Here is a 57671-nt window from a genome sequence, read left to right on the forward strand (position 1 = left end):
CACTCAGCACGAAACTCGCCTCGCCCCGACATCGCCGCGACGCCCATCGACCAACGTGACTCAGTGCGAGGCTTGGGTCGCCCCGATATCGCCGCAGTGTCCATCGAGCAGCGTGATTCGGCGCGAAGGCCGAGCTCGGTAGTCGCACGGTCGGCGTCAACGATGCTCGCGCAGGAACAGGGCGACGGCGTCGGCGGCGAGCGGATCGGCCAGTTCGGCGGGCGCCCGGCCCGAAGTGATGAGGGTGGCGACGCCCTGGAGGGTGGCGATCAGCAGCAGGCGCAGCCGGTCGGGATCACCGGACGGGAGCGCGCCGGTTCGCTGCCCCTCGGCGATCAGTTCACCGGCGGTGGCGAACAGGCGCGCGGGCCCTTCCGCCGGAACGGCGTGTCCCACACGGGTTTTGGCGGCGAACATCAGATCGACCAGCGCGCCGTCGCGGGTGGCGAATCGGATGTACGCGATCGCCGCAGCCCGCAGACGTGCCGGGTAGTCCGCACCGGCCCGATCGGTCGCGGCGCCGATCTCCTCGGCGAGACGATCGAATCCCACCCCGGCCAGGGCGTCCAGCAGCGCCTGCCGATCGGGGAAGTGACGCCGCGGCGCCGCGCTGCTCACCCCTGCCCGCCGGGCGAGTTCACGCAGCGACAACCGATCGATGCCGTCGTCCCGAAGCGTTCGTTCGGCCTCGGCGAGCAGCACCGACCGCAGATTGCCGTGGTGATAGGCGTGATCGCTCATGATCGTCACCTTAACATTCACATGTAACCACCGATTACAATGTACTCATTGACTACAATGTAGTCGGTGGTTACATTGTAGTCATGACTACTTTTCACGGTGTGGATCTGCCCGACCTGTCCGGAACCACGGCGGTGGTGACCGGAGCGAACAGCGGAATCGGACGGTCGGTATCGCAGGCGCTCGCCGCCGCGGGCGCGCGGGTCGTACTGGCGGTGCGCAGTATCGAGCGAGGACATACAGCCGCGCCCGGAATCGGCGGCGACACCGAGGTCCGCGAACTCGACCTCGCCAACCTCGATTCCGTGCGAACCTTCGCCGCGGACTGGGACGGCCCGATCGATCTGCTGATCAACAATGCGGGCGTGTCCGGGCCGAGCCTGACCCGCACGACCGACGGGTTCGAGTCGAAATTCGGCATCAACCATCTCGGCCACTTCGCGCTGACGAACCTGCTCCTGCCGGACATCACCGGCCGAGTCGTCACCGTGTCCTCACAGGCCGAACGGCTCGCCCGGCTCGATTTCGCTGATCTCAACTGGGAACAACGCCCCTACCAAGCATCCCGGGCATACAACGACTCCAAGTTCGCGAACCTGCTGTTCACCGCCGAACTGCATCGGCGACTGACCGCGGCCGGATCGGGCGTCCGGGCGCACGCGGCACATCCCGGCCTGGTCGCGACCGACATCTACCAGCACGACGGCCCACGACGCCCGATCGACCTGATGTGGTCGGTCGTACTCGGACTGCTGGCCCAGGATGCGGACCACGGCGCACTGCCGGTGCTGTACGCCGCTGTCGCCGACATCCCCGGCAACAGCTTCACCGGTCCCCGGCACCTGGCGCACATGCGCGGCGCGCCGCAACTCATCGACCGCTCCGAACCGGCACAGGATCCCGAGCTCGCCCGCCGCCTCTGGAACGTCTCCGAACAACTCACCGGCGTCGGTTTCCCGCTACCCAGCGGTACCGGCACGCGATGAGACACATCTTCATGTCCGTACCTGCGACAGAAGTATCGAGTTCCACATCGACGTCTGCCGTGATCGCAGTTGCCCGATATCGGCGCCGGTTTCAGACCCTCGGACGCAACAGGGCGCGTATCGCCGACGGCGGATAGCCGACCTGTGCGCGCAGCGTTCGCGCGAGATGGGCCTGGTCGGCGAAACCCAGCTCCGCGGCCAGATCGGCCAGGCTCCGGTCGGACCGTTCGATCGCGTCCAAGGCGCGCGCGACGCGAAATCGATTGCGGTAGGCCGTGATCGACTCCCCCATCTCGCGCGAGAACGCCCGGCTCAGCCGGAACGGCGAGACCGCCAGCCGCTGTGCCAGCGGTACGAGTCCGGCCGCGGCCGGATCACGCTCCCGGATCGCCTCCCGCGCCGCGGCGACCAGTCCGCGATCCCGACGTCCGGACGCGTCCGGGAGAGGTCCGGGCACCGCGCGCCGCACCGCGACAGCCAGCAGCCCGATCAATTCCTCGGCCAGCGCGAAGTCCTGATCACCGGTCCGCGTCGCAACCAGGCATCGCCGATGAGCGAGGTCCAGCCGTCCGTCCACGGCAATCGCCGTCGCCGAAACGCTCCCGGAGCCAGCCATCGATCGCCACAGCGCGGAATCCACCGTGACGGCGGTGCACACGTCACCGCCCGCCGGATGGGCGAACTGCTCCGACTGCCCCGGCGTCGCAAGATACGCGCACAGGCGATCGACTTCGACGGTTCCGGCATGCCCGCGCCTGCGGAATCGGCCACTTCGCACCATCACCAGCCGATGCACCGACGACGATTCGGGCTCCGACCAGCCCCGGTGACATCCGTCGCAGACGACAGTGTGCACCGCGTAACGCGGCCGCACGGCGAGGGCTGTGGAGGTGAGCACGGACCGACCGTACGCCGGAGGTCCGACAGGTTTGCGGCGCAAGAATGTTCAAGACGCGAGCCGAATCCGCGCGGCACACTCGGACCGTCCCGGACAGCGCCGCTGTCCACCGCATCCCAACACCCGGAGTGATGACATGGCAACCGTCCGAACCGAATTCGAGATCGCGGCCGATGCCGCCGACATCTGGGCGGTGATCCGCCGATTCGACACCGGCCCGCTGCGGATGGCGCCAGGGTTCGTCACCGACTGCACCGCCGACGGCGATCATCGCCGCGTCACGTTCGCCGACGGCACCGTGGTGCACGAGCGACTCGTCTCGGTCGACGAGGACCGTATGCGCGTGGCCTACAGCGTCGTCGGCAGCGATGTGACGCCCGAACACGACAACGCCGTCATGCAGGTGGTCCCGCTCGGTCCCGGGCGCAGCCGATTCGTCTGGCTGCGCGACCTACTGCCCGCCGAGATGGGCGAAGGCTTCCTGGCCGCCATGCGCGCGGGCAGCGAATACATCGAGCGAACCCTCGCCGCGAACGGCGCGGATGCACACCTCACCTGAAACGGATCACGCTCCGATTATGTTAGTGTGGTTCGAATAAACGGATCATAGTCCGTTTCGACGCGCGATCGCGGAGCCGAGGAGCCGAGAAGCATGCAGCAACACAGCACTCGAACGCCGGCGAGCACGAGCAGGGCAGTTCGGCTCGAGTCATTCGGCGGCCCTGAAGTCCTGGACCTCCACGAGGTACCCGCGCAGCGAGCCGGTACGGGACAGATTCGCGTGCGAGTCACCGCAGCCGGACTGAACCCGATGGACTGGTTCATGACCTCCGACGCGGAAACCGCCGCCCGGTTCGGCCTGAGCCTGCCTGCCGGGTTCGGAACCGACTATGCCGGGGTGGTGGACCAAATCGGTGACGGCGCAACGGGATTCACGACCGGCGACAGAGTGTACGGCGGCGCGCTTTCCCGCGCGGTCGCCGACTTCGTGATCGTAGCAGCGGCAGGCACCATCGCGGAGGGCGGCGACGCCCACCACACCCCCGACGGCATCGACGACCGCACCGCCGCCACCCTTGCAATAGCGGGCTGCGCAGCCGCCGCCGCCCTCGCCGTCGTCGATCCCGGACCGGGCGACACGGTACTCATCGGTGGCGCGGCCGGTGGAGTCGGAGTGTTCGCCGTCCAGTTGGCGCGCCTCGCGGGGGCGCGGGTGATCGGGACGGGATCGGCGACATCGTCGGACTTTCTGCGCAGCCTCGGGGCCGAACCGGTTGCCTACGGCGACGGCCTGGCCGACCGTGTTCGTGGCCTCGCCCCGGGCGGCGTCACCGCAGCGATCGACCTGCACGGGACGGAGACAGCGCAGGCCGCACGAGAACTCGGCGTCGCGGACGCGCGCATCACCACCATTGCCGCCCAGATCGACGGGATCACACCGGCCAACGGCGCCAACGCCGCCCCCGGCGCCCTGGAAGAAATCGCCCGCCTGGTCGCGACGAATGAACTCCGGGTACCGATCGCCGCACATTTTCCGGTCGAGCAGATCCGCGCCGCCGTCGAGCTCCAGGCCGGTCGCCACGTGCACAGCAAGGTCGTCATCGACCTCCAGGGAATCTCAGGGGCGCGACGCTTCCCGGGACCGGGCGCTGGAGCTACGGATTCTGCGGGGTTCGTGTGGCGATGACGGCCGCGGGGATGCGGGCTCAGACGAGTCCGTGCTCGACCAGGCTGCGGCCGGTTTCCTCGATCGTCTCGGGTATCGAGCGGAGAGGCCGGCCAAGGAGCGCCTCGGCGGGCCCCCGGTCGAAGCGTTGCGCCAATCCGATGAGCCATCGGTTGTCGCGCAGCTGAGGTTCGAAGATGCTCGCGACCCAGGTCAGCCAGGTCGGCATCGCGCGGGTGGGCATCTTTGCGCTCACCTCGGGAAGCCTCTCCCGCAGCACCGCGGCGACGTCGATGAGCGATGACGGGTCCGTGGCGAGGATCGTGCGGGTGCCGCCCGCGGTCTCGGCGGTCATGGCCTCGATATGTGCGTCGGCGACATCCCGCACGTCGATCCAGGGAAGTCGCAGGTCGGGAATCATCGGCAGCGCCCCTGCCAGGATCTGCTGGATCGCCGTGACCGAGGTTCCCGGGTCGTCGGAGAGCAGAGGGCCGATGACCCCGCCCGGATTGATGACGGCGAGACTGTCGCGCGCGCCGCGTCGCTCGGTGATGTCCCACGCCGCGCGCTCGGCCCGGACCTTCGAGGTGACGTAGGCGCCGAGCCCGCGCTGCTCGAGCGGGGTCCAGTCGGATGCCGTGAAGAGGTGATCCTTGCGCGCCGGGGCGTACTGCACCGTCGCGAGGGCGGAAGTGACCACCACGCGGTCCACGCCCGCAGCGAGCGCGGCGTTGATCGCCCTGGTCGTGCCCTGGACGGCAGGACGGATCAGATCATCCGGGTCCTTCGGCTTCGCCGTGACGAAGGGGGAAGCAACGTGCTGCACGAAACGACACCCTTCGGCCGCGGCCGACCAGCCCTCGTCCGAGAGCAGGTCGAGTTGCACGATCTCGAGCAAGGCGTCGTCCGCGACCGCCGCCATCGCAGCGCGCACCTCGCCGGCTCGCGCCGGCGACCGCACCGACCCGCGGACCGCATACCCCCGGCGCAGCAGCTCAGCGGCGATGTGACCGCCGATGAATCCCGAAATGCCCGTGACCAGAACCGTGTCCGCCATGTCCACCCAATCGATCTGCCATCTTGACAGTGAGTAGTTTACGGACGATCTACTCAATGTCAAGATGTAGGCATCATGATGACCGAGGAGCCCAGGACCGGCGATCGCTACCATCACGGCAACCTGCGCGCGGCGCTGCTCGACAGCGCGCTGGACGTGTTGACCGAGGGCGGCGTCGCCGGCTTCAGCATGCGCGAGGCAGCGCGGCGGGCCGGTGTGTCGCAGTCCGCGCCGAAGCACCATTTCGGCGATGCACGCGGGCTGCTCGGCGCACTCGCCACGCGCGCCTACCGCCAGCTGTGCGAGCGCCTCGAGGCGGTCGAGCTCTCCGGACGCGATGTGCGCGAGCGGGTGACGGCGCTCGCACTCGAATATGTTGCGTTCGCGCGGGACAACCGCGCGCTGTTCGACCTCATGTGGCGCATGACGCAGTTCGACTACGACGATCCGGAACTGGCCGAGCAGAAGCACCGCGCCCTGTGCGCCCTGGATCGCGTCCTGCGCGGCACAGATGCCGCGCCGACGTCCGGCGAGGATCCCGCGCTGGTGCAGAGCTACGCAGTGTGGTCGCTGGTGCACGGCTACACCACCCTCGCACTGGAGGGAGCGATCGGCGAGGAAGCCGCCGACCCCTTGGCGAACGACCTGCTCCCCGCGATGCTTCAGCTCGTCGATGTCCGCCCCGGAGATCCGCGGTAACCGACGAACGCCCCACGTCGTCGTGTCACCGATGTCCTGATGGAGAACCGTCACCGACGTCCTGCGACACGGCACGGAGGTTCGACTCACCAGACATCGATGGTTGAACATATGTTCGATAGAACGTAGATTCGAGCGCATGTCGGTACCGCTGCAGGGATCGTTGCTCGACGGATTCGAGGAGATCACGCTCGGTCCGCTCGACGGGGTGCGCCGGGTGAACCTGTCCGACGGCGCGTGGGTCGATGTGCTGCCGGGCTGGCTCGGCGGCGCCGATCTGCTGTTCGATCGACTCGTCACGGCGGTCCCGTGGCGCGCCGATCGTCGGCAGATGTACGACCGGGTGGTCGACGTGCCGCGGTTGCTGCGGTTCTACGAGGAGGGCCGGGAATTTCCGGACCCGGCGCTGGAGACCGCGCGAATCGCCTTGAGCGAGCACTACTTCGACGAACTGGGCGAACCGTTCCGCACCGCCGGGTTGTGTTATTACCGGGACGGGGCGGACAGCGTCGCCTGGCACGGTGACACCTCCGGTCGCGGCGCGACGCACGACACGATGGTGGCCATCGTCTCGATCGGCGCGCCTCGTGCTCTGCTGCTGCGTCCCCGCGGCGGCGGCGAGAGCCTGCGGTATCCGCTGGGGCACGGCGATCTGATCGTGATGGGCGGATCCTGTCAGCGCACCTGGGAACACGCGGTGCCCAAGACCCGCCGCGCGGTCGGACCACGAATCAGCATCCAGTTCCGTCCACGCGGCGTGCGATGAGTCCCGCCCCGGCGAGCGGCCCACGCCCTGCCCCCGTTCGGTCACCGTAATTTCGCCTACCGATGGGTCACTTCGTCGGTCCCGCCCGATAGATTGGGGCCATGAACGCGACAGGGGCGGGAATTCTGGCCGTGATGCCGCTGCACACGATCAGCGAGGTGCACGGCGAGGAGGGGCTGCGCCGCAGGCTCGCCCTCGAGTCGGCGAAACTGGACGAGCCCGAACGCGTCGGCGCGGCACTCGAATTGGTCTCGGACCTGCATCGCGACGACCGGTACGGTCGCGAACCCTACCTGAGCCACCTACTGCGCGTGGCGATCCGGATCGTCAGCCACTACGAGGTGCACGACACCGATCTGGTCGTGGCGGCCCTGCTGCACGACGCGGTGGAGGACCACGCACCCGAGCTCGCGGGCGGCCGAGAAGGATCCGAGACCGAGGCCGCCCTGGCCGCGGTGCGCGAACGTTTCGGTGAACGGGTCGCCGAACTCGTCGCCGCGGTCACCAATCCCGCCCGCGAACCGGGTATCGATCGCAATCACCAATACCGCGCGCACATCGCCACGAGTCTGGAGAGCGATCCGTGGGCACGGGTGGTGAAGCTGTCCGACTTCACCGACAACGGTGTCGGGATCCTCTACGCCACGAGCCCGGCCATGGAGAAGCTCGCGATCAAATATCGCCCGCTCACCAGCGTCTACCGCGATCTGGTCACCCGGCCCGACACCCCGCTGGCCGCACACGTCAAGCAGCACATACTCGACCAGCTCGATCTGGCCGACGAACGTTTCGCCGCCATCCTCCAGGAGAACTGACCGCCGCTGTCCCGATGCGCCCGACAGTGATTCGGTCCGCCGCGCATCGGTGATCCGCCACCCTTTCGGATGATTCGGGGTGCGGCGCGGCCGAGAACGCGAGACCATCACCGGGCTCGGCGTTTGGCAAATGGAAGGACCTCCGGCGGATGAACGGCATCGATCGGATCGCGACGAACCTGGAGTCACATCTCACGATCACGGTGCTCGCCGCCCTCGGCGCGTTCGTGGTCGTCTGGGGTGCGATCTGGGCCGTGCGATCGGCCCGGCGTCGCGGACTCACCGGAGAACAGGCGGGCACGCTGCTCGCGGCCGCGATCGCGACGGGTGTCAGCGCGCAGGGCATGTGGGTGTTCTTCGACAAATCGCTGCACCTGACGTTGTCGCTGCGGATCATGTTCTTCGCGTTCCTCGAGATCATGGTGCTGACCTCGGCATTGCGGGCCCGCAGCGCCCAGCAGGTCAGCGGCAGCGCCGGAATCGACGGCGTCGCCATGTGGGTGCTCACCTGCTTGTCGGCGGTGCTGGCGGCCACCGATGCGGACAATGCCGGCACAGTACTGATCCGCTTGTCCGCGCCGTTGGTCGCGGCGTGGGGATGGGAACGCAGTATGGCCCTCGAACGTCGCCGCAGCGGCGCTCTGGGCGGAATCAATTGGCGCATCACACCCGAACGCATGCTGATCCGGCTCGGCATCGCGGATCCCACCGACCGCACCGCAGGCGAGGCCGCGCGACAGCGCCGCCTGATCGACGTCGCCCTGGCCGCCGATCACGCGCGCACCTTGCGCGAGACCGGCGCCGGATCGCGACGGATCAACCGAGCCCGCCGACACCTGCAGCGGGTCATGCGCCGCGCGGTCGAGGACGGCGGCCTGGTGGACAACGCCCGCGCACCGCGGACGGTGCTGATGGACAATCTGCGCATCCTGTCCGGCACCGGCGCACTGGTGGATCTGGATCTGCCCAGTCCGTGGATCCTGGACGAAGAATCCGACGCCTCGACCAGCGGGATATTCGCTGCCCCGGCACTCGTGGCCTCGGGCGCGGCAGCCGACTCGCATGCGGTCGTGTCGGACGAGATGTCCCCCGTCTCCTCCTCGGCAGCGCAGAACTCATCGGAATCAGCGAGCGCACAGGCGATTCCAGGGGAAGGGATCGCGTCGTCCGATCAGGCGGCATCGTTGTCGGCCGCGCAGGAAGAGAGCCGCACCCAGCCCGAACCTCGGATGCCCGCACCGGCAGCGCCGAATTCAGCGGCGGGACAGTCGACTTCGCCGACAGAGCAGATGTCGTCGGTCGAGCAAGCGCAACGGTCGGCACCGATGTCCACGACGGAGCAGATCCCTTCCGCGTCGACGGAAGGCCGACCACTTCCGGTGACCGCACAGACCCCGGCAAACGGCCGACCGCTCTCGCCGACCGCACAGACGCAGGAAGCAGTCCACTCGGCCCCGGCAACGTCACAAACCCAGGAGGTGGCGTTCCCGGAGACCCCGCGGACTCAGGAAGCGGGACAGCCACTCCCGGCGACCGCACAGATTCCGGAAGCGGGCCAACCGACCCCGGCAGCGGCACAGACCGCGGATCCAGGTCGGGCACTCCCGCCGACAACGCAGAACCCAGCAGACGAACAGGACCTCTCGGCAGTGACGCAAACGCTGCCGACGGTACAATCACGCTCGAATACGGCCTGGACATGGCAAGCGGGGCAAGCACTTCCGCCGATGGCGCCGAACCCGTCGGGGCAGACACCGGCGGACGCCGGATGGACGACACCCGCGGAATCCCCGGAACAGGAGTACGCCGAACCTGCCGGACCGTACACGGCAACGGCGACACCCACCGCCTCACCGCAGACAGCTCAATCCGAACCCGGTCAGGCCAATCGTCAGTACCGGCGCGATCCGGCGTTCCGCGAGCGCGTGCGCGAACTCCACGCCGACAACGCGCCGACCAGCGAGATCGCCGCGCAACTGGGCACGAGTTCCCGCACCATCCGACGCATCATCGCCGATCTGGGCGCCGAATCCGATACCTCGGGGCGGCAGAACCGCAATCCCGCACAGGCCGCGGTATCGAACTGGCACAACGGTTTCCGCGTGCTACCCGGTGGAAATACCACCACCGCACCGGGATCCGGCGGCGCCAAGGGCACGGCAGACGAGCGGCCCCCGCACCGCACCGATCGCTCGATGGAGCAGTGACCGACCACCCGGCGGTGATTCCGCCGGGCGCATTCGGCCACGCTCAGGAGTGATCGCGCGACAGGATGAAGAAATACGGGTCGCTCATCCCGCGCATATCCATCACGCCGAGCAGCGTATCGCCGTCGACCAGGCGGAAGCAGTCGATGATCGGCAGGTGGTCGTACACCATCGCCGCGCCGACCTTGCCGCGGAATTCCAGGTCACGCAGCCGCGCGCGCGGCGATCCCGCGCGCAGGGCCGGACGCAGCAGCGGCAGCAACCGTCGGCAGAATCGCACGCCGGCCAGCGGAATCCGGCCCGCGAGGGCGAGCGGGACGCGGCGCGGGTCGACCGGGAAGATGCGTTCGTCCGGTCCGGCGAACAGCAGCGGTTGCACGCTGTCGGCGCTGTCGAATTGTTTGCCGTACCAGCCGGATCCGACCAGCACACCCTTCCACGGATGTCCGGTGTCCAGTTCGCCACCGCGCCAGCGGCCGGTGGTGATCTCCTCGACGCGAACTCCGGGGAGGCTGTCGAAAAGTTCCCACGCCTGCTGCGGGGTGCAGCCCGTGCCGCGCAGTTCGTCCAGCCGCGCCGCGGGTGTGCCGATACCGGCCACGCCAGCCTCCTCGATTCATGCGAAAGAAAGAACAATCGACTCTCACAATATCTCGACACGCCGAGACCGCGAACACGTCCGTCCCCTGCGGAGGATCCCTTGACCTCGAGTGCGGTTGAGGTACCAGGATGATCACCGACCCCGGTCCGCGAATCCGCCCGATGCGGTCGCGGAACACCCCGTCGTCCTTTCGTACACCCGTCGGCGGGGTTCCGGGGCACACCTCCGGTGCGCTGCACACCGGATGCGGCATCGCCCGATGGCTACGCTGGATCACGTGCAGTCGAGCCTTCTGTCACATGTCGCCGCCGCCAACGACCTGACCGGCCGCTGGTGCGAACGGGCGGGAAGTGACGACTTCGTCCTGTCGGGCTGCGGAATCTGGCCGCTGCTGGGCATTCTCGCCGAGGCCGCCGACGAACCCGCGCGATCCGAACTCGCCGCCGCCACGTCGATCGCGGCCGACGAGTCGAGAGCCGCCGCGCTGGCCTTGCTCGCTGAAATCGCCGATGCCGACTCGACGTCCGCCGCGCTCGGTGTCTGGGTCGACGCGGACCTCACCCTGCACGAGGCATGGGTTCGCGCCCTCCCGGAGGGCACCGTCGAGAAACTGACCGGCCGAGCGGCCCTGGACTCCTGGGCCGACCGCCACACCGGCGGGCTCATCGATCGCTTCCCGCTCGACGTGCAGCCCGACACCCTGATGGTGCTGGCCACCGCGATCGTCGCGAAGACGGCGTGGCGCACACCGTTCCACGACGACGTGTTCGAACCCACGTCGGGTCCCTGGGCGGGCCATCGCGGACCGGGCCTGTCCCGCAATTCCGAAACCCTAACCGACACAGCCCTACTCGCCACACCGGACCCCGTGACCAGAGTCGTCGTACGCGGTAGCGGTGACCTGGACGTACACCTGCTCCTCGGCGACGCCTCCCCCGCCGAGACACTGCGAGCCGGACTCGGCGTCCTCGACGGCTCGGTCGAGGTGAATTCCGCTCTGCATGTCGGCGACACCGGCCCCGGCCTGACCGTCCGGCAGACCCGCGCGGTGGCCGACACCCTGCGAATCCAGTTGCCGCCGTTCGAAATCCATTCCGCACACGATCTGCTCGCTCACCGCGATCTGTTCGGCCTGCGCACCGCGACCGACCCACTGGTCGGACACTTCCCGGCCCTGTCCGACACACCCCTGTGCGTCGACGCCGCCGCACAGAACGCCCGCGCCCGATTCACCCGAGAAGGTTTCGAGGCCGCCGCGGTCACCGCCGTCGGCATGGTCCGCGCCGTCGCATTCCGCCGCCCCCACGCCACGACCGAAATCTCTGTGACCTTCGACCGGCCCTTCGGGTTCCTGGCCGTCCACCGCCCGACCGGATTGGCCGTCGTGGCCGGATGGGTGGCCCATCCCCCGCACGCCACCGGATCGCGCTGACCCCGCAGCGATTCCCCCGATGTTGCCCGGACGTCCTCCCAGGACCGGTCGGAACGCGTCGGCGGGCTCTGGGATGATGTCTGCGATGCCCGAGCAGACTGAAGTCGACCAGCGGACCACGACCGCGCGAACAGTGCCGATATCCGCGAGACTGCGCCGGGTAGCTCTGCTGGACTGGATTCGATTCGCGCTGCTCGTTGCCGGGTTGCTGTGCGTGGCAACGGGTTTGCTGCCGCGCGCCGAGGCCGCCAGCAATATGCGCCGGATCGCGCCGCTGCTGTTGTTCCTGGGCAGTGTGATCGTGCTGGCTCAGCTGGCGCGGCGGGCGAGGGTGTTCGACGTGATCGCGCATCGGGTGGCGATCCTGGGGCGCGGAAACTACGCGGCGTTGTTCGTGCTGTGCGTGCTGTTCGCCACGGCGACCACCACCCTGCTCAACCTCGACACGACCGCGGTGCTGCTCACGCCGGTGATGCTGGCCCTGGCCGGGCCCGCCCGGATCACGCCGCTACCGCTGGCGATGACCACGCTGTGGCTGGCCAACACCGCGAGTCTGCTGCTGCCGGTCTCCAACCTGACCAACCTGCTCGCGGCGAACCGGGTCGGGCTGGACGGCGTCGGATTCGCGGCGCGCATGTGGGCGCCGCAGCTGGCCTCGGTGCTGATGACGATGCTGGCGCTGTGGATCTGGTACTGGCGGCGGCGCCGCCGAGGCGCGGACCGCTACGTTCCCCCGCAGCCGGTGCGCGCGGCCGATGCCCGCGAACGCGTCCTGATGTGTGTCACCGCGGGCGCATGCCTGCTGTTCGTGGTCGCCATCCCGCTCGTCGGCGACAGCATCGGCCTGGCCGCGGCCGCGGCGGCACTGCTGGCGATCGCGGCCTTCGCCGTCCTGGATCGTCGCGTGCTGCGCTGGTCTCTCATCCCGTGGCAGCTGCTGATCTTCGTGGTCGGATTGTTCCTGGTGGTTCCGACGCTGAGCCGATTCGGCCTCTCGACGCTGATGCACACCCTGATCGGTGACGACCCCGGCGTGTCCGGGGCGCTGCGTGCCGCGGCCGCCGGAACCGGACTGTCCAATATCGCGAACAACCTGCCCGCGTACACCGCGGGCGAGGCGGTGATACCGACCGGGAATCGGAATCAGTTGCTGGCGTTGCTGATCGGCACGAACGTCGGATCGGTGGTCACGCCGTGGGCATCCCTGGCCACCCTGCTGTGCCTGGAATTCTGCCGCATCCACGGCGTGCGCGTGCCGATGCGCCGATTCCTGGCCACCGGACTCGCCCTGGCCGTCCTCGCGACCGCGGCCGCCGTCGGCGCGCTGCTGATCACTGGCTGATCGACGCAGATAATTCCCGTGGTCGGATGTTCCGCAGGCGTGGCATTGTGGGAGCCGGTTCCCTGTTCGCGATTTTCTGGGGGTTGGTGTGAGAAAATTCGTTCCCGTCATCGGCCTGGCATTCTGCTGCGCGGTGGGCATCGCGGCCCCGGCGGCGAACGCCGATGCGTGGACCGACGGCCAGGTCAAATGGGCGAACTGCAAGGACGCCGGGCATTCGGACGCGTATTGCAATGCCCTGCTGAACGGTAAGCCGTCGCCCGCACCCGCCCCGGCGTCCAGCGGATCCACCGGATAACACCGGTCCGCTACCACCTGCACCGGGCCGGGTGCAGATCTCGTCCGCTCACCGCGGCGCGAGCACCGAGGACACCAGATCCCGCATACTCTGCCGGATCCGTTCTCGCCCCACCGTCTGCCTCGCGCGAACGACCATCTCGCTGCCCAGTGGCGCCATCAGCAGGGCCGCGGTGGTCTCCGCATCCAGCTCCGGCCGCGCCTCACGCAACAGGCCGGTGATGTGCGCCGCCCAGAAGGCGTGCAGTTTCTCCCGTTCGGGATGTTCGGGCAACGTCTGATAGGCGACGACCAGGTCGAGGTTGTCCAGCGCCAATTCCGTCATCGCGTCGAAGTACGCCAATAGCCGTTCCGCCGCGGGCGCACCCGGCCCGAGCGGCGGCGGACCGTGCACGACCGCCTCGCGCAACGCGAACGCGCGTTCCCCGACCAATTCCTGCAGCAGCCCCGCCCGAGAGCCGAAGCGATGGAAGATTGTCCCCTTGCCCACCCCGGCGGCGGCCGCCACGCGCTCCATCGTGACTCCGGCCGCACCGTGCTCGGCGAACAACGCCGCAGTCGCATCCAGGATCGCGCGTCGATTGCGCGCGGCGTCGGCGCGTTCCTTACGGGGTTCGCCGGACATGCCGTCCCTTCGTTGACAACTTGACCGACGGTCCATATCGTCGGAACGAAACTTGACCGTCAGTCCACTTATGGAGTTTCAATGCAAGCAATCCTAATGACCGCCGTCGGCGAGCCCGAGGTACTCCTCGCCCGCGAGGTGCCGGACCCACACCCCGGCCCCGGCGAGATCCTGGTGCGGGCCACCGCGATTCCGGTGCTCTATCCGGAAATCGCCCTGCGCGCAGGCATTTTCCCGATGGTCGCCGAACTTCCCGCGGTATTCGGATTCCAGGCGGCCGGATCGGTCACCGAGATCGGGCCCGGGGTGGATGCCGCATTGTTGGGAGCACGAGTCGTCGCGGTCACCGCGGGCTCGGGAGCGTATGCGGAAATGGTTTGCGTGCCAGCGGAATCCGCGATCGTGATCCCGGCGCAACTGCCGACCGAGAAGGCAGCCGCAGTACTGATGGGCGGATCGGTCGCGACGGCTCTGCTGCGGCGGGCAGCACTCACCGGCACCGAAACGATCCTGGTCCAGGCCGCGGCCACCGGTGTAGGCGGCTATCTCACCCAGCTGGCAAGGGAATTCGGCGCGAAACACGTCATCGCCACGGCGGGCGGGGACAAAACCGACCGTGCCCTTGCGCTCGGCGCGGACGAGGTCCTCGACCACCGCGACCCGCACTGGACGCGGCGGCTGCGAGACATCCTCGCAGGCAACACGATCGATGTCGCGTTCGAAGCGATCGGCGGCTCGTCCGCGGCGGAACTCCTGGATCTCATGACACCGCTGCACGGCCGGATGCTCGGCTACGGCTCCCTGTCGGGAGAGCCCACCCCCATCACCGCCACGGACCTGCTCGCCCGCGGCCTCACCTACACCGGCTGCGCGGGTCCGGCCTGGCTGAATTTCGTCGCCACCACCCGCGCCGAGGTGCTCGAGCGCGCCGCACAGGGCGGACTGGAGCCACTGATCGACCGGACACTGCCGCTGGATCGGGCGGCGCACGCGCATCGACTGGTGCAGGACCGGCAGACCACCGGAACGATCATCCTGCAACCGAATCCGACTGCCCCATAACGCAATCGGGCCGAAGCCCCGGCTCGGCGGGATCCTCGGCCCGATCGCGGAACGACTCCGCGGGTCCGGAGAACTACTCCTCGGACCCCGAAACCGGCGTGCTGCGAGTGGCCGCCGCGGCCGCGCGGACCTGCGGAGCCACCCGAACCACCTGGCCCAGAACGCCGTTGATGAAGCTCGGCGAATCGTCGGTGGACAACTCCTTGGCCAGCTCCACCGCCTCGTCCACGGCCACGACCGGGGGAACGTCGTTGGCGTGGAACAACTCCCACACCGCGACCCGCAGGATGGCGCGATCCACGGCGGGCAGCCGCGAGAGCGTCCAGTCCTGCAGGTACGACTCGATGGTGCCGTCCACCCGGTCCAGATCGTCGGCCACGCCCTCGACCAGCGTGCTGGTGTACGGGTTCACCGGTGCGACCGAATCGTCGCCGGTGGACAACTGCACCCGCTCGGTGATCAACTCGGTCACGTCGATGTCGCGCGCCTCGGCCTCGAACAACAGGTCCACCGCGCGCCGACGCGCCTTGTGCCGGGCGCCGAGCTTCTTGTACTGGGACTTCTTGTCCCCGGGCTGATCGGCCACAGTCGCTGGCTTCCCTCGGGTCAGGAGTTGACGCGGCTGATGTAGGAACCGTCGCGAGTATCGATGCGCAGCTTGTCACCCTGGTTGATGAACAGCGGCACCTGCACCTCGGCGCCGGTCTCCACGGTGGCCGGCTTGGTGCCCGCGCTGGACCGGTCGCCCTGCAGGCCCGGCTCGGTGTGGGTCACCACGACGTCGATCGCGACGGGGAGTTCGACGTACAGCGCCTCGCCCTCGTGCATCGCGACCTGGACGCTCATGTTCTCCAGCAGGAAGCCCGAGGACTTGCCCAGGACCGATTCGCCCAGGTTGATCTGGTCGAAGGTGTCGCCGTCCATGAAGATGTAGTCCGACCCGTCGTGGTACAGGTAGGTCATATCGCGGCGGTCGACCGTCGCGGTCTCGACCTTCACCCCGGCGTTGAACGTCTTGTCGACCACCTTGCCGGACAGCACGTTCTTCAGCTTGGTGCGCACGAATGCGGGCCCCTTGCCCGGCTTGACGTGCTGGAACTCGACAATCTGCTGAAGCTGATTGTCGATCTTCAGCACGAGGCCGTTCTTGAAGTCGCTGGTGTCCGCCACTGTCCTCGGATCTCCTGTTCTCGGGCCGCGCGTCAATCGACGACGGTCAGGTCTTTGCTGGTGAGCGTGAGCAGCTCGGGACCCCCCTCGCGTACCACGAGGGTATCCTCGATCCGGACACCGCCGCGGCCCGGGAAGTACACACCTGGTTCGACGGTCACCGCCACGCCACCGAGCAGTGTACCCGTGCCCGTTTTGGCGAGACCGGGCGCTTCGTGGATCTGCAGACCGACGCCGTGTCCCAGTCCGTGCACGAACAGCTCGCCGTGCCCTGCCGCCTCGATCACACCCCGTGCGGCCGCATCGACCTCGGCGCATCCCACACCCGGTTTCAGCGCCTTGCGCCCGGCCCGCTGCGATTCGCGAACCAGGTCGTACACCTCGCGCTGCCAGTCGTCGGGCTCGCCGAGGACGAGAGTGCGGGTCATGTCCGAGTGGTAGCCGTCGACGACCGCACCGAAATCGAGTTTCACGAAATCGCCCGCGGCCAGCACCGCATCGGTGGGGCGATGATGCGGCACAGCGGAATTCGCGCCCGCGGCGACGATGGTCTCGAATGCCACCGCTCGAGCGCCGTGCTCGAACATCAGCCATTCCAGATCCCGCGCGACCTGTCGCTCGGTGCGGCCGGGCCGGATACCGCCGCGCTCGAGCAACGCGGCCAGCGCCGCGTCGGCCGCCGCGCAGGCCGCGCGCAACCGATCCACCTCGTAGTCGTCCTTGACCATGCGCAGCTGTTCCACCAGGCCGGGCGCCGCGACCAGTTCCAGTCCGGTGGCCTGGTCGACGAAGCCGCGGTGCTGGTCGACCGTGACGACGTGGCTCTCGAAACCGACGCGCCCGGTCTGCCACTCCCCGGCCAACTCCACGATCCGGCGCGCGCTGGCCCGCGCGATCTCCGCGCGCAGATCCGGCACCTGCTCGCCGACCTGCGTGATGTACCGGCCGTCCGTACAGATCACGGTGCGCGCTTCGGGCGTGTCCCAGGCGTAGACCAGCAGGGCGGCATTGGATCCGGTGAATCCGGTCAGATACCGGATGTTCACCAGGTCCGTCACCAGCAGGGCATCGACCCCGTTCTCCACCAGCAGGTCCCGCAACGCAGCCCGGCGGGCTGCGTGGTCGGGGCGCCGGGCACCGTGATCAGCAGACATGGTCTCAACGCTACCGCTGTCCGGCCCGAACATCCCCATGTCGTATCCCCATACTGCTGCACAGCCCGGCCGGAACGGCCACCCGCTCGGCGAGCTGGGCGAATGCCCTTCTCCGCAGAATTCTGAAGCGTTATTTATTCACAACTTCGAAGTTATCCACATTTGCTGGTCGCAGCCCCCGCGGACCATTCGGTACGGGCACGATGAGCTCATGTCCGTCCTCGCCGTCGCCGCATTCCTCGCACTCACCGGATGGTGCGTTGCGCTGAGCGTCATCGATCTGCGTGAGCGCCGCCTGCCCAACGCGCTCACCGGACCGGGTGCGGTAACCGTACTGGGTGCCGCGGCGGCCACCGGACGCGGCACCGCCGCGGTGCTCGGCGCACTTCTGCTCGCGGCGCCCTATCTGGTGATCCATCTGGTGTTTCCGGCCGCCTTCGGAGCGGGTGATGTGAAACTGGCGCTCGGTCTCGGCGCGGCGGCGGCCTGCGGCGGCGCGCAGGTGTGGGTGTGGGCCGCACTCACCGCACCCGTACTCACCGCGCTGGCAGGTCCGCTAGTGCGAGTGCGCGCGCACCCGGCCCGCGCCGCACCCGCGGACCGGGCCATTCCGCACGGACCGGCTATGTGCCTGGCGACCCTCGGCGCCCTGCTGCTGGCGCGCTGACCCGGCCTCGATCGTGCCCGGCCGGGCCATCGGCGGCCTGCGGCACCATGCCCGCGTAGCTGCGATTTCGCCGTTCGCACGCAGGCCCGTCCAGGGTCACACCGGACCGCGATCCCGCACGACGCCGGGCCAGATGTCCGGCCAGCGGTCTTGACGTGGAAAGATGGAGGGCGTGCTGCGCTGGATAACTGCCGGAGAATCCCATGGTCCCGCCCTCGTCGCGATCCTCGAGGGGATGGTGGCCGGTGTCGAGGTGAGCTCTGCCGATATCGCGGGACAGCTGGCGCGGCGGCGCCTCGGCTACGGCCGCGGCGCGCGCATGAAGTTCGAAGCCGACAAGGTCACCGTGCTCGGCGGGGTCCGGCACGGCCGCACCATGGGCGGACCGGTGGCGATCCAGATCGCGAACTCCGAGTGGCCCAAGTGGACCGAGGTGATGGCCGCGGATCCGGTCGACGAGGCCGAACTCGCCGAACTGGCCCGCAACGCCCCGCTGACCCGCCCTCGCCCCGGGCACGCCGACTACTCCGGCATGCTCAAATACGGATTCGACGACGCGCGCCCGGTGCTCGAGCGCGCGAGCGCCCGCGAGACCGCCGCACGCGTCGCCGCCGCCACGGTCGCGCGGCAGTTCCTGCGGCAGGCTTTCGGCGTGGAGGTCATCTCGCATGTGGTGTCCATCGGCACCGCGACCGCTCCGGCCGGGGTCGTCCCCACCGCCGCGGACCTGCCCGCGATCGATGAGAGCCCGGTACGCGCGTTCGACAAGGCCGCCGAGGCGGCGATGATCGAGGAGATCGAGGCCGCGAAGAAAGACGGCGACACGCTCGGCGGCGTGGTCGAGGTCGTCGTGGAGGGTCTGCCGGTCGGGCTGGGGTCGTTCACCAGCGGCGAGAATCGCCTCGACGCGCGCCTGGCGGCCGCGCTGATGGGCATTCAGGCGATCAAGGGCGTCGAGGTCGGCGACGGTTTCGAGACCGCGCGCCGGCGCGGCAGCGCCGCACACGACGAGATGCGTCCGGGCCCGGACGGGATACTGCGCTCGACGAACCGCGCCGGTGGCCTGGAAGGCGGCATGACCAACGGCGAACCGCTGCGGGTGCGTGCGGCGATGAAGCCGATCTCGACGGTGCCGCGGGCGCTGGCCACGGTCGACATGACCACCGGCGACGAGGCGGTGGCGATTCACCAGCGCTCGGACGTGTGCGCGGTGCCCGCCGCCGGTGTGGTCGCCGAGGCGATGGTCGCGCTGGTCGTGGCGCAGGCCGCGCTGGAGAAGTTCGGCGGCGACTCGCTACCGGAGACCATCGGCAATATCGACGGCTACCTGAAGCGGATCAGCACCCGCCCCCATGTGCCATCGGGCTCCGCGGTCTCATGACCTGCGAGACCGGCCCGCACCGGCCCTGCGTGGTGCTGGTCGGGCCGCCGGGCGCGGGTAAATCCACGATCGGCCGCAAACTGGCCCGTGAACTCGGTGCCGAACTGGTCGACACCGACGCGGTGATCGAGGCCGAGACCGGACGCTCCATACCGGAGATCTTCACCACCGACGGGGAACCCGAATTCCGGCGCATCGAGGAGGATGTGGTCCGCCGGGCCGTGGAGGCCGGTGACGGCATCGTCTCGCTGGGCGGCGGCGCGATCCTGTCCGCGGCGACGCGCGCACTGCTGCGCGGGCGGACCGTGGTCTATCTGGAAATCAGTGTCGCCGAAGGACTTCGGCGCACCGGGGCGGCCACCCACCGGCCGCTGCTGGCCGGCGCCGACCCGTCGGCCAAATATCGCGAACTCATGCAGACCCGGCGTCCGCTGTATCGCGAGGTCGCCTCGGTCCGGGTGCGCACCGACGGCCGCAGCCCCGGCCGGGTGGTGCGCAACATCCTGGCCAGGCTGGGACTCGAACCCGTCGAGCCGGTGGTGACACCACCTCCCGCCGATACCGCCGCGGCCCCGGCTGCCCGCAAATCCCGGCGACGCCGTCGCGGCGGCCGTTCCCGCGGAGCGAACAAAGCTGCCGCACAAGCGGTCTCGACCACTGAGTCGCAGGACTCGACCGACGCCTCGACCACTCGGACGTCCGATACCGCCGAGCAGAACACGCCCGCGACGGATGCCTCGGCCACCGGCGGTGCGACGAGCACCCGCCGATCCCGCCGATCCCGACGTGGCGGCCGTCGCCGTTCGAAGAGTCAGCGCCCCGCCGCGACCACACCGGACGCCTCGACCACCGCCGCCGATTCGCAATCCGAATCCACTGCCGCGCAACCGGTTCCGGATCAGGCGTCCGCACCCCCACGGCGAAACGCCTCCCGCGCCGATTCCGGCGCGGCGCACCAGGCCCGCTCGGGCACATCCCGGTCCAGGACACGCGCCACTCCCCCGCGACCGTCCACCGAGACCACCACAACGCCCGCGCGCGAGGACGCCGCACCTCCGCGCGCGACCGGAGCGCGACGTTCCCGCGCGGCCAAACGCCCCGCCGGACCCCCCACTCCGAGACCGGCCCCCGAGTCCGCGGCCCCCGACCCCGAAGGCCGGACCTCCGTCCCGAATACCACCAGCGCACACCGGGATTCGGACGACGCGACAGGCCGGTCCCGGTGGAGCCGGGCACGCCGCGCACGCACCCTACGAGCACAACAAGAATCGGAGCAGACCGCATGACCGACCCGATCCGCATCGACGTCCGCACCGCAGCGCCGTACCCGGTGATCATCGGGCGCGGCCTGCTGGGCGATCTCGTCGAACAGGTGACCGGACGTCCCGCCGTACGCACCGTCGCCATCTTCCATCAGCCGCCGCTGACCGAAACCGCCGAGGTGGTTCGAAAAGCCTTGGCCGACAAGGGAATCGACGCGCACCGCATCGAGATACCGGACGCCGAAGCCGGTAAGGATCTGCCGGTGGCCGGTTTCTGCTGGGAGGTACTGGGCCGGATCGGGCTGACCCGTCAGGACCTGGTCATCGGCCTCGGTGGCGGCGCGGCCACCGATCTGTCCGGATTCGTGGCCGCCACCTGGATGCGCGGTGTGCAGGTCATCCACATTCCCACCACCCTGCTGGCCATGGTGGACGCGGCCGTCGGCGGCAAGACGGGCATCAACACCGAGGCGGGCAAGAATCTGGTCGGCTCGTTCCACGAACCCGCCGCGGTCATGGTGGATCTGGCCACCCTGGAGACGGTGCCGCCCAACGAGATCGTCGCCGGGATGGCCGAGATCATCAAGACCGGATTCATCGCCGACCCGGTCATCCTCGAACTGATCGAACGTGACCCGAAGGCGGCACTGGATCCCGCCGGGGATGTGCTGCCGGAGCTGATCCGCCGTTCCATCCAGGTCAAGGCCGATGTGGTCGCGGCGGATCTGAAGGAATCCAGTCTGCGGGAGATCCTGAACTACGGGCACACCCTCGGCCACGCCATCGAGCGTCGGGAGCGGTACCGGTGGCGGCACGGCGCCGCGGTGTCGGTGGGTCTGGTCTTCGCCGCGGAACTGGGCCGTCTGGCCGGACGCCTGGACGACGCCACCGCCGACCGGCATCGCGCCATTCTGACCAGCGTGGGCCTGCCGACCAGCTACGACGCCGACGCACTGCCGCAGTTGCTGGAGGGTATGCAGACCGACAAGAAGAATCGCGCGGGCATGCTGCGTTTCGTCGTCCTGGACGGTCTGGCCAAACCCGGCCGTCTCGAGGGCCCCGATCCCTCGTTGCTGGCCGCCGCCTACGCCACCATCGCCCGCGAGGACGCACCCCAGGGCGGCGCGATCCTGCTGTAGTCACGGCCGCACCGACAAAAGCGAAATGCCGTTCCGGATCGAATCCGGAACGGCATCGTCGTTTCGAAGGGTCAGGCGGGACTGGCGGCGTGATCGGTCGACGGCTGCGCCGACCCCTTGTCCGCCTTGTTGTTCTCCCGGGTGACCAGGAAGCGCCCGAGTGCGACGCCCACCATGGCGGGGATGAAGATCATCAGCACGATGAACGCGGCGCCCGCGGTGATCTCGAAGCCCAGTCCGTTGTCACCGAGATCGAAGGACGGGATGTAATCCAGGGCCCAGGCCACCACGCCCGAACCCAGCCCGCCGACCACACCGGCCTTGAGCCAGCGCATGGTCAGATCCGCACGGCCACGCTCGGGATCCGGGTTGGCCCGCCGATCACCCCGACCATCGGCCAGGCCCCAGGCCACTCCGGCGGCGATCAACACGATCAGACAGACCAAGCGCATCCAGGCGCCCTGGGTCGGCCAGTAGATCATCCCGAAGCCCAGCAGGGTTCGCAGGACAACCGTCAGCACGCCCAGACCTACGGCGCGTAACACCCACGCATTCATGTCGTCCACCCTAACCTGCCGAAGGATTCGGAAAAATAGTAACCGGTTACAGTTCTACAACCCGGACCGGCCGAATCAGCCGTCCAGGGCCGCGATCATCGCGGCACGGGGCGCATCCGCGCCGGTGAACTGCTCGACCTGACCGTATGCCTGATGCAACAGCATCTGCAGCCCGCTGATCACCGTGTGACCGGCCCGCGCGACCGCCTCGGCGACCGGGGTCGGCCACGGATCATAGATGGCGTCCAGCACGACCGGCGCGGCGGCGATCGAATCCGCCACTGCCGCAGCGCCGTTCGAGGGCACCGTGCTGACCACCGCGTCGGCGCCGGCGCACGCGGCGCGCACTCGATCCGCGTCGAAATCGATCACCGCCGCCGACATGCCGAGGCGCCCGGCCAATTCCAGTGCGCTCGCGGCGCGGCGCGCATCGCGCGCCACCACCGTGACCCACTGTGCCCCGAGTTCGGACAGCGCCAGCAGTGCGGGCCGCGCGGTGCCGCCCGCGCCGACCACCACGGCCTCGGCGACCTTCTCGACTCCGCCGCCGCGCAGCGCGCCACGCACCCCGTCCACGTCGGTGCAATCCGCCCGCCACCCGGATGCGGTGTGCACCAGCGTATTCGCCGAACCGACCAGCACCGCCCGCTCGCTGCGCTCGGCGGCGAACTCGAGTGCGGCCACCTTGCCCGGCATCGTCACCGACAACCCCACCCATTCGGGCCCGAGTCCGGAGACCAGGCCGGGCAACTGTTCGGCGGTGCACTCGATGCGCTCGTAGGTCCAGTCCAGGCCGAGTGCGCGATACGCCGCCAGATGCAGTCGCGGTGAACGCGAATGCGCGATCGGACTGCCCAGTACGGCCGCCCGGCGGTGCGTGCGCACCGGTGCGGCGCCGTTAGTGTCCACTGTCGAGAATTCCGCTCTGCCTGGCCTTTTCGATATTGCGCTGATGTTCGCTGTAACTGTCGGTGAACAGGGTGGTGCCCTGTTTGTCCACGGTGACGAAATACAGCCACGGCCCCGGCGTCGGATTCTCCATCGCGCGCAACGCACCCAGCGACGGTGAGGCGATCGGCGTCGCGGGCAGCCCCGACATGGCGTAGGTGTTCCACGGAGTCCGCTTGGCCCGGTCCGCGTCGCTGGTGGCGACCGCGAGCTTGTCCAGGGTGTAGTTCACCGTCGAATCGAACTGCAGCGGTTGGTTGACCGCGAGCCGATTGACGATCACCCGCGCCACCCTGGGCATATCCGCGGGCAGGGCCTCGCGCTCCACGAGTGAGGCAGCGGTCAGGGTCTGATACGGGTTCAGTCCGTTGGCATTGGAGGTCAGCAGACCCGTCGACTCGTAACTCTGCGCGCTCTGCCGGACCAGCTGGGCCAGGATCTGCTGCGGAGTCCCGCTCGGATCGAAATCCCATGTCCCCGCTTCGATCAGCCCCTCGAGCTGACGAGTGCGGTCGGGCACCTGACGCACCGAATCCATCGCCCACTGCGGCACGCCGAGCGCGTTCAGGTCGGTACTCGCCCCGGCCGCGTCGAGCTGCTCGTAGCTGACGCACTTCTTCTCGCTGCCGCTGCCCAGGCAGCTGGCGTCGGCGATCTTGCGGTAGATCCCGTCACTGCGCGAGCCGGTGTTCGCGTCGGTCGAATCGTGCAGCCGCCGCCCCTCGGAGATGACCACGTTGCCGACCCGGGCGTCCTTGCTCATCATCGCGGTCACCGCATCGGCGCCCTTGCTGTGCGTGGGCACCGCGTAATAGCCGGGCTGCACCGAGTTCATCCCCGAATCACGCACGGCCGCTTGATAGAACGCGCCGGTGCTCTTGACCACGCCCTTGTCGACCATCGTCTTGGCGATCTGCTCGGCGGTGTCACCGGGCGCGACCCGCACCACCGTCAACGGTCCGGCCGCGCCGGTGTAGTCGTCGGGACCGCCGAACCCGCCGATGAACTTGTATCCGGCGTAGACCACCGCGACGGCGAACAACACCACGAACACGGTGCCGACGTAGACCAGATTCCGGCGACGGCGCTTGCGCTCGGCCGCCTTGCGGGAGGCGACCCGGGACCGCCGCCCGCGCCCGGACCGGCCACGCGAGGGCTCGTCCCGCGAGCCCTGCTTACGAGAACGCTGCGTACCCGCACCCGCGCCACGAGCGCCGGATTTGCGGGCCGCCTGTTTGCCACCGGTCTGCTTGCGGCCCGTGCGGGCGCCGGACCGCGAACGCGCGGTCTCCTCCCGATCGCCTCGCCCACGCTGCCCCGACCGCTGTGGCGCACGACGCGGCGCGGGCTCCGGTTCGGGCAGCGGCTCCTGGTCGTAGTAGTCCTCGTCGTACTCGGCGTCGGCGTACTCCGGTTCGGCATAACCGTCCGGATCGACGTAGCGATGTCCGCCGGTGTACGCCTGATCGGCGCCGTACGCGAATTCGCCGCTGGGATACCCGTCCTCGTACTCGTCGCGGTACGCCGGGATGACCGTGGTGTCGTCCTCGCGCTCGCCCCACTCGTCCGGGGCCGCATGGCGCGCACGACGACCGGGCCTCGGTTCCGCCCCGCGCGGCGCGCCCAGCTCCGAGCCACGCACGGCCCGGTTCTGCGCACTGTGCGCGGCACGGTCGTCCGGCTCGGCCCAATTGTCCGAGCGACGGTACCGCCGCTCCTCGGTGCTGCGCCGAAGACGTTCTTCGGCACGGAGCCAGCGGTCATTCATTCGCCCACCCCGCCGCCTGCGTCACCGGCCGACCTTAACACCGCACTCCGTTCGTCCAACCACCCTTGCAGGATCGATACGGCCGCCGCCTGGTCGATCATCTGCCGCTGCCCACGTGCGCGAACTCCACTGTCTCGCAGTGCACGTGCAGCTGCCACCGTAGTCAAACGTTCGTCGGAAAGTCTTATCGGCACATCGGGCATCATCGATCGCAAACTCTTCGCAAACCTTGTCGCGAGCGTCGCCGACGCGCCGTTCTCGCCACGAAGCGTGCGCGGGAGCCCGACGATCACCTCGACCGCTTCGTATTCCCGCACAATCTCGGCAATACGCGTCAGATCGGTCGCCGAAGCGCCTTTTCCTCCCGCGCGCCCCTTACCGGCGCCGCCCTTGCCCTTTCCGGCACGCGGCACCGTCTCCACCGGAGTGGCCAGAATTCCGTCCGGATCGCACGAGGCGACACCGATCCGGACCGTGCCCACATCGATGCCGATCCGCCTGCCGCGACCGGGATCGGTCGCGGCATCCGGGCGATCGGACACGGGACCGGACGCCGTTGAGGACCCCTCCGAAGTTTCGTCCCCCGGGGAGCTGTGCATCAGTCGGTGAGCTCGGCCACCCGCGCGCGCACGGCGGCCAGACCGGTCGCGATCCCCGACGGGTCCGAGCCGGCGCCCTGCGCCATCTCCGGCTTGCCGCCGCCACGCCCGGCGATGCTCGGGCCGAAGCTGCCGACCAGGTCCCCGGCCTTGAAACCGAGATCCTGCGCGGGCTTGTTCACCGCGACCACGAACGGCACCTTGCCGCCGTCGTTGCCCAGCAGCACCACCACGGCCGGTTCGCTGCCGAAACGACCGCGGATATCCCCGGCCAGGGTGCGCAGATCACCCGCGCCGACACCCTCGGGCGCGGCGGCGGCCACCAGCAGCACCCGGCCGACCCGCTCGGCGTCCTCGACGAACTTCCCCGCCTGCGACAGCACGGCCTGCACCTTGGTCCGCTCGAGTTCCCGCTCGGCGACCTTGAGCCGCTCCACCAGCTGCTCCACCCGCGCGGGCACCTCTTCGCTGGGCACCTTCAGCGAGGAAGCGACACCGGCCAGCAGCGCTCTCTCCTTCGCCAGATAGCGGTACGAGTCCAGGCCGACGAACGCCTCCACGCGCCGCACACCCGAACCGACCGAGGACTCACCGAGCACGGTGATCGGGCCGATCTGCGAGGAGTGCTCGACGTGCGTGCCACCGCACAGCTCCATCGAGAACGGACCGCCGATCTCCACGACGCGCACCTCGTCGCCGTAGTTCTCGCCGAACAGCGCCATCGCGCCCATCGACTTGGCCTTGGGCAGATCGGTGACGAAAGTGTTCACCGGGAAGTCCGCGCCCACAGCGTCATTGGAGACCGCCTCGATATCGGCCTTCTGCGATTCGGACAGCTGGCCCTGCCAGTTGAAGTCGAAACGCAGATAACCGGGCTTGTTCAGCGAACCGGCCTGCACCGCGTTCGGGCCGAGCACCTGCCGCAGCGCGGCGTGCACCATGTGCGTGCCCGAGTGGCCCTGGGTCGCGCCACGCCGCCACGCCGGATCCACCTGCGCCAGAACCGTATCGCCCTCGGTGATCCGGCCCTGTTCGACCGTGGTCTTGTGCACCCACAGCTGCTTGGCGATCTTCTGCACGTCGTTGACGCGCACCTTCAGCCCCGACGCGGTCAGCGAACCCCGGTCGGCGATCTGACCACCGGACTCCGCGTACAGCGGGCTGCGATCGAGGATCACCTCCACGTCCTGCCCCGCGGCGGCCACCGGCACCCGCACGCCGTCCGAGATCAGCGCGAGAACCTTTGCCTCCGAAGTGAGTTCGTCGAATCCGGTGAACTCCGTCGGACCACGGTCGACCAACTCCTTGTAGATGGTCAGATCCGCGTGCGCGTGCTTGCGGGACTGGGCGTCCTCCTTCGCGCGCTGACGCTGTTCGGCCATCAGCGAGCGGAAGCCGGTCTCGTCGACCTCGAGTCCGGCCTCGGCGGCCATCTCCAGGGTCAGATCGATCGGGAAACCGTAGGTGTCGTGCAGCGTGAACGCATCCGCACCGCCGATCCGCGAACCACCGGTCGAGCGCACCTCGGCGACCGTGTCGTCGAACAGTTTCGAACCAGTGGCCAGGGTCTTGAGGAACGCGGTCTCCTCACCGACCGCGACCGTCTCGATCCGCTTGAAATCGGTGGCCAGTTCCGGATACGAGGGCGTCATCAGCTCGCTCACGACCGACATGAACTCGCCCATCACCGGCTTGTCCGCACCCAGCAGCCGGGCCGAGCGCACGATGCGGCGCAGCAGGCGGCGCAGGACGTAGCCGCGACCGTCATTGCCGGGATTCACACCGTCGGCGATCAACATCGCCGCGGTGCGGGCGTGATCGGCGATGACGCGGAACCGCACGTCGTCGGTGTGTTCGACGCCGTAGGACCGGCCGGTCAGCTCCTCGGCCCGGGTGATGATCGGACGCAGCAGATCGGTCTCGTAAACATTGTCCACGCCCTGCAGCAGGAACGCGACACGCTCGACGCCCATACCGGTGTCGATGTTCTGCTTCGGCAGCGGGCCCAGGATCTCGAAATCGTCCTTGCCGCGCCCCTCACCGCGCTCGTTCTGCATGAACACGAGGTTCCAGATCTCGAGGTAGCGATCCTCGTCGGCCTCGGGCCCACCCTCGCGCCCGTACTCCGGGCCGCGGTCGTAGTAGATCTCCGAGCACGGGCCGCACGGTCCGGGAATACCCATGGACCAGTAGTTGTCGGCCATGTCGCGACGCTGGATCCGCTCCGGCGGCACACCCACCGACAGCCAGATCTTCTCGGCCTCGTCGTCGTCCAGATAGACCGTGGCCCACAGCTTTTCGGGATCGAAGCCGTATCCGCCGTCCTCGACCGACCCGGTCAGCAGCGACCAGGCCAACTCGATCGCCCCGCGCTTGAAGTAGTCGCCGAAGCTGAAGTTACCGGCCATCTGGAAGAAGGTGTTGTGCCGGGTGGTGATGCCGACGTTCTCGATGTCCAGCGTGCGCACGCACTTCTGCACGCTCGTCGCGGTCGCGAATGCCGGGGTTTGCTGACCGAGGAAATACGGCACGAACTGCACCATGCCTGCGTTCACGAACAGCAGGTTGGGATCGGCCAGGATCAGCGAGGCACTGGGGACCTCGGTGTGGCCGGCACGGACGAAATGGTCCAGGAAGCGCCGTCGAATCTCGTGGGTCTGCACGAATATCAAGCCTACCGGCACCAGTCCAGTGATATTGCAGCGGAGTGGGTGACCTCAGCGACCCCGGACGATGCGGCGGAGTTTGGTTACGCGGGGCCCGACTTCGCGTTCGTAGCCGTGGTCGGTGGGGGTGTAGTAGTCGGTGCCGACGAGTTCGTCGGGTGGGTATTGCTGGGACAGGACGCCGTCGGGGTGATCGTGGGGGTATTTGTAGCCCTGGGCGTTGCCGAGTTTCGCGGCGCCGGCGTAGTGGCCGTCACGTAGGTGCGGGGGGACCGCGCCCGCTTTGCCCTGGCCGATATCGGACATGGCCGCACCGATCGCGGCGGTCACCGCACCGGATTTCGGCGCGGTGGCGACGTGGATGGTGGCGTGCGCGAGGGCGAGTTGCGCCTCGGGCATGCCGACCAGCTGCACCACCTGGGCGGCGGCGACCGCGGTCTGCAATGCGCTCGGGTCGGCCATGCCGACGTCCTCGCTGGCCTGGATCATCAGGCGCCGAGCGATGAAGCGCGGATCCTCACCGGCGCTGATCATCCGGGCCAGATAATGCAACGCAGCATCGACATCCGAACCGCGCAGGGATTTGATGTAGGCACTGATCACGTCGTAGTGCTGATCTCCGGCACGGTCGTAACGCACGGCCGCGCGATCGACGCTGGCCTCCACCAGATCCACCCCGACGTTGCCGTCCAGCGAGGACTCCGCCGAAGCCTCCAGCGCGGTCAGCGCGCGACGCGCATCTCCCCCGGCGATGCGCACGATGTGATCGAGCGCCTCCTCGCTGATCGTGTACGCACCGCACAGTCCGCGCGGATCCTCCGCGGCCCGCCGCAGCACCTGCCGGATATCGTTCTCGGACAACGACTTCAGCTGCAGCACCAGCGACCGGGACAGCAGCGGCGACACCACCGAGAAGGACGGGTTCTCCGTCGTCGCGCCCACCAGCAGTACGACCCGGTTCTCCACCGCCGCCAGCAGCGCGTCCTGCTGGGTCTTGGAGAACCGGTGCACCTCATCGATGAACAGCACCGTCTGCTCGCCGGACAGCAACCGGCGACGGGCCACGTCGATGACCGCCCGAACCTCCTTGACCCCGGCCGACAACGCCGACAACGCCTCGAACCGGCGACCGGTGGCCTGGGAGATCAGCGAGGCCAGCGTCGTCTTACCGGTTCCCGGCGGCCCGTACAGCAGCACCGAGGCCGCACCCGATCCCTCGATCAGCCGCCGCAGCGGCGACCCGGCGCCCAGCAGATGCTGCTGCCCCACCACCTCGTCCAGACTCGCCGGACGCATCCGCACCGCCAACGGAGCCAACCGCCCCGCGGCCTGCCCCATCGAGAATTCGTCCGGGTCGGCCGACGCAGTCGGCGCACCGGGAGCTTCGAACAACCCCTCACTCATTGCCGCACTCGCTCATTCACGAATCAACCGTACCGACCTGGGCCGACATCCTCGGCCGCCGCCTCACTCGGCCGGCGGGAACGGATCGGCGGGATCGGACAGCAGGATGCGGGCCGCCTCGGCATCGATGTCGCGCTGCAATTCGGCCTCGGACATGTCCTCCAAACCCGCCGCACCCTGCAGGAACGATCCGAAGAGCTGCCAGCCCAGCGACAACGCCGCGACATGGGCCACGGCCAGCGACGCATCGTGCTCCGACTCGTGGAACGGCCGCGCCCGCTCGATCAGTCGCGAGATCACCGGGAAATCGCGCTGCAATTGCGCGACGGGATAGCCGTCCAGGATGCTACGGGCCAGCACGGTCAGATGCATGCGCAGCGCCGCATCGAGCGGCGATCGGTCCCCCGGACCCGAACGGTCCAGCGCCGCACCGGACTCGGCGGCCAGATGGTCCAGCACCCGGGCCACCAACTGATCCTTGGCCCCGAAGTGCCGGAACACCAACCCGTGATTCACCCCAGCCCGCTCTGCGATATCGCGGATGGAGGTCGCGGCCGGGCCACGCTCGGCGAACAGCTCGGCGGCGTGGGTCAGCACCGCCGACACGACCGCATCCCGCCCGACCGGTGCCTCACCGGTTCCGGACGATCCTGTTGCGCGATCTGTAGTCATGCGACTACATTAGCGCATACCGGTGTAGTCAACCGACTACATTCGGGCCGAACGAAGGAGAGTCGCCATGACCGAAGCACCCGCCGTCGCCGCGGCCGAACCCACGGTTCGCCCGTTCCAACTGCCCGGCTATCCCCTGCTCGCCGGACCGTTCACCCACCTGACCGCCGAACATCGCCGTCTCACCGCGCTGCGGTGGCAGCATTTCGACGCCCGGCTCGTGGGCACCACACTGGGCGGGGAGATCAGCGGCATCGATCTGCGCGAACCGCTGGCCGACGAGGTCGTCGCCGAACTACAGCAGGCCCTGCACGACTACAAGGTCCTGTTCTTCCGTGATCAGCCGATCACCCCGGCCCAGCACGTCGCGTTCGCCCGGCAATTCGGCGAACTGGAGGTCCATCCGGCCCTCGGATCCAATTCCGATCAGCCCGAACTGGTCCGTTTCGAGAAGGGCGCGGACGTCGCCGGACTCGAGAACACCTGGCATCACGACGTGACATGGCGGCCGCAGCCGTCGATGGGCGCGATCCTGCACGCGATCTCGGTGCCCGAGGTCGGCGGCGACACCCTGTTCTCCGATATGTACGCCGCGTACACCGCCCTGGACGAGGACACCCGCGCACTCGCCGACGAACTCACCGCGGTGCACGACTTCACCCGCGCCTTCGGCCACTTCGCCACACCCGAAGTTCGCGAACGCATGCGAGCCGAACACCCCAGCGTCGAACATCCCGTGGTGTGCACCCATGCGGCCACCGGCCGCCGCCATCTCTACGTCAACCGGATCTTCACCGACCACATCAGCGGGCGGACACCCGAGGCGAGCCGTGAACTACTGGACCGGCTGTGCCGTCAGGCCGACTATCCCGAACACCAGGTTCGCCTGCGCTGGCAGCCGCACACCGTCGCATTCTGGGACAACCGGGCCGTCCAGCACTACGCCACCAGCGACTACTGGCCGCAGATCCGGATCATGGAACGAGCGTCCATCGTCGGACCGCGCCCGTCGCGCTGATCCGGCTCACTCTTCCCAGAGTTCCTCGAGGGTCGCCGAGACGTGCTCGGCGAAGTCGCCCAGGATGTCGTCGCCGGTGCACCGAGCATCCTCGGCCAGGGCGGCCCAGCGGTTGATCAGCGCCGCCGAACGCGGAATCGACAGGCCGTGCTCGCGGGCGGCGGCGATGCGAGCGTGATCGGCGGGCAGGAACCAGTAGGTGGTCAGCCACACCCAGATCAGCCGCGCCTCGAGGATCCGCTCGGCGAGTACGTCGTCGTCGGCCAGGGCGGGCCACACGCCCACCACCTCCGAACGCCACGCCTCGACCAGCTGACGGGCGCGTTCGCGGGAGAGTTCGACATCGCACAGGCACCCGGGGAAGGAGACCAGCGCGTAGGCGATATCCAGCGTCGCGTCGCGGAATCCGCCCCACTCGTAGTCCAGGAACCGGGCGCCCTCGGCGTTGAGGATGACATTGTCCGGGCACAGGTCAGAGGGGCTGAAGGCGCGATAGCGGCCCGCGCAGAACAGCCGGTTACCAGCGACGATGCGTTCGGCGATCTCGCCGGGCACGTCGATGTTCAGCTCGCGGTGCAGCATCTTGGGCACCTCGGTGACCGCGGCCTCGGCCTGCTGGGCGATACCGTCCACCCGGTGCACCACGTCGACGCGGCGCAGCAGCGCGACGAAATCGGGCTCCCGACCGACCGTGGCCGCGTGCATCCGGCCCATCGCCTGGGCGAACGCCATCAGCGCATTGCGAGTGGCCGGTTCGGCGCCCGAACTCAGCACCGTGGTCAGCGAGGCGTTCTCGCCCAGATCACTCAGGATCAGCAGCCGTTCGGGCAGGTCGTGGGCCAGCAGATACGCACCGGGGCGATGGCGGCTGCTCAGCGCGGTGGTGAACTGGTACGACACCGTTTCACGCAGGAATGCCGCGTCGATACTCGCCACACCGGGCGCGAGACCACCGATGCGGCGATCCTGCGCAGCACCGCGGAGTTGTTTGACGATGAGCGTGCGCGGGAGCGAGAACGCGTTCTCCGCGACACGCACACGTAGAACCGTCGTCCTGCCACTTCCGCCGAGCTCTATCGGATCGCTGAGCTTCACCGGAGCACCCATCCGCTTTGTGAGCAAATGTTGTGCCGCGGACACGACTTCGGTGGCGCGTTCGGCCAATAGTGCGGTCATCGCGATCCAAGTTACTCGCTTCAGGTCACTTTCAGCGAGCGGTTCAACAACCTTTCGCGCGTCGCCCGGCGTGTCTCGATGAAGCGCGGGCTGTTGTCGCGAGAGGCTGGACGTCCGCACACGACGTGCTCATCGTCCGGGATCATCCTGCCCCATCAGGGATTACGACATTCCGGACAGGAATATCATCGAGGCTGCTTGACACGATGCGGCGAGTTCCGGTTGTGTCGAAAGCCAACTGCTGTGCGCCACACTGAAACCCAGGTGATTCGAAAGGTCCCCACGATGACCGAGACCCCGCACCCCGCGCCCGGCACATCCGGGGAAGGCACCACCGAACAGCCCCAACCGCACCCTGGATACCCCCAGGACGCCGGATCACGATCCGAAGGGCACGCACGACCCGGCTCCGCCACTGCCCCGCCTCCGGTGGCCGGAGGGGCCCCGCCGCCGCCCCCGGTCTTCGGCGCGACGCCCGCGTCCGCTCAGCGGCCCGTGTCCGATTACAGCCAGTCGCAGCCCGGCTACGGACAATCCCAGCCCGGCTACGGCCAGCCCGGCTACGGTCAGCCGACCACGACGCCGCAGCCCGGCTACGCACCCGGACCGGGCTACGACCCGAACACGGGCCAGGGTTACGTTCCCGGCACGCCGCAGGGCGCGATGCCCGGCCAGCCGCCGTACGGATTCCCCGCACCCCCGCCCCTCGGCCTGAGTATCGGCCGCGCCCTCGGATACGGCTGGGAACGCTTGCGCGCCAACCCGATCCCCTGGATCGCGATCACCCTGGTCGGTTTCGTCGCCTATCTCGCCGCGATGGTGGTGGTCCGGGTCGCCGATATCAACTCGCTGATTCCGATCCTGGTGGTCTTCCTGATCGTCGCGGTCGTGGTCTGGCTGTTGCAGGCGGCGATGATCCGGGGTGCGCTCTACGAAACCGACGGCACCCCACCGGATTTCCAGGCTTTCTTCGGATTCGTCAACGCGGGCAACGTCCTACTGTGCGCGCTGGCCGTATTCGCGAGCAGTGTGCTGGCGATGGTCGTGATGTCCGTGGTGTTCGGCCTGATATCCGAGGCGCTCGCAACGGTCCTGAGTGTGCTCGCGGCGATCGTGGTCGGATTCCTGTGCATGTTCGCGCTGCACTTCGTGATCGATAGGGATCAGAATCCGATCGCCGCGATCCGATCCAGTGTTCGCCTGGTGCTCTCGGACATCGGCAAGACCGCGACACTGGCCTTCGCGGTGCTGTTCATGACCATGGCCGCCCTGGTGGTCTGCGTGATCGGCATGGTCGTCGCCGGGACGATCGGATTGATCATCTGCTCACTGAGCCTGCTGCTGGTCGGCCCGATCTCGGTGATGGCGCTGACCTACTCCTATCGTGCGCTGACCGACGGCCTGACCCTGGGCTGATCAGTCCGCGGCGACCCACCAGCGTTTGAATCTATCCAGCGGTCCGCCCTCGCTGCCGTGGCGAGGGCGCAACTGCAGCACGATCCAGCCGGCGATGACGATCCCGACCATGTTCACCCCGAGCTGACCGATCGACCAGAACGCCTTCTCCCATGCCCCCACCGTCGCGGCCACCACCGCGAATCCGGCCGCCGGGATCGTGGTCACCGAGATGAAAACCCCCACCAGCGCAGCCGATTTCGAGGTCACCAGCGATAACATCCCGGCAGCGCCCGCCAGCAGCGCGACCACCAGTGAGAACGGCCCGACCTGATAGATGAACTCCACGTTGTGGATCCGGTCGACGCTGTCCAGGGTCAGCCAGCCGAACCGCTCCCACACCAGCGTGGCCACCCAGGTGATCACCATGGCCACGGAGAACCCGGCGACCAGGGCCAGCGCCGAACGCCGCGCCAACCCGAAATCCTTGCGCACCAACGACACCGCGAGCGCGGCCAGCGGCCCGAACTCCGGTCCCACCACCATCGCGCCGACGATCGTCACCGGCGAATCGGTGGCGACGCCGACCGCGGCGAGCAGACAGGCGATGGTGATGAACGCCAGGAACGCCGGACTCAGCGTGGACTCGTCCCTGGTCTCGGCCAGCAGCGCCTGCCACACGACCGCGTCGGACGGATCCCCCGGCGCCTCGGCCACCGCGCGATCCGCCGCCTCCGACAGCGCCGTGTCGACCGGGCCGAGGATGATCCCGCCCTCGCGGCTGATGCCCAGCGCTTCGAGGGCCGCGACCACGTCGTTGACCGATTCACGCGCGACGTCGGCCTCGAGCACATCCCCGGACGGCTCGATCGCCGCACCGCGCTGCACCGTGATCAGCGTCGCGCCCGGCTCGGCGCGCAGTGCGGCGAGCGCGTCCTCGGTCGTCCCGGACGGGCAGACAACCCGGACGTGCAGCACGATTCTCCTGCCTCCGCTTCGTCTCGCACCGCCCCGAGATCGATTACCGCACAGACGAACCCGGACCGGACACGCCGATCCGGGTCCGACCGTGGGTCACTTCTTCCCGGCGGCCTTCTTGTCCGGCGCCACGGGGTTGCCGTTCTCGTCGAGGACGACGTCCAACCCCGCCTCCTTGCGCTGCTGACGGGTGATCGGCGCGGGCGCCTCGGTCAGCGGGTCGACGCCGCCACCGGACTTCGGGAACGCGATGACATCGCGGATCGAATCCACTCCGGCCAGCAGCGCGGTGATGCGATCCCAGCCGAAGGCGATGCCGCCGTGCGGGGGTGCGCCGTAGGAGAACGCGTCCAGCAGGAAGCCGAACTTCTCCTGCGCCTCCTCGTGGCTGATGCCCATCACCTTGAACACCCGCTCCTGCACGTCGCGGCGGTGGATACGGATGGAACCGCCGCCGATCTCGTTGCCGTTGCAGACGATGTCGTAGGCGTAGGCCAGCGCCGCGCCCGGATCGGTGTCGAAGGTGTCCAGGGATTCGGGTTTGGGCGAGGTGAACGCGTGGTGCACCGCGGTCCACGCCGAATGTCCCAGGGCCACATCGCCACTCGCGGTCGCGTCGGCGGCCGGTTCGAACAGCGGAGCGTCCACGATCCAGACGAACGCCCAGGCATTCTCGTCGATCAGCTCGCATTTGCGCGCGATCTCACCGCGGGCCGCGCCCAGCAGCGCACGCTGCGCCTTGGTCTCCCCCGCAGCGAAGAACACGCAGTCCCCCGGTTCCGCGCCGACGTGCTTGGCCAGGCCCTCACGCTCGGAGTCGGTGAGGTTCTTGGCCACCGGACCGCCCAGCGTGCCGTCCTCGTTGACCAGGATGTACGCCAGGCCCTTCGCGCCGCGCTGCTTGGCCCACTCCTGCCAGGCGTCGAGCTGACGACGCGGCTGGCTCGCGCCGCCGGGCATCACGACCGCGCCGACGTACGGCGCTTGGAACACCCGGAACGGCGTCTGCGCGAAATACTCGGTGCACTCGGTGATTTCGACGCCGAATCGCAGATCCGGCTTGTCGCTGCCGAATCGGCGCATCGCCTCGGCATAGGTCATGTGCTGGATCGGCGTGGGGATCTCGTGGCCGACCAGCTTCCACAGCGCGCTGAGCACATCCTCGGCCAGCAGGATGACATCCTCCTGGGTCACGAAGCTCATCTCGACGTCGAGCTGGGTGAACTCGGGCTGCCGGTCCGCGCGGAAGTCCTCGTCGCGGTAGCAGCGCGCGATCTGGTAGTACCGCTCGACACCCGAGACCATCAGCAGCTGCTTGAACAGCTGCGGGCTCTGCGGCAGCGCGTAGAACTTACCGGGCTGCAACCGCGCCGGGACCAGGAAGTCGCGCGCGCCCTCGGGCGTGGAACGCGTCATCGTCGGGGTCTCGACCTCGACGAACGCATGTTCGGCCAGCACCGCGCGGGCCGCGGCGTTGACCTGGGACCGCAACCGGATGGCATGGGCGGGACCCTCGCGGCGCAGGTCCAGGTAGCGGTACTTCAACCGGGCCTCTTCACCGGGCTGCTCGTCGAGCTGGAACGGCAGCGGCGCGGCCTCGTTCAGGACGACGAGTTCGCTGACGTTCACCTCGATCGAACCGGTCGGCAGATTCGGGTTCTCACTGCCCTCGGGCCGCAGCTCGACCACGCCGGTCACCTGTACGCAGTACTCCGCCCGCAACCGGTGCGCCTGTTCGGCGGGAACACCCTCGCGGAACACCACCTGCGCCACACCCGACGCATCACGCAGATCGATGAAGATCACGCCACCGTGGTCGCGACGGCGAGCCACCCAACCGGTGAGGGTCACGGTCAGACCGGCGTGTTCGCTTCGCAGCGAACCTGCCAAGTGGGTGCGCAGCACGGGATTCCTTTCGACGGGTCGGTGCATCGGCTGGGTGGGCAGATGCGCTCCTATCCTAGAGAGAGAGGTTCACCGGTCGGAAACCGATATCCGCCACCACCGTGTCAAGCTGTAGTCCGCACGCGGGCCGGGGCGACCGGATGGCGCGGCGGCACAGCGAACGAACGGGCGAGAGGGCCACGGGATGACCTTCAACGAGGGCATGCAGATCGATCCGGATCGAGTCTCCTCGGGCGGCGGCCCGGGGATGGGCGGGAAGATCGCGCTCGGCGGTGCGGGCGGTCTGGTCGTGCTGGTCCTGGCACTGGTGTTCGGCGGAGATCCCGGATCGCTGCTGCGCGAGGTGACCGGCGGCACGACCACCCAGTCCGCGGTCGCCAAGACTCCCGCACACTGCAAGACCGGCGCGGATGCGAACAAATACGTCGACTGCCGGGTGGTGCTCACCGCGCAGAGCCTGGACTCGGTGTGGGGCGCCAAGCTTCCGCAGCAGACCCGCAAGGCGTACACCCCACCGAAGGTGCAGCTGTTCACCGGTGCGGTGAACACCGGCGGCTGCGGCCGCGCCACCAGCGCGGTCGGGCCGTTCTACTGCCCGGCCGATCGCACCGCGTACTTCGACACCAGTTTCTTCCAGGAACTGGTGGACAAATTCGGTTCCAGCGGCGGACCGCTGGCACAGGAGTACGTGGTCGCGCACGAGGTCGGCCATCACATTCAGAATCTGCTCGGCGATTCCGGTCGCGCCGCGAAGTCCGCACAGGGCGCCTCCTCCGGGTCGGTGCGACTCGAGCTGCAGGCGGACTGCTACGCCGGGGCGTGGGCCTCCTACGCCGACAAGCTCCCTGCGCCCGGCAGCAACCAGCCGTTCCTGAAACCGCTGTCGGACAAAGACATTCAGGATGCACTCTCGGCCGCCTCATCGGTCGGCGACGACCGGATCCAGAAGGCCGCCACCGGCCGGACCAACCCCGAGTCCTGGACGCACGGATCCTCCAGCGAACGTCAGAAGTGGTTCCTCACCGGATACCACAACGGCCAGGTGAAGGCGTGCGACACATTCTCGGCGACCGATCTGAACAATCCTCCGGCACTGCGCTGACGGCCTCGCCGGACAGTGATCCGGTACCGGACAACCATCGGTTCGTCCGGTACCGGTTGGGTGAGGCGACTCAGCCGACCGTCCAGGTCTCGTTGCCGGTGAGCAACTGCTGCAGTGAATCCGCTCGCACGGGCCGGCGTTCCCGCGCGATCTCGGTCTGCTCGCGGACGCCGTCGTCGTAGGTGGGCCGCGCGACGCTGCGGAAGATGCCGACCGGGACGTGCGAGAGGTCCTGCTCCGACAGCCGTGAGAGCGCGTACGCGTACTCCGGATCCTCGCAGTAGGCGTCGTGCACGACGATCTCGGATTCGGCCACGGTATCGGTGGCGACCACGTGGAGGCCGAAACCACGTTGCACCACGGCGAATTCGCCCTCCGCGCCGAAGCGCAGCGGCTCACCGTGCCGCAGCCGGATCAGATGGGATTCGGCGTTGTCCTTGCGCAGCGCGTCGAACGAACCGTCGTTGAAGATCGGGCAGTCCTGCAGGATCTCCACGAAGGAGGTGCCGCGATGCTCGGCCGCGGCGCGCAGCACCTCGGTCAGCCCGGTGCGATCGGAATCCAGCGCCCGCGCGGCGAAGGTGGCCTCCGCGCCCAGGGCCACCGACAACGTGTTGAACGGGTGGTCCACCGACCCCATCGGCGTCGACTTGGTGACCTTGCCCGGTTCCGAGGTCGGCGAGTACTGCCCCTTGGTGAGCCCGTAGATCCGGTTGTTGAACAGCAGGATCGTCATGTTCACGTTGCGGCGCAGCGCGTGGATGAGGTGGTTGCCGCCGATCGAGAGCGCGTCGCCGTCGCCGGTCACCACCCACACCGACAGATCCGGACGGGTCACCGCCAGTCCGGTCGCGATCGCGGGTGCGCGGCCGTGGATCGAGTGGATCCCGTATGCGTCCAGGTAGTACGGGAAACGGCTCGAGCAGCCGATACCCGAGACGAACATCATGTTCTCCCGGCGCAGCCCGAGATCGGCCAGGAAGCTGCGCACGGTCGCCAGGATGACGTAGTCACCGCAGCCCGGACACCACCGCACCTCCTGATCGGAGGTGTAGTCCTTCACCTTCTGCGGCCCGTTCGCGCCCGGCACACCGGACAGGCCGGTCAGACCCAGATCGGCGCCGACGAGCGAGGTTTCCACGAGCGTCATCACTTACCCCCTACGGTGCGGTAGGTCGCCCTCGCGCGTGCGGCGAAGGCCTTGTCGTTCTCGAGTTCGGTGAGTGAGCCGTCCAGGGCCGCATCGATCACGCCGACCAGTTCCTGTGCCGAGAACGCGGTACCGGCGACCTTCGTCCACGGCTGGACGTCGACCAGGTACCGGCCGCGCAGCAGCATGGCCAGCTGACCGCCGTTCATCTCCGGCGCCACCACGGTGCGGTAGCGGCCCAGCACCTCACCGGTGTTGGTGGGCAACGGATTCAGATTCCGCAGGTGCGCCTGCGCCACGGGCACCCCGCGCCGCCGCGCCCGGCGGCAGGCCTCGCCGATCGGCCCGTACGAGCTGCCCCAGCCGATCAGCAGAAGTTCGGCGTTGCCGCTGGGATCCTCGACCTCGAGGTCCGGCACCTCGATCCCGTCGATCTTCGCCTGGCGCAGCCGGACCATCAGGTCGTGGTTCGCCGGTTCGTAGGAGATGTTGCCGGTGCCGTCGGCCTTCTCCAGACCGCCGATGCGGTGCGCACGCCCGCGCGTACCCGGGACCGCCAACGATCGGGCCAGGGTCTCCGGATCGCGCGCATAGGGCTGGTACGGATCCGAATCACCCTCGGCCGCATCGGGTTCGAAGGCGGGGTCGATCGGCGCCAGATCGGCCACCTGCGGAATCGCCCAGGGCTCGGAACCATTGGCGATCGAACCGTCCGAGAGCAGCAGTACCGGTGTGCGATAGGTCAGCGCGATGCGCGCGGCCTCCACCGCCGCGGCGAAACAGTCGGCCGGTGAGCGCGGGGCGAGCACCGCCACCGGCGATTCACCGTTGCGGCCGTACAGCGCCTGCAGCAGATCGGCCTGTTCGGTCTTGGTGGGCAGACCCGTCGAGGGGCCGCCGCGCTGCACGTCCACGATCAGCAGCGGCAGTTCGGTCATCACGGCCAGGCCGATGGTCTCGCTCTTGAGCGCCAGACCCGGACCCGAGGTACTCGTCACCCCGAGCGCTCCGCCCAGCGAAGCACCCAGTGCCGCACCGATTCCGGCGATCTCGTCCTCCGCCTGGAAGGTGGTGACGCCGAAATTCTTGTGTTTGCTCAGCTCGTGCAGGATGTCCGAGGCCGGGGTGATCGGATAGGTGCCCAGGAACACCTCGAGACCGGCGAGCTGACCGGCGGCGACGATGCCGTACGCCAGGGCGGTATTGCCGGTGATCTGCCGATAGGTGCCCGCGGGCAGCGCCGCCGGGGCGACCTCGTAGGTGGTCGCGAACGCCTCGGTGGTCTCGCCGTAGTTCCAGCCCGCCCGGAACGCGAGGATGTTCGCCTCGGCGATATCGGGTTTGTCGGCGAACTTCTCGCGCATGAACTGCTCGGTGCCACCGATCGGCCGCCCGTACATCCAGGACAGCAGACCGAGGGCGAACATGTTCTTGGCCCGCTGGCCGTCCTTCTTGCCGACGCCGGTCGACTCGGTCGCCCCCAGCGTCAGCGAGGTCATCGGCACCCGATGCACGACGAAATCGGACAGCGAATCGTCGGTGAGCGGATCGGCCGCGTAGCCGACCTTGGTCAGTGTGCGCTTGGTGAACTCGTCGGTGTTGACGATGATCGTCGCCCCGCGCGGCAGATCCTCCAGATTCGCCTTCAGCGCCGCGGGATTCATCGCGACCAGCACGTCGGGCTGATCGCCGGCGGTGAGGATGTCGTAGTCGGCGATCTGGATCTGGAACGAGGAGACGCCGGGTAGCGTGCCCTGAGGTGCGCGGATCTCGGCGGGGAAGTTCGGTTGTGTGGCAAGGTCGTTGCCGAATGCGGCGGCCTCGTGCGTGAAACGGTCACCGGTCAGCTGCATACCGTCACCGGAGTCTCCGGCGAATCGGATGACGACCTTTTCCAATTTCTCCGCGACGCCGCCGGTTCCGGCCGCATCCGCGCGAGCGGGGTGTGAGGCGGCGTCGCCGGGAGAATCAGAGCCCTGGGCAACCATGCGCGTGTATCACTTCCTCGTCGATGAGTACCACATGCCAAGTTACTCCGCTGCCTCCGGAAAAGCCCGAGTAGCAAGCGGTTCAACAGATTTCGCGTCGTACCGATTCCCGGTGGCGTCGCGGTCGTCCGTACCCGCGCCCGTCCCGGGCCCGGGGTGGGCCGCACTAGGAGAACAAGGCCAACTGCGCGGCCGGTTGCGGTGCCCGCGGGGACCGGGCCTCGGGCTCCGGTGGCACATCGCGGTCCAAACCGTGCCGCGACAGCAGCGGATCGAGCCGACCGCGCAGCCACGCGGAGTACTCCGGTGTGACGTACGCCCCACGACCGTACAACTGCCTATATCTCCGCAACAGGGCCGGGTGGTACTCGGCGAGCCACTGCAGGAACCAGCCGCGGGTGCGGGCGCGTAGATGCATCGGAAAGGCGACCGCGCTCGCCGCACCCGCCTCGGCGACCGCGCCGAACAGCTCGTCCAGGTGGGCGGTGCCGTCGGTCAGACAGGGAATCACCGGCGCCACCATGACGTTCACCGCGAAACCCGCGTCGGCCAGTGCGCGGACCAGTTCCAATCGCGCCCGCGGCGACGGCGTGCCGGGCTCGAGACCGCGATGCAGTTCCGGGTCCAGGATCGCGATCGAGACCGCCAGCCGCACCGGCACCTCCCGGGCGGCCAGGGTCAGCAGCGGCAGATCGCGCCGCAGCAGCGTGCCCTTGGTGAGGATGGAGAACGGCGTGCCCGAATCGGCCAGTGCGCCGATGATGCCCGGCATCAGCCGATACCTGCCCTCGGCACGCTGGTACGGATCGGTATTGGTGCCCAGCGCGACCGGCTCACGCCGCCACGAGCGCCGATTCACCTCGCGGCGCAGCACCGCCGCCACATTCGTCTTGACCACGATCTGACTGTCGAAATCGCGGCCCGCGTCCAGGTCCAGATACTCGTGCGTGCTGCGCGCGAAGCAGTATCGGCACGCATGCGAGCACCCGCGCATGGGGTTGATCGTCCAGCCGAACGGCAGTGCGGAACTCTCCGGGGTGCGGTTGAGCGCACTTTTGCACAGCACCTCGTGAAAGGTCACGCCGTCGAATTCCGGAGTCTGCACGGTGCGCACGAGACCGGCCCGGTCGAGTCCCGGGAGGGCGCCGTCCTCGGCATCCAGGGTCTGGTTTCGCCACCGCACCCTCCCAGTCGAACATCTGTTCTAATATCTGTCAAGCAAGGCAGCGCGACCGCGACTCGAGGGGTTCACCCTTGTAGAAGGCGACCAGATCGCGCACGGTGTCCTCGGTCGGCCGCGGCCGGTAACCGAGTTCGGCCTCGGCCTTCGAACCGTCCACGACCGGCGCGGAGATGAGCGCGCCCATGGCCGCCTTGGACACCCGGTCGCTGCCGAACAGCTTCGCGATCGGCTCCAGCACCGGCAAGGCGCCCGCGATCACCTTGGTCGGGATCGCGAACCGCGGACCACGCTTGCCGTTCACCGCCGCGGCCAGCTGGGTGACCTCGAGCATCGAGCACATCGCGCCGGTCAGCAGGTAGTTCTCCCCGGTGCGCCCCTTCTCCCCCGCGAGAATCAGACCGGCTGCGACGTCGCGCACGTCGACCAGGTCGAAACCGCCGGCGATCATCACCGGGACGCGCCCGCGCGCGGCATCCCACAGCGTGGTGTTGATCCGGGAGTCCGAGTGATCGACCGGTCCGTACACGCCGGTCGGATTGCAGATCACCGCATCGAGCCCCTTGTCGATGACCTTGCGCAACTCGACCTCGCCCTGGAACTTGGAGCGGTCGTAGACGGGCAGATCGGGATCGATCGAGCGCGGCGCGCGCTCATCGATCCGGCCGCCGCAGTTGTACTGGTTGAACGCGTGGATGGAACTGGTGTGCACCATCCGCCGCACACCCGCCGCCAGCGCCGCCTCGGCGACCACGCGCACACCCTCGGTGTTGATCCGCCAGGCCAGATCGTGGCGGTGTTCGAGGGTGATCATGGCGACCAGGTGGTAGACGACCTCCGCGCCCTCGAGCGCGTCGCGCATCGATTCCGGATCCAGCACGTCACCGCTGACCCAGGTCACCCGCGGGTCGGAGGCGACGGCGGGCCGGACGCGATCGATGGCGGTCACATCGTGACCGCGCTCCACCAGTTGGTGGAGCAGGTTGGTGCCAAGAAACCCGGCTGCGCCGGTGACTGCGACCTTCATGAGAACGAGAATATAGAACCCGTTCTAATTTGCAACAAGTTCTAGTTATGCCTATTCCCGTTTCGTCCGATTCGCGCCCGGATCGGCCGAAACCCGCCAGTCGGATGGCGGTCGGAGTCGAAACCTGTCGGGCAGGTCCGCTATATTGAGGCCCTGTACCGTTACCGGTCGCGCCGGTGACGGCGCACGGCCTGGGGCGCCGCGGCGTCCCGGCCGAGTCGACGAGACCGATGGTATGAGGATTGGGGGGGCAGACTCGATGAGTTTCTCGGTTGAGACCGACGCCGTTCGCGCATTCGCCGCGACACACAAGGGCGTCGCGGCGCAGATCTCCGGGGCGGGCAATATGGACACGGTCAGTCATGTGGCCGCGATGACGCCGGTCTTCGGCATCATCGGCGCCGACTATCTCGCGATGTTCGCCGCCGCGCAGGTGTTGCACTGCCAGGACATCAACGATCTGTCCGGCAAGGTCGACAAGATCGGGCAGTCCGCCTTCGGCACCGCCGCCACGTTCGACGATTCCGACTCGACCTTCTCGAACGCGCTGAAGTCCGCCGCAAACGAGATCGGGGGCTGAGCGTGCAGGCACTCGATTCCGGCACCGGCGGCGTCATCGGCGCGCAGACCGCGGACCCGCTCGCCGCGGTGTCCGAGGCGGCGTCCCAGACCGCGCAGAACATCGCCTCCGCCGTGCAGAACGGCCCGTTCGTGCACGTCGCGCTGCCACAGCTGCCCACCGAGACCACCGAGGCGATCTCGCCCGAACTACACTTGGCGCAGAAGGAATTCGAGGACCAGCACGGCTCCTCGCTCGGTGGCGGACACATTCCGGGACTGGGCGATGGTTCCACGCACGCGTCGGCGCTCAGCGATGCGGCCAGTCCGCTGCTCGGCTCGGCGAACAGCGCGCTCGATCAGGCCCAGAGCACCCTCGGAGCGATTCCGGGCGCACAGAACGTCTTCGCCAACGCCCATACGGCCCTGAACAGCGCGCCGTCCGCGCTGAGCAGTACCGCGTCCTCGATCCAGCAGGCGGCCGCCCCGATCGCCGCCGCCGATCCGACCGATACGATCAACACCCTGCTGAGCAAGGGCATCACCCTGCCCGCCATCCCGGGTATCGAACAGCTCTTCCAGCCGTTCGCGAGCCTGTTGCAGAGCTTCGGCACCGGCGTGATGGGCGCGCTCAATCCCAGCACGCTGCTGAGCCAATCCTCGCAGGTCATCCAGGCGGCCATGTCGGTCGGCGAGAGTGCGCTCAAATCGGTCGACCAGGTGTGGCAGGGCAAATCCGCCGACAGCGCCCAGTCCGCCGGTCAGCAGACCCAGTCCCAGGGGCGGGACACCAGCCAGCGCGGTTTCGACATCTCCAAACTCACCGACGAGGCCGCGGCCGTGGTGCAGAAGGGCAACGTGCAGCTCACCGCGGTGGCCCAGTCCTTCGCCACCCAGGCCACCGCACTGGCCCCGGTGATCGTCACCCCGCCCGCGCAGGCCACGCTGATCGCCACGGCCACAGAGCATCTCGGCACCGCGGTCGGCATCGTCAACGCCACCCGCGGCGAACTGGCCGGGTACACCGGTCAGCTCAGCGGCGTGGTCAATCAGCTGCTCGGTCAGAGCGGCGCCGGACAGCAGGCGGCCCAGGCCGCGGAGTCCGTCGCGCAGAACATCGCTCAGCCGGTGATGGAGCAGGCCCAGTCGCTGCTGTCCAACAACAGCGACAGCGGTACCAGCACCGACGATCTCACCTCGAAACTCGGCAACACCTCGACGGCCGGATACAACGGCCTGTCCAGCGGCGGCGGGGGCGGTTCCTTCAGCAGCGGTGGCGGCGGCCTGAGCACCGACGGCGTCGGCACCAATTCCGGCGGCGGCGCGGGCACGTCCGTGCCGGGCGCCATCGCCAACGCCCAGAACGCCATCGCCGCCGAGGTCAGCGCGGCGAGCCGGGCAGCCGGTCTGACCAGCCCCAGCAGTTTCATGGGCGGCGGCGGTGCGGCCAACGCGCGCAATACCGAGGACGAAGAGCATCAGAGCACGGTGCAGCCGTACCAGAGCATCACCGGCGATACCGAACTCGCGGGTGTGCTCGGCGAGATCGCGCCGGATGTCATCGGCCAGATCCATTCCGACGAGGAGATCAACGGCTACTCCTCCGATACCAGCCTCTGATCGACCGATCTGTCGATCGCTTACGTCGAGGGCCCGGACCAGTACGGTCCGGGCCTTCAGCGTGCGCGGGCAAAGACGTTCTGCCGCTACGCAACCCGCTGATCCGGAATCCGCACCACCCGGCAGCCCGCTCAGCGGGCCGGATCGGCCGATCGGCTGACAGTTCAGGATCGCTGCGATTACGATCGCCGACAAAACTAGAATCTGTTCTAATTCAGCCGTCCGGAGGCCGCGGGGCCCGAGCCCGAGCCGCCCGGACCGGGCGAGTGCACACACCCGCCGACCGAGAGGATGCTCCGATGCGTTTCACCTATGCGGAGGCGATGACCGAGCCGGCCCACTACGTGCCGCTGGCGCAGGCCGCCGAAGCCGCCGGATTCCACAGCATGTCGATCGCCGACAGCATCGCCTACCCGGAGGAATCGGATTCGACGTACCCGTACACGCCCGACGGCTCGCGCGAGTTCCTGGACGGCAAACCGTTCATCGAGACGTTCGTGCTGTCCGCGGCACTGGCCGCGGTGACGACCACCCTGCGCTTCACGCCGTTCGTGATCAAACTGCCGATCCGCCCGCCGGTCCTGGTCGCCAAACAGGCGAGCTCGCTGGCCGCCCTGAGCGGCAACCGATTCGCCCTCGGCGTCGGAGTCAGCCCGTGGCCGGAGGATTTCGAGATCATGGGCGTGCCGTTCGAGCGTCGCGGACGGCGAATGGACGAATGCATCGAGATCGTCCGCGGCCTGTGCACCGGCGAATATTTCGAGTACCACGGCGAGTTCTACGACATTCCGCGGATCAAGATGACCCCCGCGCCCACCGAACCGATGCCGATTCTGGTCGGCGGGCACAGCGATGCGGCGCTGTGCCGGGCGGTGCGGCTGTGCGACGGCTGGATGCACGCCGGAGGCCAGCCGGAGGAGTTGGACCGCATGCTCGCCCGCCTGGACGAGCTGCTCCCCGAACGCGACAGCTCCATCCCGTTCGAGATCCACGTCGCCTCGCTGGACGCCTACACCCCCGACGGCATCAAACGGCTGGAGGACCGCGGCATCACCGATGTCATCGTGGGCTTCCGCTACCACTACACGGCCGGACCGGACACCGAACCGCTGGAGCGCAAGCTCACGGCGATCGAGCGCTACGCGGAATCCGTCATCGCCAAATGCTGAGCCGCCCGACGCGGTCCGATCGATGCCGTCGCGACGATCGGACCGCACGAGCCGGATCAGACCCGCTTCGCGTAACCCAGTTCGATCACGGCCTGCCGCTCGGATTCCAGCTCCGCGACACTGGCATCGATACGCGCACGGGAGAATTCGTCGATCTCGAGCCCGGACACGATCCGGTACTCCCCGTCCGCACAGGTGACCGGGAACGAGCTGATCAGCCCCTCGGGCACACCGTACGAACCATCCGACGGGACCGCCATCGACACCCAGTCGCCGTCCGGGGTCCCCTGCACCCAGTCCCGGATGTGATCCAGAGCCGCACCCGCCGCACTCGCCGCCGACGACGCACCGCGCGCGGAGATGATCGCGGTGCCGCGCTGCTGCACGGTGGGGATGAAATCATCGGCGACCCAATCGGGATCCCCGATCGTCTCCAGCGCCGGACGACCGCCGACGGTGGCGTGGTTCAGATCCGGATACTGGGTGGCCGAATGATTACCCCAGACGGTCATCCTCGCGATCGACGCGGCGGGCGCACCCGCCCGGCGGGCGAGCTGGGCGATGGCGCGATTGTGGTCGAGCCGGGTCAGCGCGGTGAATCGCGAATCGGGCACGTCGGGGGCATTGCTCATCGCGATGAGCGCGTTGGTGTTCGCAGGATTGCCGACCACCAGAACCTTCACGTCCGACGCGGCACTGGCGTTGATGGCCGCGCCCTGATCGGCGAAGATGGCGCCGTTGGCGGCGAGTAAATCCGAACGCTCCATCCCGGCGGTGCGCGGGCGCGCGCCCACCAGCACCGCGATGTCGGCGCCCTCGAATCCGATCCACGGATCATCGGCGATGTCGACCGACTCGAGCAGCCCGAACGCCCCGTCCTCGAGCTCCATCGCCACCCCCTCCAGCGCGCCCACCGCGGCCGGAGTCTCCAATAGCCGCAATCGAACCGGCGTCCGCGGCCCGAGCATCGCCCCCGCGGCGATCCGGAACAGCAATCCATAGGCGATCTGTCCGGCCGCACCGGTGACGGTCACGGTCACGGGCGTGCGAGCGGTCCTGGTCACATCTACTCCTCGATGATCGACTGTATGTGCCGAGCCTATCGAGCCGCACATCGCCGGACGGCTCACCGTGAGCAATCAGACATCTGCGGGAGAACTCCCCCGCGAACGCCACAGCGCAGGCCCGAGACGCTGCGCCACAAAGCTTTTCGTACTGCCGAACAGCTCAGCCCAGTGTGGCGATCTCCGCGTCGCTCAGTGCGACGGGCTGCACCACGTCCTTGACCCGCACCAGATGCACGGCCCGGTACAGCGGCCGTTCCTCGAGTCCCGCATCACGGGCCTCCGCACGCAGTTGACCGACCAGCATGCTGGACACGCCCAGCGCGGCCGCGAGATGACTCGCGGCCAGCGCGTCGGCGAGTTTGCGCAGCCCCAGGATGTGCAACTCCCGGCCACCACCGGCGTCGGTGTACATGGCCAGCGGAATCACCTGCCGCCCGCGCCCCGCGGTGATCCGCAGGACTATCCGGCTCAGCCGCCCGGGAAACACCAGGACCTCCACACCGGTGGCCTCCGCGATGTCCACCCGCCGCAGCCCGGTGAGGGTGCGCGCCTCGACGACCGTGCCCGACAACCAGATTCGCCGCCGCCGCACCGATATCGAGTACACCGCGGCGGGCGCCACCAGCAGAACCCCGGCCAGCACCGCAACCGGCCAGTTCACCAGCAACGCCAGCAACAGGGCCACCACCACGGCCACCCCGCAGGCGAACACGGTGAATCGGCGCAGCATCGGCGCGTACACCTCGGGTGCGATGAGATCCAGGCCGACCCGTTGCGGCTCTGACGAATTCGGTTGCTGCTGCATCTGTATCCATGGCCTCCGCTGCACTCCGGCGGGTTCGGGCCAGAGCCCGGGTGATCCCGGCCCCGCGACCGTACTACCGATCGTGCGCGAGAGCCTCCGAGACCACGCTGACCGCGTCGTCGAGCGCGATCTGCCGCTGATCGCCGGTGGCCAGATCCTTCAACCCGATCTCGTTCTCGGCGATATCCCGATCCCCCAGTACCAGAGCGTATTTCGCGCCGGACCGGTCGGCGGCCTTCATCGCGCCCTTGACCCCGCGCCCGCCGTAGGCCAGATCGACCCGAACACCCGCGCCCCGCAACCGCGCCGCCAGGACCATCAGCCGCTGGGTGGCCGCATCGCCGAGCGGTACGCCGAACACGTCCACCCGCGCCGAGTCCCCCGCGGTCTTGCCCTCGGCCTGCAGGGCCAGCACGGTCCGGTCCACGCCGAGGCCGAATCCAATGCCCGAGAGCGGCTGCCCGCCCAGTTGCGCCATCAGCCCGTCGTACCGGCCGCCACCGCCGATGCCCGACTGCGCGCCGAGTCCGTCGTGCACGAATTCGAAGGTGGTCTTGGTGTAGTAGTCCAGCCCGCGCACCATGCGAGGGTTGATCGTGTAGGCGACCCCGATCGCGTCCAGATATCCCAGAACCTGGTCGAAGTGGACCTTCGCCGACTCCGACAGGTGATCGAGCATCAGCGGCGCCGCGGCGGTCATCTCCCGCACCTCGGGACGCTTGTCGTCCAGCACCCGCAGCGGATTCAGCTCCGCGCGCCGCCGGGTCTCCTCGTCCAGCGGAAGCTCGAACAGAAACTCCTGCAACAGTTCCCGATACTGCGGGCGGCAGGAGTCGTCACCCAGCGAAGTGATCTCGAGCCGGAAGCCGTCCAGCCCCAGTGCGCGAAATCCGGCGTCGGCGATCGCGATCACCTCGGCGTCCAGCGCCGGATCATCCACGCCGATGGCCTCGACGCCGACCTGCTGCAACTGCCGGTAGCGTCCGGCCTGCGGCCGTTCGTAGCGGAAGAACGGACCCGCGTAACAGAGTTTGACCGGAAGCTGCCCACGGTCCAGGCCGTGTTCGATCACCGCGCGCATCACTCCGGCGGTGCCTTCCGGGCGCAGCGTGACGCTCCGGTCGCCGCGATCGGCGAAGGTGTACATCTCCTTGCTGACCACGTCGGTCGACTCGCCGACACCGCGGGCGAACAGGCCGGTGTCCTCGAAGATCGGCAGCTCGACATGCCCGTATCCGGCCAGTCGCGCGGCGTGCACGAGAGTGTCGCGCACCGCGACGAACTCGGCCGAGCCGGGCGGGACGTAATCCGGGATCCCCTTCGGGGCGTTGAAGCTGCTGGTCTTGGTCACGATCCCCCAGTCTCCCCTACCACATATCCGCAAGTCCAACCGGTTCCCGACCGCCACCGGCCGCCGGGGTTGGTCCCGTCCTGATACTGGCCTCAGGAACTGATGGCAGACTCTTGGCCGAGACGCAGACCTACACGGGAGGAACTGGGAGTGCCGAGCAACGAACAGCGACGAGCCGCGGCGAAACGCAAGCTGGAGCGACAACTCGCCCGGCGGGCCGAACGGGCCCGGCGGCGCAAGCAGCTCACCATCGCCGGATCCGCGCTCGGCGTGGTCGTCGTGGTGGCGGCCGGTGTCGGCATCTACTTCCTCACGCGCGGTGACGACAACAGCACGAAATCGGCTGACTCGTCGACCACCACCAGCGCCGACGCCTCGCTGTCCAATACCCCCAAGGCCGCCCCGCCCCCGGCGGCCAAGCCGAAGGCCGCGACCGTGAGCTGCACGTATCGCGACGGCGGGCAGGCGGCCAAGCCGGTGCACAAGCCGGACAAGACCCAGGTGTCCACCTCCGGCAGCCCGAAGGTCAGCATCGATTCCACCCGGGGCCCGATCGGAATCACCCTGAACCCGGCCGAATCCCCTTGCACGGTCAATAGTTTCGAGAGCCTGATCGCTCAGCACTTCTACGACAAGACCTCGTGCCACCGCCTCAGCACCGAGGGTCTGCAGATGCTGCAGTGCGGCGATCCGATGGGCAACGGCCAGGGCGGCCCGGGATACATGTTCGACAACGAGTACCCGACCGATCAGATCGCCAAGGGCGACACCGAGGCCGCACAGAATCCGGTGTTGTACAAGCGCGGCGTGATCGCGATGGCCAACGCGGGCCCGGACCGCACAACCGGTCAGGGTACCAACGGAAGTCAGTTCTTCCTGATGTTCGGCGACTCGCCGCTGCCCCCGCAGTACACCATCTTCGGCACGATCGACCAGGCCGGACTCGCGACGCTGGACAAGGTCGCCAAGGCCGGTGACGACCACTCGATGGACTCCTCGGCCGGCGGCGGCAAGCCGAACCTGCCGATCACCTTCAACTCGGTCACCGTGAGCTGAAATCGGTGGCCGCCGAGTCGAATCCGGCGGCCACCCCGTCCCGGAGGTGCACGCGCGCACGCGGAGAAGCTACGGCGCGCACCCCCGATCGACCGGAAGAGGTACGAAGGTTCTGCGCGCGCGTCGGAAATGTGCGATATATGCTGGGACAGTGCGCGCCTGGTAAGGCAACCCTGCATATTTATTGGTAATCTTGTATAACGGAGTACGACGTAGTGTTGTCGACGCCCCACCGGGCAGTACCGCTCACCCAGTGCTCCCGGTGTCCACAATGCAGGCGGGACGTATCACTCGAACCACCGTTCCGGTGATCGCGTCCATGACGATGCACCACAATCATCCAAAGTGATCCTCACTGCAGCATCGGGGAGCAGGCCATGCCGGAAATGGACGACATCGGCGCCGAAACAGCGTCGATAATGAAGCAAATGTTGCAGCTCGCGACGTTGGTCGCGCTGCGCACCCGGGAGCGCGGGCAGAAGGAAGCCGAAGCCCGCGTCAAGGTCACCGAATCGCGCATCAAAGAGGCTCGCGAACTTCAACTCCGAGACGCGCGCGAGGCGAAAGCCAAGGATCCGCGTAACCTCGAACTCGCCCGGATGTTCGAGAAGGCCCCGCTCGAGAAGGGTGTCTCCCTGGAGCGGGACCGTATCTCCGACCGCACGAGCAGCACGCCGCCCGCCGGCGGGCAGACCACGCCCGCGAAACCCTCGATCCGATACGACTCGGCCGAGCGTCGCACGGCACTGGCTCAGCATCTCAACCGCATCGGCGTGGCGCCCGAACTCGCCGCGGTACGCATGCTGATGGAGGTCGGTCAGGCACAGCCCGCGTCCGAAGCGGTCCGCGCCAGGCCCGATACCAGCAGGCGCATCGGTCAGGCTCGGGAACTGGAAGGTCGCGGACTGGAGCGCACCCGCGGCTGATTTCGCTCGTTCATCGCACCGCCCGGGGGATCGATGTCCGATCCCCCGGGCGGTGCGATGTTTTCAACGGCAGCGGCAGATTCACCGGAACCCGTTGCCGCGCAACCGGTTCCGGTTCAGACCTGATATTCCTCGACGTCCTCGGGATTGCTGAACATCCCCACCTGCGGCTCCGAAGCCGGTAGCGGGCTCAGCAGATCCTTGTGGCCGTGTCGGGCACTGCAGTAACGGAAAGTGCCACGTGGATCGAACAACTGTTTCATATGCGGGTCGGCATGTTCCACGAACCACTCGCTCAGGCCGGTCGCACCCTGTTGCCGGAAGTGCTCCCACACGCGCCACAGCGAATCCAGCCGCGCCACGGCCTCGTGGTGCTTCCACCACTCCGGGCACCACACCGTATCGGTCGTGTCGGTGACCTGCCGCTGAAAAGTCATGCTCAGGTAGTTCTCGACGAATTGCACGACCGACTTGTAGGTGACGTCGTCGCTCACCTCGTTGAACATCCCGGGCGGCGGCGTACGCAACGGCAGTGGAGCCAGCAGCTGGCGATGTCCGTGCCTGGCACTGCAATACTTGAACGGGCCGTTGGGGTCCAGCAGTTTCGCCATGTGCTTATCGGCGTGGTCGAGGAACCATATGCTCAAGCCCCTGCTGGGATCCTGCCGCAGGTTCTCCCACGCACGCCACAGCGCATCCAGCCGCGCCACGGCCTCGGAATGCCGCCACCACTCCGGGCACCACACGGCATCGGTCGTATCGGTGACCTGCCGCTGGTACACGTAGCGCAGATACTGATCCACGAACGCCGCGACATGCGAATAGTGCGTGGGGTACTCCTGCGGTTCGGTCACGACCCCACCTCGGCCTTCGATTCCGTTGCGGCCGAACCGATCACACCGAAAGCTCGCTCAGTGCGCATGCTCACAGCGGCTGCACCTCCTCGGGCTGTCCGTACTGCTCGGTCGGGGCCTCGCGGACCAGACCGCGCTCCTCGACCAGATCGCTGATCTGCGTCGTGCGTGCACCGGGCTCGTATCGCGCGATGGATTCCCTGACCGCGTCGGCGTATTCGCCCTCCCACCACGGAACGGTCCGCACCAGCACCGCGGGCGCACCGGAGGTGAACACGACGGCTCGACCGCGCGGCATCGTCACCAGGGCGTTCACATTCAACGTCCGCGAGGAACCCAGCGAACGCGAATAGCTCTTGCCGCCTTTGGATTCGGACATCGATTGGGTGATGGAGTCGTAATCGCCGATCGCCTCGGAACGTTCGGCCAGGAACTTCGTATCGTCGATGCCGCTGCCCAGGACCTTGATGTTGGCGGCGGACCACAGCGCCTCCATACCGTCCTCACCCCAGCACCGCGCACCCTGCGCCCACGACTGCAACACCGTCATCACCACGATGCCGCGGGAGCCGAAGTGGCTGTACTGCTTGGGCAGATCCTTCCAGCGCACGACGTTGGCCGCCTCGTCCAGCACCGCCAGCAGCGGCACCCGCAGCCGGCCGTGCGGTGAGCGGGCCGCCTCGCGCATCGCCACATCGATCACCGCCGCGGTCAAGGCGCTGACCAGCGGGGCGGCCGAACCGCGACCCTCCAGCGAGAGGCAGTACAGGGTTCCGTTGCGCTCCAGGAATTCCAGCTCGTCGAACTCCCGGCGGTCGCCGCCCGGGGTGATCCACTGGTGCACGTTGGACATCTTCAGGCAGCCGATCATCTTCTTGGCTGTGCCGAAGATGCCGCTCTTGGTCCGCGGGTCGGTGTTGTACTGCGCGGACAGGCTCGATGCGGACAGGCTCAGATCCGCGACGCTCTCCCAGTACGGCGTGGCCTGACGCAACATCTCGATGGGCTCGGGGTTGTTCGGGTTGGTCACCCACTCCCACACCTGCACGATCGGACGTTGCGCCACCGCGGCGGCCAGGAACAGATTCGCCAGCAGATCCTCGGCCTCGGAGTCGAAGTACTTGTCCCCCTTGGCATCCAGACCGGAGTCGGCGTCCGCGAAGTGCCCGGCCAGCTGCGCGGCGCGCATCTCACAGCCGCGCCGGCGCGCATCGACCCACCGCAGCGGATCCCAGTACCAGTTGATCGGCTGCTCCACGTCCAAGGCCACGCCCTGCGGATCGAAGACGTAGACGTGCCGCGGATCGCCCTGGCGTTCGCGCACACCGCGGGTCGCGTCGACCACGTCACGCTTGTTCGAGGTGACCAGCACCGGGCCGATCGCGGACAGGATCGCCGGGATCACCCGGGAGGTCGACTTGCCCTGCCGCGGGCCCCAGATGTCCAGGTGCAGATCCTCGTACGAGCCGTACAGCGGCACGCCCTCGGCGACCGAGATCCCGATCGGAACGCCCGGTGAATCCTTGTAGCCCAGGCCCTGATTGCGCGACAGGTCCGAATCGAATCCGCCCGATCCGCGCCCGGAGCCGACGCCGAGCTGCGCGGCCTTGGCCCGCACGCCCTCTTCGGTCAGCGCGGAGATGGCGCCGCCCATACCCATGTGCTGGGCCTTGTCGTCGACCGGGAGTTTGCCCTTGCCGGCGCGCTTGCGCATCTCCTTGCGGATCACGACATACGCGATCACGAGCACGATGATCAGGATCACGATCACCGTCGCCGGGAACGGCCAGCTCAGTTTCCCGCGCGCGAGCCCGGCCACGATCGCGATCGGGTTGACCGGGATGTTCTGCTTGGTCGAGGACAGCCAATTGCCCAGTTGCAGTGCCACCCACAGGGTTCCGACGACCGCGAATCCGACGTAGATCAGAATCAGGGTGTGGTCGGGACCCGGGTCGGCCGGATCCTTCACCTTCTTCGCCATCTCAGCCTCCTGGGGTGACCGTATATGTTGTTGCCGCTCAACGGAATCCGTCGAGTCGCCAGACTCCGCCGGTCTGCACGACGGTGGCGATGACCGTCGTCGACGGCAGCGATTCGCGCCGCCCGTCCGGGTAGACGACGGTCTGCTCGATTCCGATCTTGTACTGCTGATGATCCGGATCGCCGGTGGACGGCGCCTTCTCCCCCGACGCGAACGCGAACGCCTCGATCTTCGCTCCGGCCTCGGCCCAATCCGCCCACTGCAGCGAGGGTTTCGGCGTCTCGGCGACACTCGGCGGCGAATCCAGCGTCCGCAACAGAGTGGGCCCGAGGTACTGGCGCGCCCGGGACAGCGAACTCGCCTCGGACTCGGTCGCCGGGTACCAGGTGTAGATCTCCTTCAGGGCCGCCACCGCCACACCGTCGGGTGTGCTCGGATCCGGCGGCGGCACCGCCTCCAACTGCCGGACCGTGGTCGTGGGCGGCTGGGTGGAATCGGTTCCGGTGCTACCGCCGCATGCGGCGGCCAGCATTGCGACGCCCACCACCAGCATCACCACCACTATCGCGTATCGCCCGGTCACCGAGGCCCGCCCGCCCGGCGGGCGGGGGCCGACCATGCCTGCACTCCAGGCTATCGGGCGCACGGGACTGTTGACAGCTCCCGGCAATTCGATGATCTCGGCGTGTCCCGCGTGTGCGCGGTCGTGCTCTGCTGTCCGGCTCACATCACCCTCCGTAACCGCCCGTCACCGGGGACCGGGGCCTTGCCGACGCCGGACGGATCGGCCGAGCGCAGCATGCTGCCGCCGCCGAGATAGATGCCGACGTCCGCGGGTCCGCGCCGCCCGAAATCGAAGAACACCAGATCACCCGGACGCGCCGCACTCAACGACACCTCCGAGCCGCTTTCCCACTGCTGTTCGGCGGTGCGCGGCAGGATAACCCGGCCCGAGGAGGCCGCGAACACCGACGCCGAGGTCAGACCCGGCCCATCCAGACCGCCACCGGTCGGCCCCGACGGACCACCGCCGCCCCATACGTACGGCGTGCCCATCCACTGCTCACCGGCCTGCACGATCTGATCGCCGCCGGATCCGCCGTCCGGTTGGAAGCGGCCCATCGAGCCCGGGGCGCGGAACTGCGCCTCCATCGTCAGGATGTTCTTCACGTACGGCTGGGTCTCGGAGAAGTGCGCGGGCACCTGATCGGGCATCCCGCCCGAGGCCAGCACCGCACCCTCACCGGCGTTGTACGCTGCGAGCGCGAGCGGCACGACATCGCCGTGCACCTTGCCCTGCCCGATCCAGCCCTCGATCCGATGCGCCAGCGAACACATGTAGCGGCCCTGCGCGATGATCGCGTCGCCGTCGTCCCACAGGCTCGGTGTGCCGTTGCCGTCGGCGTCGAGCAGGTACGGTTTGCCGTCGTCCGGATCGATGGATCGCGCTGTGCCGGGCAGGAACTGCGCCAATCCCTCGGCGCCGGCCGGGGAGGTCAGCCCGCGCCGGAATCCGGACTCCTGCTTGCCCTGGGCGGCCAGGATCGACGAGCTGATCTCCGGGCAGAGGGAACCCGCACGGCGATACCAGATTTCGAGGTCGGCGGGTACCTTGCCGTCGGCGAGTGCGCCACCGGCGGTCCCGAATCCGCGGCTGCACAACGGATTCACCGAATTCGGCACCGCACCACTGGCCTGCGGGGTCGGTGCGCCGTCCAACCAGGGCAGCGGATCGATCTGATGTCCGCCGTTGAGTCGGCCGCCGGGAACGATCTCGAAATGCAGGTGCGGCCCGGTGGCCTGCCCGGCCGAGCCAACCTGGCCGATCGGCTGACCGGCGCGCACGGTCTGTCCCACCCGCACCCCGACGCCACTGGCCCATTCGTGCCCGTACACCGCCGAGAACGGACGACCGTTGACATCCGTGGAGTCGATCACGATCCAGTTGCCGAATCCGGAGGCCGGACCGGCCGCGACGACCGTGCCGTCGGCCACCGAATAGATGGCCGTGCCGTCCGGCGCGGCCAGGTCGACGCCGAGATGCGTACCACCGCGCGAACCGAACGTATCGGAGATCTGGAACGATCCCGCGGCCAGCGGCCACGTCCGCCGGATCGGGGCCAGGCTCCCGCCCGCCCGGTCGGCGCCCGAACTCGGCTCCACCGCTGCCGCGGGCACATCCGGCACCGTCGAATTCGATGCGGCCGCAGGCGCATTCGGCCTCGACGTCGTAGGTTTCGCCGCACCCGAGGCGGGCGAGGTCTGCGCCTGCACCGCAGGGCTGGGAACCGGCGCGGTGACCGACACGGTCGGCTGATCGGCGCAGTCGTCCTCGGAGGAGGGCAGCACGATCACCACGATCAGTGCGATCAGCCCGATCACACTGCCGAATCCCACCCACAGCAGAGATTTCGCGTTCACCGCGGCACGCCCATTCGTCGCTGGGCAGCGATCATGTGCTGCGCTGAGTGTCGTTGAGGGTTTCCACCAGGGTGCGGTTCATCTCCGCAGCGGCGGCCAACTGCTGTTGCAGCAGTGCGACCTTGCGCCGCAGCGCGCCCGCGTCCATCCGATCCAGTCCCGGTCCCTCCGCGGCGCGCACCCAGTTGCGGACCGAATTGGCGTGCACACCGATCTGCTCGGCCACCACCCGGCACGCCTCGGACTCGCTGCGCAACTTGCCCGTCAGGGCGATCACCTGTTCCACCGCGGCCTGTCGCACCTGCGGTGACACCCTGCGATAGGACCTGTGCGGCATCATCGCGCCACCCTCCCTGACCGCCG

The 57671-nt window shown here is 68.3% G+C and carries 51 protein-coding genes and 2 pseudogenes; 23 read left to right on the top strand and 30 right to left on the bottom strand.

What is annotated here, in order from left to right; all coding sequences use genetic code 11:
* Positions 1 to 156: 156 nt before the first annotated feature.
* Positions 157 to 741: a TetR/AcrR family transcriptional regulator gene (locus ON40_RS19540; protein ID WP_040825159.1), complete on the bottom strand. Its 585-nt coding sequence runs from the start codon at positions 739 to 741 to the stop codon at positions 157 to 159.
* Between the two features lie 83 nt (positions 742 to 824).
* Between ON40_RS19540 and ON40_RS19545 the strand changes: the two genes are divergently transcribed.
* Positions 825 to 1727, top strand: a complete 903-nt coding sequence (locus ON40_RS19545) for an oxidoreductase (protein ID WP_040825009.1) — start codon at positions 825 to 827, stop codon at positions 1725 to 1727.
* A gap of 91 nt (positions 1728 to 1818) precedes the next feature.
* Here ON40_RS19545 and ON40_RS19550 read toward each other — a convergent pair whose 3' ends face one another.
* Positions 1819 to 2625, bottom strand: coding sequence for a helix-turn-helix domain-containing protein (locus tag ON40_RS19550; protein ID WP_040825010.1), 807 nt, complete (start codon positions 2623 to 2625; stop codon positions 1819 to 1821).
* 136 nt (positions 2626 to 2761) lie between these two features.
* Here ON40_RS19550 and ON40_RS19555 point away from each other — a divergent pair, with 136 nt between their 5' ends.
* Together ON40_RS19555 and ON40_RS19560 are read left to right on the top strand one after the other, a co-directional pair.
* On the top strand, positions 2762 to 3184 hold the full coding sequence (locus ON40_RS19555; RefSeq protein ID WP_040825011.1) for an SRPBCC family protein: 423 nt from the start codon (positions 2762 to 2764) through the stop codon (positions 3182 to 3184).
* Positions 3185 to 3277: 93 nt separating this feature from the next.
* Positions 3278 to 4234 (top strand): annotated as a pseudogene (locus tag ON40_RS19560) (NADP-dependent oxidoreductase); the annotation flags it as partial.
* A gap of 97 nt (positions 4235 to 4331) precedes the next feature.
* On the opposite strand, the gene ON40_RS19565 reads toward ON40_RS19560, so the two are convergent.
* Complete coding sequence (locus ON40_RS19565) at positions 4332 to 5348, bottom strand: NAD-dependent epimerase/dehydratase family protein (RefSeq protein ID WP_040825012.1); 1017 nt, start codon at positions 5346 to 5348, stop codon at positions 4332 to 4334.
* Positions 5349 to 5423: 75 nt separating this feature from the next.
* Here ON40_RS19565 and ON40_RS19570 point away from each other — a divergent pair, with 75 nt between their 5' ends.
* The 4 genes from ON40_RS19570 to ON40_RS48225 all read left to right on the top strand — a co-directional run bounded on the left by ON40_RS19570 (position 5424) and on the right by ON40_RS48225 (position 9835).
* Positions 5424 to 6047, top strand: coding sequence for a TetR/AcrR family transcriptional regulator (locus ON40_RS19570; RefSeq protein WP_051193313.1), 624 nt, complete (start codon positions 5424 to 5426; stop codon positions 6045 to 6047).
* Positions 6048 to 6186: 139 nt separating this feature from the next.
* Complete coding sequence (locus ON40_RS19575; RefSeq protein WP_040825013.1) at positions 6187 to 6813, top strand: alpha-ketoglutarate-dependent dioxygenase AlkB; 627 nt, start codon at positions 6187 to 6189, stop codon at positions 6811 to 6813.
* A gap of 101 nt (positions 6814 to 6914) precedes the next feature.
* A complete protein-coding gene (locus ON40_RS19580) occupies positions 6915 to 7628 on the top strand; it encodes an HD domain-containing protein (protein ID WP_040825014.1) in 714 nt (237 codons plus the stop codon).
* A 149-nt stretch (positions 7629 to 7777) separates the two neighbouring features.
* Positions 7778 to 9835, top strand: coding sequence for an MHYT domain-containing protein (locus ON40_RS48225; protein ID WP_051193314.1), 2058 nt, complete (start codon positions 7778 to 7780; stop codon positions 9833 to 9835).
* A 43-nt stretch (positions 9836 to 9878) separates the two neighbouring features.
* Here the strand turns inward: ON40_RS48225 and ON40_RS19590 are convergent, their stop codons facing one another.
* Positions 9879 to 10436: a DUF4334 domain-containing protein gene (locus ON40_RS19590; protein WP_373281938.1), complete on the bottom strand. Its 558-nt coding sequence runs from the start codon at positions 10434 to 10436 to the stop codon at positions 9879 to 9881.
* Positions 10437 to 10713: 277 nt separating this feature from the next.
* Between ON40_RS19590 and ON40_RS19595 the strand changes: the two genes are divergently transcribed.
* The 3 genes from ON40_RS19595 to ON40_RS19605 all read left to right on the top strand — a co-directional run bounded on the left by ON40_RS19595 (position 10714) and on the right by ON40_RS19605 (position 13508).
* A complete protein-coding gene (locus ON40_RS19595) occupies positions 10714 to 11868 on the top strand; it encodes a serpin family protein (protein ID WP_040825164.1) in 1155 nt (384 codons plus the stop codon).
* Between the two features lie 85 nt (positions 11869 to 11953).
* Positions 11954 to 13210, top strand: a complete 1257-nt coding sequence (locus ON40_RS19600) for an SLC13 family permease (RefSeq protein WP_051193315.1) — start codon at positions 11954 to 11956, stop codon at positions 13208 to 13210.
* Positions 13211 to 13298: 88 nt separating this feature from the next.
* Positions 13299 to 13508 carry a hypothetical protein gene (locus tag ON40_RS19605; RefSeq protein ID WP_040825015.1) on the top strand — a complete coding sequence of 70 codons (210 nt, stop codon included), beginning with the start codon at positions 13299 to 13301 and terminating at the stop codon, positions 13506 to 13508.
* A gap of 48 nt (positions 13509 to 13556) precedes the next feature.
* Here the strand turns inward: ON40_RS19605 and ON40_RS19610 are convergent, their stop codons facing one another.
* Positions 13557 to 14132 carry a TetR/AcrR family transcriptional regulator gene (locus ON40_RS19610; RefSeq protein WP_040825016.1) on the bottom strand — a complete coding sequence of 192 codons (576 nt, stop codon included), beginning with the start codon at positions 14130 to 14132 and terminating at the stop codon, positions 13557 to 13559.
* Between the two features lie 81 nt (positions 14133 to 14213).
* Between ON40_RS19610 and ON40_RS19615 the strand changes: the two genes are divergently transcribed.
* Positions 14214 to 15194 (top strand): quinone oxidoreductase family protein, encoded by a 981-nt coding sequence (locus ON40_RS19615; RefSeq protein ID WP_040825017.1) that lies wholly within the window; start codon positions 14214 to 14216, stop codon positions 15192 to 15194.
* 73 nt (positions 15195 to 15267) lie between these two features.
* Here ON40_RS19615 and nusB read toward each other — a convergent pair whose 3' ends face one another.
* From nusB to ON40_RS19630, 3 genes are read right to left on the bottom strand one after another with little or no spacing between them, the layout of a single operon-like run.
* Positions 15268 to 15780 carry a transcription antitermination factor NusB gene (gene nusB, locus ON40_RS19620; RefSeq protein ID WP_040825018.1) on the bottom strand — a complete coding sequence of 171 codons (513 nt, stop codon included), beginning with the start codon at positions 15778 to 15780 and terminating at the stop codon, positions 15268 to 15270.
* A gap of 20 nt (positions 15781 to 15800) precedes the next feature.
* Positions 15801 to 16364 carry an elongation factor P gene (gene efp, locus ON40_RS19625; protein WP_040825019.1) on the bottom strand — a complete coding sequence of 188 codons (564 nt, stop codon included), beginning with the start codon at positions 16362 to 16364 and terminating at the stop codon, positions 15801 to 15803.
* A 32-nt stretch (positions 16365 to 16396) separates the two neighbouring features.
* A complete protein-coding gene (locus ON40_RS19630; protein ID WP_040825020.1) occupies positions 16397 to 17518 on the bottom strand; it encodes an aminopeptidase P family protein in 1122 nt (373 codons plus the stop codon).
* A 211-nt stretch (positions 17519 to 17729) separates the two neighbouring features.
* On the opposite strand from ON40_RS19630, the gene ON40_RS19635 reads away from it, so the two are divergent.
* The 4 genes and pseudogenes from ON40_RS19635 (at position 17730) to aroB (ending at position 21967) form a co-directional block, all read left to right on the top strand.
* The gene (locus ON40_RS19635) at positions 17730 to 18185 is read left to right on the top strand and encodes a prepilin peptidase (RefSeq protein WP_040825021.1); all 456 of its coding nucleotides are present in this window, start codon (positions 17730 to 17732) and stop codon (positions 18183 to 18185) included.
* Positions 18186 to 18357: 172 nt separating this feature from the next.
* Positions 18358 to 19566 (top strand): chorismate synthase, encoded by a 1209-nt coding sequence (gene aroC / locus ON40_RS19640; protein ID WP_040825166.1) that lies wholly within the window; start codon positions 18358 to 18360, stop codon positions 19564 to 19566.
* Positions 19563 to 20081 (top strand): annotated as a pseudogene (locus ON40_RS51225) (shikimate kinase); the annotation flags it as partial. The gene aroC and the pseudogene ON40_RS51225, both read left to right, overlap by 4 nt.
* A 767-nt stretch (positions 20082 to 20848) precedes the next feature.
* Positions 20849 to 21967: a 3-dehydroquinate synthase gene (gene aroB / locus ON40_RS19650; protein WP_040825022.1), complete on the top strand. Its 1119-nt coding sequence runs from the start codon at positions 20849 to 20851 to the stop codon at positions 21965 to 21967.
* 71 nt (positions 21968 to 22038) lie between these two features.
* Here the strand turns inward: aroB and ON40_RS19655 are convergent, their stop codons facing one another.
* The 7 genes from ON40_RS19655 to ON40_RS19685 form a co-directional block, all read right to left on the bottom strand.
* Positions 22039 to 22524: a B-4DMT family transporter gene (locus tag ON40_RS19655; RefSeq protein ID WP_040825168.1), complete on the bottom strand. Its 486-nt coding sequence runs from the start codon at positions 22522 to 22524 to the stop codon at positions 22039 to 22041.
* A 75-nt stretch (positions 22525 to 22599) separates the two neighbouring features.
* Positions 22600 to 23433, bottom strand: coding sequence for a shikimate dehydrogenase (locus ON40_RS19660; RefSeq protein WP_245567897.1), 834 nt, complete (start codon positions 23431 to 23433; stop codon positions 22600 to 22602).
* Positions 23423 to 25240, bottom strand: coding sequence for an endolytic transglycosylase MltG (locus ON40_RS19665; RefSeq protein ID WP_040825023.1), 1818 nt, complete (start codon positions 25238 to 25240; stop codon positions 23423 to 23425). The genes ON40_RS19660 and ON40_RS19665 overlap by 11 nt, the downstream gene beginning before the upstream one ends.
* Entirely contained in the window at positions 25237 to 25839 is a 603-nt protein-coding gene (ruvX, locus tag ON40_RS19670; RefSeq protein WP_051193316.1) for a Holliday junction resolvase RuvX, read from the bottom strand. Before ruvX ends, ON40_RS19665 begins: the two co-directional genes overlap by 4 nt.
* A complete protein-coding gene (alaS, locus tag ON40_RS19675) occupies positions 25839 to 28502 on the bottom strand; it encodes an alanine--tRNA ligase (RefSeq protein ID WP_040825025.1) in 2664 nt (887 codons plus the stop codon). The genes ruvX and alaS overlap by 1 nt, the downstream gene beginning before the upstream one ends.
* A gap of 54 nt (positions 28503 to 28556) precedes the next feature.
* Positions 28557 to 29909: a replication-associated recombination protein A gene (locus tag ON40_RS19680; RefSeq protein WP_040825026.1), complete on the bottom strand. Its 1353-nt coding sequence runs from the start codon at positions 29907 to 29909 to the stop codon at positions 28557 to 28559.
* Positions 29910 to 29972: 63 nt separating this feature from the next.
* Positions 29973 to 30581: a TetR/AcrR family transcriptional regulator gene (locus tag ON40_RS19685; protein WP_040825027.1), complete on the bottom strand. Its 609-nt coding sequence runs from the start codon at positions 30579 to 30581 to the stop codon at positions 29973 to 29975.
* A gap of 67 nt (positions 30582 to 30648) precedes the next feature.
* Between ON40_RS19685 and ON40_RS19690 the strand changes: the two genes are divergently transcribed.
* Positions 30649 to 31599, top strand: a complete 951-nt coding sequence (locus ON40_RS19690) for a TauD/TfdA dioxygenase family protein (RefSeq protein ID WP_051193317.1) — start codon at positions 30649 to 30651, stop codon at positions 31597 to 31599.
* 6 nt (positions 31600 to 31605) lie between these two features.
* On the opposite strand, the gene ON40_RS19695 is transcribed toward ON40_RS19690, so the two are convergent.
* On the bottom strand, positions 31606 to 32775 hold the full coding sequence (locus tag ON40_RS19695) for a phosphotransferase family protein (protein WP_040825028.1): 1170 nt from the start codon (positions 32773 to 32775) through the stop codon (positions 31606 to 31608).
* Positions 32776 to 33060: 285 nt separating this feature from the next.
* Between ON40_RS19695 and ON40_RS19700 the strand changes: the two genes are divergently transcribed.
* Positions 33061 to 34191 (top strand): DUF2189 domain-containing protein, encoded by a 1131-nt coding sequence (locus tag ON40_RS19700; protein ID WP_245567898.1) that lies wholly within the window; start codon positions 33061 to 33063, stop codon positions 34189 to 34191.
* On the opposite strand, the gene ON40_RS19705 is transcribed toward ON40_RS19700, so the two are convergent.
* Positions 34192 to 35148, bottom strand: coding sequence for a DUF389 domain-containing protein (locus tag ON40_RS19705; protein WP_040825029.1), 957 nt, complete (start codon positions 35146 to 35148; stop codon positions 34192 to 34194).
* 96 nt (positions 35149 to 35244) lie between these two features.
* On the bottom strand, positions 35245 to 37053 hold the full coding sequence (gene aspS, locus ON40_RS19710) for an aspartate--tRNA ligase (protein ID WP_040825030.1): 1809 nt from the start codon (positions 37051 to 37053) through the stop codon (positions 35245 to 35247).
* A 184-nt stretch (positions 37054 to 37237) separates the two neighbouring features.
* On the opposite strand from aspS, the gene ypfJ reads away from it, so the two are divergent.
* A complete protein-coding gene (gene ypfJ / locus ON40_RS19715; protein WP_040825031.1) occupies positions 37238 to 38155 on the top strand; it encodes a KPN_02809 family neutral zinc metallopeptidase in 918 nt (305 codons plus the stop codon).
* Positions 38156 to 38225: 70 nt separating this feature from the next.
* On the opposite strand, the gene ON40_RS19720 is transcribed toward ypfJ, so the two are convergent.
* From ON40_RS19720 to ON40_RS19735, 4 genes are all read right to left on the bottom strand, one after another.
* Positions 38226 to 39305 (bottom strand): 2-oxoacid:ferredoxin oxidoreductase subunit beta, encoded by a 1080-nt coding sequence (locus ON40_RS19720; protein WP_040825032.1) that lies wholly within the window; start codon positions 39303 to 39305, stop codon positions 38226 to 38228.
* Positions 39305 to 41293, bottom strand: coding sequence for a 2-oxoacid:acceptor oxidoreductase subunit alpha (locus ON40_RS19725; RefSeq protein ID WP_245567899.1), 1989 nt, complete (start codon positions 41291 to 41293; stop codon positions 39305 to 39307). Before ON40_RS19725 ends, ON40_RS19720 begins: the two co-directional genes overlap by 1 nt.
* 166 nt (positions 41294 to 41459) lie before the next feature.
* Positions 41460 to 42476: an Rv2578c family radical SAM protein gene (locus ON40_RS19730; protein WP_040825033.1), complete on the bottom strand. Its 1017-nt coding sequence runs from the start codon at positions 42474 to 42476 to the stop codon at positions 41460 to 41462.
* Positions 42477 to 42507: 31 nt separating this feature from the next.
* Positions 42508 to 43500: an NAD-dependent epimerase/dehydratase family protein gene (locus ON40_RS19735; protein ID WP_040825034.1), complete on the bottom strand. Its 993-nt coding sequence runs from the start codon at positions 43498 to 43500 to the stop codon at positions 42508 to 42510.
* A gap of 259 nt (positions 43501 to 43759) precedes the next feature.
* On the opposite strand from ON40_RS19735, the gene ON40_RS19740 reads away from it, so the two are divergent.
* From ON40_RS19740 to ON40_RS19750, 3 genes are all read left to right on the top strand, one after another.
* Positions 43760 to 44080, top strand: a complete 321-nt coding sequence (locus ON40_RS19740; RefSeq protein WP_040825035.1) for a type VII secretion target — start codon at positions 43760 to 43762, stop codon at positions 44078 to 44080.
* A gap of 2 nt (positions 44081 to 44082) precedes the next feature.
* Positions 44083 to 45678 (top strand): hypothetical protein, encoded by a 1596-nt coding sequence (locus ON40_RS19745; protein ID WP_040825036.1) that lies wholly within the window; start codon positions 44083 to 44085, stop codon positions 45676 to 45678.
* 299 nt (positions 45679 to 45977) lie between these two features.
* The gene (locus tag ON40_RS19750) at positions 45978 to 46847 is read left to right on the top strand and encodes a TIGR03619 family F420-dependent LLM class oxidoreductase (protein WP_040825037.1); all 870 of its coding nucleotides are present in this window, start codon (positions 45978 to 45980) and stop codon (positions 46845 to 46847) included.
* A gap of 56 nt (positions 46848 to 46903) precedes the next feature.
* On the opposite strand, the gene ON40_RS19755 is transcribed toward ON40_RS19750, so the two are convergent.
* The 3 genes from ON40_RS19755 to hisS form a co-directional block, all read right to left on the bottom strand.
* Positions 46904 to 47911, bottom strand: a complete 1008-nt coding sequence (locus ON40_RS19755; RefSeq protein WP_040825038.1) for a malate dehydrogenase — start codon at positions 47909 to 47911, stop codon at positions 46904 to 46906.
* A gap of 163 nt (positions 47912 to 48074) precedes the next feature.
* Positions 48075 to 48719 carry a hypothetical protein gene (locus ON40_RS19760; protein ID WP_051193320.1) on the bottom strand — a complete coding sequence of 215 codons (645 nt, stop codon included), beginning with the start codon at positions 48717 to 48719 and terminating at the stop codon, positions 48075 to 48077.
* A 73-nt stretch (positions 48720 to 48792) separates the two neighbouring features.
* Positions 48793 to 50070 (bottom strand): histidine--tRNA ligase, encoded by a 1278-nt coding sequence (gene hisS / locus ON40_RS19765; RefSeq protein WP_040825039.1) that lies wholly within the window; start codon positions 50068 to 50070, stop codon positions 48793 to 48795.
* A 150-nt stretch (positions 50071 to 50220) separates the two neighbouring features.
* Here hisS and ON40_RS19770 point away from each other — a divergent pair, with 150 nt between their 5' ends.
* Together ON40_RS19770 and ON40_RS19775 are read left to right on the top strand one after the other, a co-directional pair.
* Positions 50221 to 51126: a peptidylprolyl isomerase gene (locus tag ON40_RS19770; RefSeq protein WP_040825040.1), complete on the top strand. Its 906-nt coding sequence runs from the start codon at positions 50221 to 50223 to the stop codon at positions 51124 to 51126.
* 428 nt (positions 51127 to 51554) lie between these two features.
* Entirely contained in the window at positions 51555 to 52052 is a 498-nt protein-coding gene (locus tag ON40_RS19775; RefSeq protein ID WP_245567900.1) for a hypothetical protein, read from the top strand.
* Between the two features lie 116 nt (positions 52053 to 52168).
* Here ON40_RS19775 and ON40_RS49975 read toward each other — a convergent pair whose 3' ends face one another.
* The 5 genes from ON40_RS49975 to ON40_RS19805 all read right to left on the bottom strand — a co-directional run bounded on the left by ON40_RS49975 (position 52169) and on the right by ON40_RS19805 (position 57648).
* Positions 52169 to 52906, bottom strand: a complete 738-nt coding sequence (locus tag ON40_RS49975) for a DUF4913 domain-containing protein (RefSeq protein ID WP_083895790.1) — start codon at positions 52904 to 52906, stop codon at positions 52169 to 52171.
* A 70-nt stretch (positions 52907 to 52976) separates the two neighbouring features.
* Positions 52977 to 54887 (bottom strand): type IV secretory system conjugative DNA transfer family protein, encoded by a 1911-nt coding sequence (locus tag ON40_RS19790; protein ID WP_040825042.1) that lies wholly within the window; start codon positions 54885 to 54887, stop codon positions 52977 to 52979.
* Between the two features lie 37 nt (positions 54888 to 54924).
* A complete protein-coding gene (locus tag ON40_RS19795; protein ID WP_245567901.1) occupies positions 54925 to 55614 on the bottom strand; it encodes a hypothetical protein in 690 nt (229 codons plus the stop codon).
* Positions 55611 to 57308, bottom strand: a complete 1698-nt coding sequence (locus tag ON40_RS19800; RefSeq protein ID WP_040825043.1) for a peptidoglycan DD-metalloendopeptidase family protein — start codon at positions 57306 to 57308, stop codon at positions 55611 to 55613. The genes ON40_RS19795 and ON40_RS19800 overlap by 4 nt, the downstream gene beginning before the upstream one ends.
* Positions 57309 to 57339: 31 nt before the next feature.
* Positions 57340 to 57648: a transposase gene (locus ON40_RS19805; protein WP_040825177.1), complete on the bottom strand. Its 309-nt coding sequence runs from the start codon at positions 57646 to 57648 to the stop codon at positions 57340 to 57342.
* Between the last annotated feature and the right edge of the window lie 23 nt (positions 57649 to 57671).

Origin of the sequence: Nocardia jiangxiensis NBRC 101359 (assembly GCF_000308615.1) — a bacterium.
GTDB classification, from domain to species: domain Bacteria; phylum Actinomycetota; class Actinomycetes; order Mycobacteriales; family Mycobacteriaceae; genus Nocardia; species Nocardia jiangxiensis.

Coding starts and splice junctions, on each gene's coding strand:
- ON40_RS19655 (WP_040825168.1), bottom strand. CDS start 22,524: ATGAATGCGTGGGTGTTACGCGCCGTAGGTCTGGGCGTGCTGACGGTT.
- ON40_RS19750 (WP_040825037.1), top strand. CDS start 45,978: ATGCGTTTCACCTATGCGGAGGCGATGACCGAGCCGGCCCACTACGTG.
- ypfJ (WP_040825031.1), top strand. CDS start 37,238: ATGACCTTCAACGAGGGCATGCAGATCGATCCGGATCGAGTCTCCTCG.
- ON40_RS19790 (WP_040825042.1), bottom strand. CDS start 54,887: ATGGCGAAGAAGGTGAAGGATCCGGCCGACCCGGGTCCCGACCACACC.
- ON40_RS19685 (WP_040825027.1), bottom strand. CDS start 30,581: ATGACTACAGATCGCGCAACAGGATCGTCCGGAACCGGTGAGGCACCG.
- ON40_RS19720 (WP_040825032.1), bottom strand. CDS start 39,305: ATGACGCTCGTGGAAACCTCGCTCGTCGGCGCCGATCTGGGTCTGACC.
- ON40_RS19580 (WP_040825014.1), top strand. CDS start 6,915: ATGAACGCGACAGGGGCGGGAATTCTGGCCGTGATGCCGCTGCACACG.
- ON40_RS19540 (WP_040825159.1), bottom strand. CDS start 741: ATGAGCGATCACGCCTATCACCACGGCAATCTGCGGTCGGTGCTGCTC.
- ON40_RS19700 (WP_245567898.1), top strand. CDS start 33,061: ATGACCGAGACCCCGCACCCCGCGCCCGGCACATCCGGGGAAGGCACC.
- ON40_RS19615 (WP_040825017.1), top strand. CDS start 14,214: ATGCAAGCAATCCTAATGACCGCCGTCGGCGAGCCCGAGGTACTCCTC.
- ON40_RS19665 (WP_040825023.1), bottom strand. CDS start 25,240: ATGAATGACCGCTGGCTCCGTGCCGAAGAACGTCTTCGGCGCAGCACC.
- ON40_RS19565 (WP_040825012.1), bottom strand. CDS start 5,348: ATGGCGGACACGGTTCTGGTCACGGGCATTTCGGGATTCATCGGCGGT.
- ON40_RS19805 (WP_040825177.1), bottom strand. CDS start 57,648: ATGATGCCGCACAGGTCCTATCGCAGGGTGTCACCGCAGGTGCGACAG.
- ON40_RS19570 (WP_051193313.1), top strand. CDS start 5,424: ATGATGACCGAGGAGCCCAGGACCGGCGATCGCTACCATCACGGCAAC.
- ON40_RS19635 (WP_040825021.1), top strand. CDS start 17,730: ATGTCCGTCCTCGCCGTCGCCGCATTCCTCGCACTCACCGGATGGTGC.
- ON40_RS48225 (WP_051193314.1), top strand. CDS start 7,778: ATGAACGGCATCGATCGGATCGCGACGAACCTGGAGTCACATCTCACG.
- ON40_RS19555 (WP_040825011.1), top strand. CDS start 2,762: ATGGCAACCGTCCGAACCGAATTCGAGATCGCGGCCGATGCCGCCGAC.
- ON40_RS19600 (WP_051193315.1), top strand. CDS start 11,954: ATGCCCGAGCAGACTGAAGTCGACCAGCGGACCACGACCGCGCGAACA.
- ruvX (WP_051193316.1), bottom strand. CDS start 25,839: ATGCACAGCTCCCCGGGGGACGAAACTTCGGAGGGGTCCTCAACGGCG.
- ON40_RS19735 (WP_040825034.1), bottom strand. CDS start 43,500: ATGAAGGTCGCAGTCACCGGCGCAGCCGGGTTTCTTGGCACCAACCTG.
- ON40_RS19630 (WP_040825020.1), bottom strand. CDS start 17,518: ATGTCTGCTGATCACGGTGCCCGGCGCCCCGACCACGCAGCCCGCCGG.
- ON40_RS19610 (WP_040825016.1), bottom strand. CDS start 14,132: ATGTCCGGCGAACCCCGTAAGGAACGCGCCGACGCCGCGCGCAATCGA.
- ON40_RS19575 (WP_040825013.1), top strand. CDS start 6,187: ATGTCGGTACCGCTGCAGGGATCGTTGCTCGACGGATTCGAGGAGATC.
- ON40_RS19695 (WP_040825028.1), bottom strand. CDS start 32,775: ATGACCGCACTATTGGCCGAACGCGCCACCGAAGTCGTGTCCGCGGCA.
- ON40_RS19680 (WP_040825026.1), bottom strand. CDS start 29,909: ATGAGTGAGGGGTTGTTCGAAGCTCCCGGTGCGCCGACTGCGTCGGCC.
- aroB (WP_040825022.1), top strand. CDS start 20,849: ATGACCGACCCGATCCGCATCGACGTCCGCACCGCAGCGCCGTACCCG.
- ON40_RS19690 (WP_051193317.1), top strand. CDS start 30,649: ATGACCGAAGCACCCGCCGTCGCCGCGGCCGAACCCACGGTTCGCCCG.
- ON40_RS19740 (WP_040825035.1), top strand. CDS start 43,760: ATGAGTTTCTCGGTTGAGACCGACGCCGTTCGCGCATTCGCCGCGACA.
- ON40_RS19725 (WP_245567899.1), bottom strand. CDS start 41,293: ATGGTTGCCCAGGGCTCTGATTCTCCCGGCGACGCCGCCTCACACCCC.
- ON40_RS19775 (WP_245567900.1), top strand. CDS start 51,555: ATGTTGCAGCTCGCGACGTTGGTCGCGCTGCGCACCCGGGAGCGCGGG.
- ON40_RS19545 (WP_040825009.1), top strand. CDS start 825: ATGACTACTTTTCACGGTGTGGATCTGCCCGACCTGTCCGGAACCACG.
- ON40_RS19760 (WP_051193320.1), bottom strand. CDS start 48,719: ATGCAGCAGCAACCGAATTCGTCAGAGCCGCAACGGGTCGGCCTGGAT.